Origin of the sequence: Paraburkholderia sp. PREW-6R (assembly GCF_039621805.1) — a bacterium.
Lineage (GTDB): Bacteria > Pseudomonadota > Gammaproteobacteria > Burkholderiales > Burkholderiaceae > Paraburkholderia.
Genome location: NZ_CP155073.1, coordinates 1,436,188 through 1,492,504 on the forward strand (window position 1 = coordinate 1,436,188; position 56,317 = coordinate 1,492,504).

The 56,317-nt window shown below is 63.1% G+C and carries 53 protein-coding genes and 1 other RNA gene (2 of these 54 running past the window's edge); 30 read left to right on the forward strand and 24 right to left on the reverse strand.

Annotation, left to right across the window (positions count from 1 at the left end):
- The 10 genes from AAGS40_RS06230 to AAGS40_RS06275 form a co-directional block, all read left to right on the forward strand.
- Window positions 1–450: the final stretch of a LysR family transcriptional regulator gene (locus AAGS40_RS06230; RefSeq protein WP_345813875.1), read on the forward strand. The gene continues 465 nt to the left of window position 1, outside the view; the window shows 450 of its 915 coding nt (coding positions 466–915); the start codon falls outside the window, past its left edge; it ends in the stop codon at window positions 448–450.
- A gap of 306 nt (window positions 451–756) precedes the next feature.
- Window positions 757–1,707, forward strand: a complete 951-nt coding sequence (locus tag AAGS40_RS06235; protein ID WP_345813876.1) for an RNA polymerase sigma factor — start codon at window positions 757–759, stop codon at window positions 1,705–1,707.
- Window positions 1,697–2,791 (forward strand): zf-HC2 domain-containing protein, encoded by a 1,095-nt coding sequence (locus AAGS40_RS06240; protein WP_345813878.1) that lies wholly within the window; start codon window positions 1,697–1,699, stop codon window positions 2,789–2,791. Before AAGS40_RS06235 ends, AAGS40_RS06240 begins: the two co-directional genes overlap by 11 nt.
- Before the next feature lie 202 nt (window positions 2,792–2,993).
- The gene (gene rpsF / locus AAGS40_RS06245; protein ID WP_345813879.1) at window positions 2,994–3,368 is read left to right on the forward strand and encodes a 30S ribosomal protein S6; all 375 of its coding nucleotides are present in this window, start codon (window positions 2,994–2,996) and stop codon (window positions 3,366–3,368) included.
- 50 nt (window positions 3,369–3,418) lie between these two features.
- Window positions 3,419–3,718: a primosomal replication protein N gene (gene priB / locus AAGS40_RS06250; protein ID WP_345813880.1), complete on the forward strand. Its 300-nt coding sequence runs from the start codon at window positions 3,419–3,421 to the stop codon at window positions 3,716–3,718.
- Window positions 3,719–3,720: 2 nt separating this feature from the next.
- On the forward strand, window positions 3,721–3,996 hold the full coding sequence (gene rpsR, locus AAGS40_RS06255) for a 30S ribosomal protein S18 (RefSeq protein ID WP_327629319.1): 276 nt from the start codon (window positions 3,721–3,723) through the stop codon (window positions 3,994–3,996).
- 27 nt (window positions 3,997–4,023) lie between these two features.
- Window positions 4,024–4,476, forward strand: a complete 453-nt coding sequence (gene rplI, locus AAGS40_RS06260; RefSeq protein WP_345813881.1) for a 50S ribosomal protein L9 — start codon at window positions 4,024–4,026, stop codon at window positions 4,474–4,476.
- Between the two features lie 131 nt (window positions 4,477–4,607).
- Complete coding sequence (locus AAGS40_RS06265) at window positions 4,608–5,993, forward strand: replicative DNA helicase (RefSeq protein WP_345813882.1); 1,386 nt, start codon at window positions 4,608–4,610, stop codon at window positions 5,991–5,993.
- 127 nt (window positions 5,994–6,120) lie between these two features.
- Window positions 6,121–6,747, forward strand: coding sequence for a DUF47 domain-containing protein (locus tag AAGS40_RS06270; RefSeq protein WP_345813883.1), 627 nt, complete (start codon window positions 6,121–6,123; stop codon window positions 6,745–6,747).
- Window positions 6,747–7,757, forward strand: a complete 1,011-nt coding sequence (locus AAGS40_RS06275; protein WP_345813884.1) for an inorganic phosphate transporter — start codon at window positions 6,747–6,749, stop codon at window positions 7,755–7,757. Before AAGS40_RS06270 ends, AAGS40_RS06275 begins: the two co-directional genes overlap by 1 nt.
- Before the next feature lie 85 nt (window positions 7,758–7,842).
- On the opposite strand, the gene AAGS40_RS06280 is transcribed toward AAGS40_RS06275, so the two are convergent.
- From AAGS40_RS06280 to AAGS40_RS06335, 12 genes are all read right to left on the reverse strand, one after another.
- Window positions 7,843–8,649, reverse strand: a complete 807-nt coding sequence (locus tag AAGS40_RS06280) for an SDR family oxidoreductase (protein WP_345813885.1) — start codon at window positions 8,647–8,649, stop codon at window positions 7,843–7,845.
- An 82-nt stretch (window positions 8,650–8,731) separates the two neighbouring features.
- Window positions 8,732–9,868: an NlpC/P60 family protein gene (locus AAGS40_RS06285; protein ID WP_345813886.1), complete on the reverse strand. Its 1,137-nt coding sequence runs from the start codon at window positions 9,866–9,868 to the stop codon at window positions 8,732–8,734.
- Window positions 9,869–10,105: 237 nt separating this feature from the next.
- Window positions 10,106–11,983 (reverse strand): PhoH family protein, encoded by a 1,878-nt coding sequence (locus tag AAGS40_RS06290; protein WP_345813887.1) that lies wholly within the window; start codon window positions 11,981–11,983, stop codon window positions 10,106–10,108.
- Window positions 11,984–12,328: 345 nt separating this feature from the next.
- Entirely contained in the window at window positions 12,329–12,790 is a 462-nt protein-coding gene (locus tag AAGS40_RS06295; protein WP_345813888.1) for a peroxiredoxin, read from the reverse strand.
- A 158-nt stretch (window positions 12,791–12,948) separates the two neighbouring features.
- Entirely contained in the window at window positions 12,949–13,842 is an 894-nt protein-coding gene (locus AAGS40_RS06300; RefSeq protein ID WP_345813889.1) for a polysaccharide deacetylase family protein, read from the reverse strand.
- 10 nt (window positions 13,843–13,852) lie between these two features.
- Complete coding sequence (locus AAGS40_RS06305) at window positions 13,853–14,917, reverse strand: bifunctional UDP-4-keto-pentose/UDP-xylose synthase (RefSeq protein WP_345813890.1); 1,065 nt, start codon at window positions 14,915–14,917, stop codon at window positions 13,853–13,855.
- Window positions 14,914–15,849 (reverse strand): formyltransferase, encoded by a 936-nt coding sequence (locus AAGS40_RS06310; protein ID WP_345813891.1) that lies wholly within the window; start codon window positions 15,847–15,849, stop codon window positions 14,914–14,916. The genes AAGS40_RS06305 and AAGS40_RS06310 overlap by 4 nt, the downstream gene beginning before the upstream one ends.
- Window positions 15,846–16,889: a glycosyltransferase gene (locus AAGS40_RS06315; protein ID WP_345813892.1), complete on the reverse strand. Its 1,044-nt coding sequence runs from the start codon at window positions 16,887–16,889 to the stop codon at window positions 15,846–15,848. Before AAGS40_RS06315 ends, AAGS40_RS06310 begins: the two co-directional genes overlap by 4 nt.
- A gap of 6 nt (window positions 16,890–16,895) precedes the next feature.
- On the reverse strand, window positions 16,896–18,047 hold the full coding sequence (locus AAGS40_RS06320; protein WP_345813894.1) for a DegT/DnrJ/EryC1/StrS aminotransferase family protein: 1,152 nt from the start codon (window positions 18,045–18,047) through the stop codon (window positions 16,896–16,898).
- Between the two features lie 170 nt (window positions 18,048–18,217).
- On the reverse strand, window positions 18,218–18,589 hold the full coding sequence (locus AAGS40_RS06325; RefSeq protein WP_345813895.1) for an SMR family transporter: 372 nt from the start codon (window positions 18,587–18,589) through the stop codon (window positions 18,218–18,220).
- A 31-nt stretch (window positions 18,590–18,620) separates the two neighbouring features.
- On the reverse strand, window positions 18,621–20,363 hold the full coding sequence (locus AAGS40_RS06330) for a glycosyltransferase family 39 protein (RefSeq protein ID WP_345813896.1): 1,743 nt from the start codon (window positions 20,361–20,363) through the stop codon (window positions 18,621–18,623).
- A 176-nt stretch (window positions 20,364–20,539) separates the two neighbouring features.
- On the reverse strand, window positions 20,540–20,914 hold the full coding sequence (locus AAGS40_RS06335; protein ID WP_345813897.1) for an Mth938-like domain-containing protein: 375 nt from the start codon (window positions 20,912–20,914) through the stop codon (window positions 20,540–20,542).
- 576 nt (window positions 20,915–21,490) lie between these two features.
- Here AAGS40_RS06335 and AAGS40_RS06340 point away from each other — a divergent pair.
- The 6 genes from AAGS40_RS06340 (at window position 21,491) to AAGS40_RS06365 (ending at window position 27,915) form a co-directional block, all read left to right on the forward strand.
- Window positions 21,491–22,738 (forward strand): pyridoxal phosphate-dependent aminotransferase, encoded by a 1,248-nt coding sequence (locus AAGS40_RS06340; protein WP_345813898.1) that lies wholly within the window; start codon window positions 21,491–21,493, stop codon window positions 22,736–22,738.
- Between the two features lie 105 nt (window positions 22,739–22,843).
- Window positions 22,844–24,175: a homoserine dehydrogenase gene (locus AAGS40_RS06345; RefSeq protein ID WP_345813899.1), complete on the forward strand. Its 1,332-nt coding sequence runs from the start codon at window positions 22,844–22,846 to the stop codon at window positions 24,173–24,175.
- 8 nt (window positions 24,176–24,183) lie between these two features.
- On the forward strand, window positions 24,184–25,635 hold the full coding sequence (gene thrC, locus AAGS40_RS06350) for a threonine synthase (protein ID WP_345813900.1): 1,452 nt from the start codon (window positions 24,184–24,186) through the stop codon (window positions 25,633–25,635).
- A 199-nt stretch (window positions 25,636–25,834) separates the two neighbouring features.
- The gene (glp, locus tag AAGS40_RS06355; protein ID WP_345814294.1) at window positions 25,835–27,100 is read left to right on the forward strand and encodes a gephyrin-like molybdotransferase Glp; all 1,266 of its coding nucleotides are present in this window, start codon (window positions 25,835–25,837) and stop codon (window positions 27,098–27,100) included.
- A gap of 24 nt (window positions 27,101–27,124) precedes the next feature.
- On the forward strand, window positions 27,125–27,382 hold the full coding sequence (moaD, locus tag AAGS40_RS06360) for a molybdopterin converting factor subunit 1 (RefSeq protein WP_345813902.1): 258 nt from the start codon (window positions 27,125–27,127) through the stop codon (window positions 27,380–27,382).
- 53 nt (window positions 27,383–27,435) lie between these two features.
- Window positions 27,436–27,915, forward strand: a complete 480-nt coding sequence (locus AAGS40_RS06365) for a molybdenum cofactor biosynthesis protein MoaE (RefSeq protein WP_345813903.1) — start codon at window positions 27,436–27,438, stop codon at window positions 27,913–27,915.
- 84 nt (window positions 27,916–27,999) lie between these two features.
- On the opposite strand, the gene AAGS40_RS06370 is transcribed toward AAGS40_RS06365, so the two are convergent.
- A complete protein-coding gene (locus AAGS40_RS06370) occupies window positions 28,000–28,554 on the reverse strand; it encodes a group III truncated hemoglobin (protein ID WP_345813905.1) in 555 nt (184 codons plus the stop codon).
- Between the two features lie 335 nt (window positions 28,555–28,889).
- Here AAGS40_RS06370 and AAGS40_RS06375 point away from each other — a divergent pair, with 335 nt between their 5' ends.
- Together AAGS40_RS06375 and clpB are read left to right on the forward strand one after the other, a co-directional pair.
- Window positions 28,890–29,390 carry an Rrf2 family transcriptional regulator gene (locus AAGS40_RS06375; RefSeq protein ID WP_345813907.1) on the forward strand — a complete coding sequence of 167 codons (501 nt, stop codon included), beginning with the start codon at window positions 28,890–28,892 and terminating at the stop codon, window positions 29,388–29,390.
- 116 nt (window positions 29,391–29,506) lie between these two features.
- Window positions 29,507–32,104 carry an ATP-dependent chaperone ClpB gene (clpB, locus tag AAGS40_RS06380; RefSeq protein WP_345813909.1) on the forward strand — a complete coding sequence of 866 codons (2,598 nt, stop codon included), beginning with the start codon at window positions 29,507–29,509 and terminating at the stop codon, window positions 32,102–32,104.
- Between the two features lie 180 nt (window positions 32,105–32,284).
- Here clpB and AAGS40_RS06385 read toward each other — a convergent pair whose 3' ends face one another.
- Window positions 32,285–32,713, reverse strand: a complete 429-nt coding sequence (locus tag AAGS40_RS06385; RefSeq protein ID WP_345813910.1) for a YidB family protein — start codon at window positions 32,711–32,713, stop codon at window positions 32,285–32,287.
- 78 nt (window positions 32,714–32,791) lie between these two features.
- Window positions 32,792–33,388 (reverse strand): helix-hairpin-helix domain-containing protein, encoded by a 597-nt coding sequence (locus AAGS40_RS06390; RefSeq protein WP_345813911.1) that lies wholly within the window; start codon window positions 33,386–33,388, stop codon window positions 32,792–32,794.
- Between the two features lie 298 nt (window positions 33,389–33,686).
- Here AAGS40_RS06390 and AAGS40_RS06395 point away from each other — a divergent pair, with 298 nt between their 5' ends.
- The gene (locus AAGS40_RS06395; protein ID WP_345813912.1) at window positions 33,687–33,929 is read left to right on the forward strand and encodes a hypothetical protein; all 243 of its coding nucleotides are present in this window, start codon (window positions 33,687–33,689) and stop codon (window positions 33,927–33,929) included.
- Between the two features lies 1 nt (window position 33,930).
- Here the strand turns inward: AAGS40_RS06395 and AAGS40_RS06400 are convergent, their stop codons facing one another.
- From AAGS40_RS06400 to trxA, 8 genes are all read right to left on the reverse strand, one after another.
- Window positions 33,931–35,310: an MATE family efflux transporter gene (locus AAGS40_RS06400; RefSeq protein WP_345813913.1), complete on the reverse strand. Its 1,380-nt coding sequence runs from the start codon at window positions 35,308–35,310 to the stop codon at window positions 33,931–33,933.
- 2 nt (window positions 35,311–35,312) lie between these two features.
- Window positions 35,313–37,073 carry a glycosyltransferase family 39 protein gene (locus AAGS40_RS06405; RefSeq protein WP_345813914.1) on the reverse strand — a complete coding sequence of 587 codons (1,761 nt, stop codon included), beginning with the start codon at window positions 37,071–37,073 and terminating at the stop codon, window positions 35,313–35,315.
- Window positions 37,074–37,391: 318 nt separating this feature from the next.
- Entirely contained in the window at window positions 37,392–37,658 is a 267-nt protein-coding gene (locus tag AAGS40_RS06410; RefSeq protein ID WP_345813915.1) for a type B 50S ribosomal protein L31, read from the reverse strand.
- 144 nt (window positions 37,659–37,802) lie between these two features.
- Window positions 37,803–38,636, reverse strand: a complete 834-nt coding sequence (locus AAGS40_RS06415) for a M90 family metallopeptidase (protein WP_345813916.1) — start codon at window positions 38,634–38,636, stop codon at window positions 37,803–37,805.
- 15 nt (window positions 38,637–38,651) lie between these two features.
- Complete coding sequence (locus tag AAGS40_RS06420; RefSeq protein ID WP_345813918.1) at window positions 38,652–40,208, reverse strand: MFS transporter; 1,557 nt, start codon at window positions 40,206–40,208, stop codon at window positions 38,652–38,654.
- A gap of 2 nt (window positions 40,209–40,210) precedes the next feature.
- Window positions 40,211–40,810 (reverse strand): MerR family transcriptional regulator, encoded by a 600-nt coding sequence (locus tag AAGS40_RS06425; RefSeq protein ID WP_345813919.1) that lies wholly within the window; start codon window positions 40,808–40,810, stop codon window positions 40,211–40,213.
- Between the two features lie 165 nt (window positions 40,811–40,975).
- Window positions 40,976–42,244, reverse strand: a complete 1,269-nt coding sequence (rho, locus tag AAGS40_RS06430; RefSeq protein WP_006048863.1) for a transcription termination factor Rho — start codon at window positions 42,242–42,244, stop codon at window positions 40,976–40,978.
- A gap of 237 nt (window positions 42,245–42,481) precedes the next feature.
- Window positions 42,482–42,808, reverse strand: coding sequence for a thioredoxin TrxA (gene trxA / locus AAGS40_RS06435; protein WP_006048864.1), 327 nt, complete (start codon window positions 42,806–42,808; stop codon window positions 42,482–42,484).
- A 443-nt stretch (window positions 42,809–43,251) separates the two neighbouring features.
- Here trxA and ffs point away from each other — a divergent pair.
- From ffs to AAGS40_RS06475, 8 genes are all read left to right on the forward strand, one after another.
- Window positions 43,252–43,350, forward strand: an RNA gene (ffs, locus tag AAGS40_RS06440) — signal recognition particle sRNA small type.
- A 309-nt stretch (window positions 43,351–43,659) separates the two neighbouring features.
- Window positions 43,660–46,389 (forward strand): DNA polymerase III subunit gamma/tau, encoded by a 2,730-nt coding sequence (dnaX, locus tag AAGS40_RS06445; RefSeq protein WP_345813948.1) that lies wholly within the window; start codon window positions 43,660–43,662, stop codon window positions 46,387–46,389.
- Between the two features lie 59 nt (window positions 46,390–46,448).
- Window positions 46,449–46,775: a YbaB/EbfC family nucleoid-associated protein gene (locus tag AAGS40_RS06450; RefSeq protein ID WP_345813949.1), complete on the forward strand. Its 327-nt coding sequence runs from the start codon at window positions 46,449–46,451 to the stop codon at window positions 46,773–46,775.
- A gap of 453 nt (window positions 46,776–47,228) precedes the next feature.
- The gene (recR, locus tag AAGS40_RS06455) at window positions 47,229–47,825 is read left to right on the forward strand and encodes a recombination mediator RecR (protein ID WP_345813950.1); all 597 of its coding nucleotides are present in this window, start codon (window positions 47,229–47,231) and stop codon (window positions 47,823–47,825) included.
- A 57-nt stretch (window positions 47,826–47,882) separates the two neighbouring features.
- Complete coding sequence (locus AAGS40_RS06460; RefSeq protein WP_345813951.1) at window positions 47,883–49,175, forward strand: CaiB/BaiF CoA-transferase family protein; 1,293 nt, start codon at window positions 47,883–47,885, stop codon at window positions 49,173–49,175.
- A gap of 102 nt (window positions 49,176–49,277) precedes the next feature.
- Window positions 49,278–50,315: an ABC transporter substrate-binding protein gene (locus tag AAGS40_RS06465; RefSeq protein ID WP_345813952.1), complete on the forward strand. Its 1,038-nt coding sequence runs from the start codon at window positions 49,278–49,280 to the stop codon at window positions 50,313–50,315.
- Window positions 50,316–50,373: 58 nt separating this feature from the next.
- The gene (locus tag AAGS40_RS06470; protein ID WP_345813953.1) at window positions 50,374–51,186 is read left to right on the forward strand and encodes an ABC transporter ATP-binding protein; all 813 of its coding nucleotides are present in this window, start codon (window positions 50,374–50,376) and stop codon (window positions 51,184–51,186) included.
- A 71-nt stretch (window positions 51,187–51,257) separates the two neighbouring features.
- Window positions 51,258–52,082: an ABC transporter permease gene (locus AAGS40_RS06475; RefSeq protein ID WP_345813954.1), complete on the forward strand. Its 825-nt coding sequence runs from the start codon at window positions 51,258–51,260 to the stop codon at window positions 52,080–52,082.
- 95 nt (window positions 52,083–52,177) lie between these two features.
- Here AAGS40_RS06475 and AAGS40_RS06480 read toward each other — a convergent pair whose 3' ends face one another.
- Window positions 52,178–53,152: an NADPH:quinone oxidoreductase family protein gene (locus AAGS40_RS06480; RefSeq protein WP_345813955.1), complete on the reverse strand. Its 975-nt coding sequence runs from the start codon at window positions 53,150–53,152 to the stop codon at window positions 52,178–52,180.
- Between the two features lie 225 nt (window positions 53,153–53,377).
- Here AAGS40_RS06480 and surE point away from each other — a divergent pair, with 225 nt between their 5' ends.
- The 3 genes in view from surE to AAGS40_RS06495 are tightly spaced (at most 5 nt apart) and all read left to right on the forward strand, a layout consistent with a single transcriptional unit that may run on beyond the window.
- Window positions 53,378–54,136: a 5'/3'-nucleotidase SurE gene (gene surE / locus AAGS40_RS06485; RefSeq protein ID WP_345813956.1), complete on the forward strand. Its 759-nt coding sequence runs from the start codon at window positions 53,378–53,380 to the stop codon at window positions 54,134–54,136.
- Window positions 54,133–55,398: a protein-L-isoaspartate(D-aspartate) O-methyltransferase gene (locus AAGS40_RS06490; RefSeq protein ID WP_345813957.1), complete on the forward strand. Its 1,266-nt coding sequence runs from the start codon at window positions 54,133–54,135 to the stop codon at window positions 55,396–55,398. Before surE ends, AAGS40_RS06490 begins: the two co-directional genes overlap by 4 nt.
- A 5-nt stretch (window positions 55,399–55,403) precedes the next feature.
- On the forward strand, window positions 55,404–56,317 hold the 5' portion of the coding sequence (locus AAGS40_RS06495; protein ID WP_345813959.1) for a peptidoglycan DD-metalloendopeptidase family protein. The gene runs 22 nt beyond the window's last position; only the first 914 of its 936 coding nucleotides appear in the window; the start codon lies at window positions 55,404–55,406; the stop codon falls past the right edge of the window.

Sequence of the window (56,317 nt, forward strand, 5' to 3'; positions counted from 1 at the left end):
GTCAAGCTGGCGTCGAACCGGCGCGTGGTCTGCGGCACGCCTGCGTATTTCCGCCGGTACGGCAAGCCGAAGACGCTCGACGACCTGCCGCAGCACAACTGTCTGGCGTTCAACCTGCAGGGCGGCCAGAACCGCGGCTGGTATTTCCGGCGCAACGGCAAGCTCGCGACGGTGCGCGTTGGCGGCACACTCGATTGCAACGATGGCGAGTTGCTGCATCGCTGGGTGTCGGAGGGGCTCGGGCTCGGTTGGCGCTCCACGTGGGAGATCCAGCAACAACTGGCGCGCGGCGAGCTGGAAACCGTGCTCGACGAGTTCGCGCTGCCCGATTACGACATTCTCGCCGTCTATCCGCAGCAGCGTTATGTGCCGGCTAAGGTGCGCTATTTCATCGATTATCTGAAAGAGGTGTACGCGCGCAACGACTACTGGAATCGGCCGGCATATTGAGCGGTGGCTGGACGCGCGGCGTGGTGCGGTGGGTTTGGCGTGCCGCTGACGCCGGTAGTGGGTAGTGCGCTCTTTCTCGGGGGGCGGGTGGGTCAATGGAAGCGGCTGGCTGGAAGGTGGCTGGCCCGAAAGTGGCCAGGCCAGAGATAGCTGAAGGTGGCTGGGCGAAGGGGCTGGTGAAGCGGCTTTTCTCACTTTCATGGTATTGGCGTGTGCCGGGAATAAACTGGGCAGATGGCCAGTTCTGCATGATGAGAGCCACGTTACAAGCCATACCCCTTAGCCGCATTGCCCCGGAGGGCCAAGGTGGTCCAGAAAGATTCATCCGTTGCGCGTCCGTCCGGCGCCGCCGATGCCGAAGCCGCTAATGCGGAAGCCGCGAATGCAGAAGCCGCAAATGTAAAAGCCGCCGATGCGGAAGCCGCCGATGCGGAAGCAGCCGAAGCAGCGAGGAGCCGCCGTTTCCAGCAGCTCGCGCTGCCGCATCTGGACGCCGCGTATAACCTTGCGCGCTGGCTGTGCGGCAACCCGAACGACGCCGATGACGTTGTGCAGGAAGCGTTCATGCGTGCGTTTCGTTTCTTCGATACCTTTCGCGGCGACTCCGCCCGACCGTGGCTGCTCGCGATCGTGCGCCGCACCTGGTACAGCGAATGGCGGCGGCGGGCGTCGTCGCACCAGATGGTCGAGTTCGACGACAGCATGGACGACGCCACTTTCGACGGCTGGAGCGCAGGCGGCGACGATCCGCAGACGCTGCTGATCCGCGACGAGGATTCGAAGCGCGTGCACGAAGCGCTGGCGCTATTGCCGGTCGAACATCGGGAGGTGCTGATCCTGCGGGAACTGGAGGAAATGGGCTATCGCGAAATTGCGCTGGTCGCGGACGTACCGATCGGGACGGTGATGTCGCGGCTTGCGCGTGGGCGGCGCAAGCTTGCCGCGTTGCTGGCGGCGCCGCGCGATGAAGTGAGATCGGCGGGCTTGGGTTTGCAATCCGGATCGGATGGTTTGCAGGGGGAAGTTGTCTCTCGTGCCATGTCCGGTCCCGCTGCTGATCGAGAGGCGCGCCCGGCAGCAGGGTCCCGTGCACCGGACGAAAACTCAGGCGGCCAAGGTAGCGCCGCTGACGCCGCGGACGCCGGCTTGCCGAGGGCCTGCGCCACACCACTTCGGGCGACTGTTGGCGCCCGGTCATCCAACCCTTCCAGCGGCCGCGCCGCCGGCATCGCTCAGGAGGCGCCAGATGGACTGTAACGAAGCGCGGCCGCTCCTCGATGCGAACGCCGACCACGAATTACCCGCGCCGGACGCACGGCGCGTTCAGCAGCATATCGAAGGCTGCGATGCCTGCAAGCGGGAAAGCGAAAGCCTGCGCGCGCTCAGTGGAGTGTTGCGTACGGCGCCTTATCATCGTGCGTCGCAGTCGCTGCGGGAGCGCATTGTTGCAGGCTTGCCGTCGGTCGAAATGGCAGGGTCCGTTGTGGGTGATGCCGCGCCGGAGGACGCTCGCGGCGGTGGCAACACCTCCGGCGCATTCAGTGGTTCCGCCGACGGAGTTCCACGCACATCCGGCAATGCGGGCAAAGCGCTGGCGCGCCCCTGGAGATGGGCGGAGTGGCTGGCGGCGCTGTTCGACAGCGCTGGCGGGCGTGGGCGCGGTGTTGGCGGTGGTGGTGGAGCGTCCGGCGCCCATGGTGGCCGTGCAGGACGAGGTGGAGGTGGAGGTGGCGGAGGCGGCGGCATTTGGGGCAACCTCGGCGGCCCGCTGGCCGCAGGCAATGCCGGCCGCCTGTTCGCGTCGGCTTCGCTCGCCGCGCTGGTGGTCGTGCTGTGCGCAGTCACGGCGGCCGTCACGATGAGTCTGCGGCCGTCCGCAAGCGTCAGCCCGTTCACGGACGAACTGGTGGAAAGCCACGTCCGCGCACAGGTTTCCGGCCGGAGCATCGACGTCATCTCCACCGACCGCCACACCGTCAAACCATGGTTCAACGGGAAGCTGGACTACACGCCGCCGGTGGAAGACCTGGCGGCAAACGGCTTCCCGCTGGAAGGCGGCCGGCTCGACTACCTTGCGCATCAGCGGGTGGCCGTGCTCGTGTACCGCTATCAGAAACACGTGATCGACGTGTACGTCTTCCCTCAGCCAAGGGCCGGCGGCGCCGTGCCGGCAGGAGCCGCAACGTCCGGCCCGGACGGCTATTCGATCGCTCACTGGAATGCCGAAGGCATGACGTGGTGGGCCATCACCGACGCTGCGCCGGACACGCTCAAAGGGCTGGAGGCCGCACTGAGGGCGCGCCTGCAAGGTGGAAGCGAGCGCACGGAGAAGGGCTCATGACAGATTCGTGGCTTGCTTGCGGCTCGCCGCGGTGCGGGCTGCTCCTCTGTAAACCCTTGAAAATACGCCCGATTCACGTCCTGCAATAATGGCGATTGTTGCAACCAGGCCCTGATCGGGTTACACTCTTGGGCTTCTCACTTGCCACACCGGTTCAGACGCCCGGGTGGCTTTAATCCAAAAGTCAGCACAAGGAGTGAATATGCGTCATTACGAAATCGTATTTATCGTGCACCCGGATCAGAGCGAGCAGGTGCCCGCCATGATCGAGCGTTACAAGTCCACGATCACCTCGCACGGTGGCCAGGTTCACCGTATCGAAGACTGGGGCCGTCGCCAACTGGCCTACATGATCGAGAAACTCGCGAAGGCTCACTACGTCTGCATGAACATTGAATGCGATCAGGCCACGCTCGACGAGCTGGAGCATGCATTCAAGTTCAACGACGCTGTTCTGCGTCACCTGATCGTCAAGATGAAGAAGGCCGAGACCGGCCCGTCGCCGATGATGAAGGAAGTGCAGCGCGAAGAAGCCAAGAAGTCGGCTGCTACGCAACCGTCCGAAGCGCAGGCTTAAGACACACTATTTAAGCTACCAGATCAGGCGTCATCCTCGTCAAAGGCTTCATGAACCGGCTGCAGCTTACGGCCAGCGTCGTCGAACGCGAACCGGTGCGGTACACACCCGCCGGCGTTCCGATAGCAGGTTGCACGTTGCAGCACCGCACGGAAGTCGTCGAAGCCGGCATCACCCGGCAAGTCGAACTGACCATGCAGGCGGTTGCCGCAGGCGAGGCGAGCGGTAAGCTGGAAAGCTGTCCGATGGGCGTAGAAACGCTCTTCACGGGCTTTCTGGCGAAAAAGCACCGCAACGCAAGAACTCTGGTATTTCACATCACAGCATTGCAGGACATTGGAAAGGACTGAACATGCCCCGCCCGACTGGTAAAAAATTCGACAAGCGTCGTCAGCAACAAAATCCGCTCTTCAAGCGCAAGAAGTTCTGCCGCTTCACGGCTGCAGGCGTCGAGTACATCGACTACAAAGACCTCGATACGCTGAAGGACTTCATCGGCGAAAACGGCAAGATCACGCCGGCGCGTCTCACGGGTACGAAGTCGCACTATCAACGCCAGCTGGACACGGCAATCAAGCGCGCACGTTTCCTCGCGCTGGTGCCGTACACCGACCAGCACAAGGCCTAACCCGACGACGCGATAAGGAGTATCCGAATGCAAATCATTCTTCTGGAAAAAGTCGTCAATCTGGGTAACCTGGGCGATATCGTGAAGGTCAAGGACGGTTACGCACGTAACTTCCTGATCCCGAACAAGCAAGCTCGCCGCGCAACGAAGGAAGCCCTGGCTGAATTCGAAGTGCGTCGCGCAGAACTCGAAAAGATCGCCGCTGAAAAGCTGGCGGCCGCTACGGCTCAAGGCGACAAGCTCGCTGGCTCGACGGTCCAGATCGCTCAGAAGGCCGGCGTCGACGGCCGTCTGTTCGGTTCGGTCACGAACGCCGACATCGCTGACGCATTGGCCAAGCAAGGCTTCACGGTTGAAAAGGCGCAAGTGCGTCTGCCGGAAGGCCCGCTGAAGACGGTTGGCGATCATCCGGTTCAGGTTTCGCTGCACACCGACGTGCTCGTGGACGTGACGGTGTCGGTGCTGGGCGAACACGTCTAAGCATCAGTTAGCATCTGCCAGGTTGTTGCTGGCGAAGGGCAGGGGCCGGGAAACCGGCCCCTGCCTTTTTTTGTGCCCATTTGCGTTTTGTCGCTGCCCGCAGTCGCCCGATTTACCCGATAATCCCTTCCATGAACGCCCCGTCCAAAGATCCCCAACTCGAGTCGCTGAAAGTCCCGCCGCATTCGATCGAGGCCGAGCAATCGGTGCTGGGCGGCCTACTGCTCGATAATGCCGCGTGGGACCGAATCGCGGATTTTCTGTCGCAAAGCGACTTTTATCGCTACGACCACCGCATCATTTTCGAACACATCGGCAAGCTGATCGCCGCTACGCGACCCGCCGACGTGATTACCGTGTACGAGGCGCTCGGCACCTCGGGCAAGGCCGAAGAGGTCGGTGGTCTCGCGTACCTGAACGCGCTGGCGCAGAACACGCCGAGCGCGGCCAATATCCGCCGCTATGCGGAAATCGTACGCGATCGCGCCGTGCTGCGGCGACTCGTCTCGGTTGCCGATGAAATTTCCGCCGACGCCTTCAACCCGCAAGGCAAGGAAGTGCGCCAGTTGCTGGACGAGGCGGAATCGAAGGTATTTTCAATCGCGGAAGACGGCGCGCGCGGCACGCAGGGCTTCCTCGAGATCGGGCCGCTGCTGACCCAGGTGGTGGAGCGGATCGACACGCTGTATCACACCGCCAATCCGAGCGACGTGACCGGCACGCCGACGGGCTTTGTCGATCTGGATCGCATGACTTCCGGCATGCATGGCGGCGAGCTGATTATCGTCGCGGGCCGTCCGTCGATGGGTAAAACTGCGTTCTCGATGAACGTCGGCGAATACGTAGCGGTGGAGTACGGGTTGCCGGTGGCGGTGTTCTCGATGGAAATGCCGGGCTCGCAGCTCACCATGCGTATGCTGGGGTCCGTTGGCCGGTTGGACCAGCACCGTATGCGAACCGGGCGCCTGACCGACGAGGATTGGCCGAAACTCACGCACGCCGTGCAGAAGATGAGCGAGGCGCAGATTTTCATCGACGAGACCGGCGGTCTGAACCCGATGGAACTGCGTTCGCGCGCGCGGCGACTGTCGCGCCAGTGCGGCAAGCTCGGGCTCATCATCATCGACTATTTGCAGCTGATGAGCGGCTCTTCGTCCGGCGAGAACCGCGCAACGGAAATTTCGGAAATCTCGCGCTCGCTGAAAAGTCTCGCGAAGGAACTCGATGTGCCGGTGATCGCGTTGTCGCAGCTGAACCGCGGTCTCGAGCAGCGTCCGAACAAGCGGCCGATCATGTCCGACCTGCGTGAATCCGGCGCTATCGAACAGGATGCCGATGTGATCCTGTTCATCTACCGCGACGAGGTTTACAACCCGGACAGCCCGGACAAAGGCACGGCCGAAATCATCATCGGCAAGCAGCGCAATGGCCCGATCGGACCGGTTCGGCTTACATTCCATGGTCAATACACAAAGTTCGACAACTTTGCAGGCGCGCAGAATTTCTACGGCGAATGACCCGAAAGTGAAGTCCTGTCTACGGCGCCTGTTGTAACGGCGCTGTCAAAAGTGCGGCGTCGATCCCGCAACGGTACAATATGGCAGTTTTATGTCAGCCATACTGTGACCAATTTTCGGGATCCCAATGTTCGGTCGATTCATGCCCACCGAGGGCAAGTTTTTTGAAATCTTTGATGCGCACGCGAAGTGCATCGTGTCGGCAAGCCGTGAACTGGAACTGCTGATCGACAATCTGCCAGAAGCCGAGACTCACAAGCAAAACGTACAGAAGGCCGAGAAGGCCGCAGACAAGCTCACGCACGAAACCATCGACCTGCTGCACAAGACTTTCATCACGCCGCTCGACCGCGACGAAATCCACAAACTGATCACCACGATGGACGACATCCTCGACCTGATGGAGGACGTCGCCACCGCCATTTCACTGTACGACGTGCAGACCGTGACCTCCGAGGCGAGTCAGCTCGCTCATATCTGTACGGCCACTTCCGAGCGTGTGCAGTTCGCAGTCAGCCTGCTGTCCGACATGAAGCAGGCAAGCCAGATTCTCAAGGCATGCGAGGACATAGACCGGCTGGAGTCGGAAGCCGACCGCGTTCTGCGCTCGGCGATGTCGAAGCTGTTCCGCGAAGAAGACAACGTCAAGACCCTGATCAAGCTGAAAGCCATCTACGAACTGCTCGAAACGATCACGGACAAGTGTGAAGATGTAGCCAACATCATCGAAGGCATCGTGCTGGAAAACGCATAATGCAATCGATACAACTTGCAATCTGGGTCGTGGCCGGCCTGGTCGCCGTCGCGCTGATTTTCGATTTCATGAACGGTTTTCACGACGCGGCGAATTCGATTGCCACGGTCGTCTCGACGGGCGTGCTGAAGCCGCAACAGGCGGTCGCGTTTGCGGCGGCATTCAACGTGGTCGCGTATTTCGTGTTTCACCTGAAAGTCGCCGCGACCGTCGGCAAGGGCACGATCGATCCGAACATCGTCGACCATTACGTAATCTTCGGCGCACTGGTCGGCGCAATCGGCTGGAACATCATCACGTGGCATTACGGTATTCCGTCCAGCTCGTCGCACGCGCTCATTGGCGGACTGGTGGGCGCGGCGCTTGCCAAGTCGGGCTGGGGTTCGCTCAACCTCGACGGGTTGATGAAGACCGTGGCCTTCATTTTCATCTCGCCGCTGCTCGGATTCGTGCTCGGTTCGTTCTTCATGCTGGCGGTGTCGTGGCTTTATTTCCGTACGCCGCCTAGCAAGGTGGATCGGCGTTTCCGCCGGTTGCAGCTGGTGTCCGCCGGACTCTACAGCCTGGGTCACGGTGGCAACGACGCGCAAAAAACCATTGGCATTATCTGGATGCTGCTGATCGCGACGGGCTATGCATCGTCGATCGCGGACGCGCCGCCGCTGTGGGTGATCGGCGGCTGCTATCTGTCGATGGGCATCGGCACGTTGTTCGGCGGTTGGCGAATCGTGCGCACCATGGGGCAAAAAATTACCAAGCTCAAGCCGGTCGGCGGCTTTTGTGCCGAGTCGGGCGGGGCGATCACGCTTTTCACGGCGTCATGGCTCGGCATTCCGGTTTCAACCACACACACGATCACGGGCGCAATCGTCGGTGTCGGCGCCACGCAGAAGTTGAGCGCAGTGCGCTGGGGTGTGGCCGGCAATATCGTCTGGGCATGGATTCTGACGATTCCGGCCTCTGCGGTGCTGTCTGGCGTGGCATGGTGGCTTGGCCACCGCTTCCTGTAACGCAGTCACGCGTCGCGCGCGGGCGACAAGCGAGCCGCCCCGCGCGTCTTCAAACCAGGCAACATCGGTAGAACCAGCGGGCCCTTCAGATCAACGGCGCGCTACCGCCATCCATCGGGACGATTGCGCCCGTCACGTAGCTCGCGCGGCGGCTTGCCAGAAATAGTGCGACGTCGGCAATCTCCTCCGGCTTCGCATAGCGTCCGAGGGGAACCTTGGCCTGCCCGCGCGCAAGTGCCTCCGCGCCTGATATGCCTTGCTGCGTCGCTTCGAGTTTCGCGGCTTCTTCAACGCGCTCGGTCAGTGTCGCCCCCGGATTGATCGCGTTGATACGGATCCCGTAGCGTGCGTAGTAGTGCGCGAGTCCAACCGTAGCGAGCATCAGCGCGGCATTCGCGGCGCCGCCGGCAATATGGATGTCGCTTGCGATCTTGCCGCCCATGCCGATGATGTTGACGATCGTGCCCGGCTCGCCGCTTTTGTCCGCTTTCGCGCGCTCCGCCATGCGCCGCAACACTTCCTGCTGCGGGTAGATGTAGGGGAAATACTTCGCTTCCATCGTCGCGCGAAACGCGTCGGCGTCGAGCGTCTCGGGATCGTAGCGGCGCGCCGCACCCGCGCTGTTGACGAGCACGTCGATCGGTCCCACAGCGGTGCTGACTTCTTCGACGATGTCCGCGGCGCTGTGGGGCTCGTGCAGGTCGGCCCGGGTCCGATGCACGTGCAGACCTTCCTGCTTCAATTGCTCGTAGGCGCGGGCGAGATTGGCGGGGTCGCGTGAAACGATCGCGACTTTTGCGCCTTCCAGCGCAAACGCGCGGGCGCATGCGAGCCCGATTCCCTTGCTGCCGCCCGTAACCAGCACCACTTTATCTTTCAGCCCAAGTTCCATCGTCGTCACCTGCTGTCGGAAGAAGAGGAATGACGATAGCAGATCGGAGGCGGCCCCGTGCCGGGTGAGTGCGCGCCGAACGTCAGAAGTTGCCGTTCGCGAATCGGGCGATGGGATCGTCGTTGGTTTGCGTGGGCGCGACCACGCCACGTGACGCTGTCGACGCGCGCATGACCCGAACCGCGCCGTCGCCGCTGGCTTCGGCTTGCTGGGCCTGTCGCGCCTGACGTGCCGCGACCGTGGCGGGCGGCGGTGGTTCGAAAGCGTCGGCGGCGGCGTCGATGGCATCGGGCCTCGTCGCCGACGCCGACGCCGCCGCGGGCGTGCGCGCCGCGCTCGCCTGTTGCGACGACACCCCGTCGGGCACTTCATTGGCGCCAGCTTGCGTCGTCACCCCCTGCAGCGTCCGGGGCGACACAGCGCCCGCTTCGCGCGCCTGCATTTGCGCGGCACTCATGGCCGGCGGAGGCGGTTCAAACGGATCGGCCTGCTTGTCCGCCACCGCCGTCGTCACCATGGTCGACGGCGAAGCAGGCGACGGCGTGATCGTAGACTGCGCGACTGGCGAAGGCGCAACAGGTAGCCGGCCGGCAGAAGCCGCCGCCACTGGCGCGGCCCGCTCCGGCGCCGGCACCGCTGCCTGATAGCTCGGCGTGTCGAACGGCGCCGGCGTTGCGGCCGGACCGGCCACGCGGCGAATGCCGTCGAAACGCTTCGCCCAGTACGGATTGGTCAGATAATCGAGGCGCACAGTACCGCCCGTCGACGGCGCGTTCACGAAGCGAAGCTTGCCGACATAGATGCCGACGTGCGAGTGCGCGCGCCCCGTCGTGTTGAAGAAAATCAGGTCGCCTGGCGCAATTTCGTCTGGTTCGATCGATTCGCCGCGACCGCTCATGTCCGCCGTAGTGCGCGGCAGGTTAACGGACGCAGCCCGCTGCACGACATACCGGACGAGGCCGCTGCAATCAAAGCCACTATCAGGCGTATTACCGCCCCAACGGTATGGAATCCCGACGAGACTCATCGCCTGAATCGAGATTTCCTCGCGGCCGATGCTGTGATCCACGAAGTTCGGAAAGCCGGGCGGCGGCGCGTGGTACGCCCCATTGGCCACAACCACCGACGAGCCCGACCCGCGCGACGACGTTCTCTGCGGCGTGCCAGCGCAGGCGGCGAGCAGCAGAACGGTCAGCAGCGAAAGGGCGAGTCGGCGCATGAACGACGAGGGAGCGGTAAACGCTCGTTTAATGGCGGACGATGTCCGGATGGTAGCCGTCGAACATCGCATCGGCAAGAAGTCTTGACAAATTACTTGAGGTTCGTGCGCTAAGTGTTGGCTGGCCGAAACGACGGCGGAAAGAAAAAAGCCGCGTCCGGAATGTTCCGGATGCGGCTTCGAGTGCGATCAGGCAAAGCTGACTAGCTCGCCCGCGAAGCGGACCTCAAACGAGCGTCAGAGGATTTCCGACGCATAGTCGGCAAGGCGTGAGCGTTCGCCCCTTGCCAGGGTGACGTGTCCGCTGTGCGCCCAGCCCTTGAAGCGGTCGACGACATAAGTCAGGCCCGAGCTGCCTTCCGTCAGATAAGGCGTGTCGATCTGCGCAATATTGCCCAGACAGATGATCTTCGTGCCAGGACCCGCCCGCGTGACCAAGGTCTTCATCTGCTTCGGCGTCAGGTTCTGTGCCTCGTCGATGATCAGGTACTTGTCCACGAAAGTGCGCCCGCGCATGAAGTTCATGCTCTTGACCTTCAGGCGCGAACGGATCAGCTCCTGTGTGGCCGCACGGCCCCATTCGCCCGCGGCGTCGTCGGTTTTTTGCAGGACTTCGAGGTTGTCGTCGAATGCGCCCATCCACGGCTGCATTTTTTCCTCTTCCGTACCCGGCAGAAAGCCGATGTCTTCGCCGACCGGCACGGTTGCGCGCGTCACGATGATTTCGTTGTAGCGCTTGTCGTCCAGCACCTGCGCCAGGCCCGCCGCGAGCGCGACGAGCGTCTTGCCGGTGCCGGCCTGACCGAGCAGCGTGACGAAGTCGATCTCCGGGTTCATCAACAGGTTCAGCGCGAAGTTCTGCTCGCGGTTGCGCGCCGTGATACCCCACACATTGTTTTTGTGGTGACCATAGTCGCGCAAGGTTTGCAGCAGCGCAGTCTTGCCGTTCAGCTCGCGCACCAGCGCATGAAACGCCGGTTCGCCGTTCTGCGGCTCGAGATAGACGAACTCGTTGACCAGCATCGACGCGCACAGGGGCCCCGTGACGCGGTAATACGTGGTGCCGGTTTTGGTGTCCTGCCAGCTTTCCATGCCTTTCGCGTGCTTGGTCCAGAAATCTTGGGGCAGCGCGCGGATGCCCGAGTACAGCAGATCGCTGTCTTCGAGCACCTGGTCGTTGAAGTAATCTTCGGCGGGCAGGCCGAGCGCATGCGCCTTGATTCGCATGTTGATGTCTTTCGACACCAGCACGACCTGGCGATCCGTGCGGTCGCGTTGCAACGCGCGCACGACGCCGAGAATCTGGTTGTCCGCCTTGCCTTCGGGCAGGCCTTCCACCGGCTCGATCGCCGTCAGCTTGGTCTGGAAATACAGGCGCCCGGACGCTTCGCGGCTGCCGAGGCGGGCAAGTGAAATGCCGTCCGACATGTTGCCGGCGTTGGCGACGAGCGCGTCCAGCGTGCGGCTCACCTGACGCGCATTACGCGCGACTTCCGACATGCCTTTCTTGTGGTTGTCGAGCTCCTCCAGCGTCATCATGGGCAGATAGACGTCGTGTTCCTCGAACCGGAACAGGCAGCTCGGATCGTGCATCAGCACGTTCGTGTCGAGCACGAATAGCTTCTGGACTTCGACCGGTTGCGTGCCGGCACTCCGTTTCTTGCTGGTGCCGCGCGTGCCCGCAGGCGCAGCGGCGGCAGGCGTGCCCGTCGACGGCTGGCCCGTGCCCGGCGCACGCGCAACGGCCGGCTCGGCCTGAACGGTTGCCGCTTCGGCTTCGACCGCGGGGCGCGCGGCGGGAACCGGTTGCAGCAACGCGGCGGTCTGCTTCGATTTTCGACCGGATGTGGACGTGCTACGCGACGGCGCAGCCTCGCCCGTCGACGCCGACGCGCCTGTACGCTGAGATGCCGGCACCGGCCGCAAGGTCGTCGCGGCATTGGCGGCGTGCGCCATCGGCGTGGCGACGTTCGCGCGGCCATAATCGGCCGACTCTGCAGTTTCCCCATCGCCGGCCTGTTTCTTCGCGGAGCGCGCGGGAGTGGCGGCTTTGGCCTTGTATTCGTCAGGCGGCAACAGGTTGCCGAGCTTGCTGGGGGGAGTAGGCAAAGGCATGGTTTCCCTCGAATTAATCGGGTCACATATCGTGCGCCGCCTGTCGCATTCTGCCGGTGCCGGTAAGCGCACGCAGTTTGCGTCCGGAGGCGCGCATTCGGTCTAAAAATGCCGGTTCGCCTGGTCTTCGATCGGCTCCTTGACGGAAGCGCATGGCCGCGTGAACGATCGGCATGGCGCAATTAAAAAAGCCGCCGCCCCGGCGTTCGGGGCAAGCGGCTCGCCTTCTGCGTTCGCGTTGCGCTTCACGACTCCGACGGCGCGGACAGAACGGCCGTCAAGCCTTGCGCAGCGAACAAAAGTTTGGGTTGGACAGGCACTCATTGCGGCCCAATATAGCGCGCCTCACAGCGCTTGTACAGCCTCGAGAATGTCGTCGACATGACCGGGTACTTTCACGCCACGCCACTCGCGGCGCAACACGCCCTCGGAGTCGATCAGGAACGTGGAGCGCTCGATACCACGTACTTCCTTGCCATACATTTTCTTCATTTTGATGACGTTAAAGAGCGCGCACAGCGTCTCTTCGGGATCGGAAATCAGAGGGAACGGCAATTCGAGCTTGGCCTTGAAGTTCTCGTGCGAGCGCAGGGTGTCGCGCGACACGCCGAGCACTTCCGCGCCGGCCTTCGTGAACTTCGGATACAGATCGCGGAATTGCAGACCTTCGGTCGTGCAGCCCGGCGTGTTGTCTTTCGGATAGAAATACAGCACCACCTTTTTCCCACGCAGCTTCGATAGCGTGATCTCGCCGCCGGTAGCCGGGGCGGTGAAGTCGGGAATGGGTTGGTCGACTGCGATAGGCACGAGGTTCTCCGGTTGTTATGGCCGGCGCCGTCAGTTGCGGCGGCGTCGGCCTGGCATCGAGGCTTGGGGGAGCGTTGCGAATCCGGCGCGGCGCGGTCTCGCGCGGCCGCCGGGTCGTCTGAACAGAGTCGCCGGCCAGCCAGGGTCGAGCGCAATGGTCAGGGCTGGACGATCAACTCGCCGGAGCGACCCGGAATTTCGCCCCACGTGAGAGGGTACGATGGCAGCGTGTCGCGGTCTAGCGTCGCGTAGTAATCGCCCATGGTCGCAAACGTGTGGCCTTGCGCGCGCCAGCCTTCGAGCAGCTGTTCGAAGATCGGGGCGAGCTTCTGCCCTTCGAGTTCGGCGTGCAGCGTGAACACCTGGTCGTGCGGATTGTTCTCGGTGCGCTTGAGCATCCACGCGGCGACACTGTGTTCGTCGACGCCATCCACACCCAGCACTTCGTCGAGCGTGGGCAACGTGGTAGGCATCTGCACGTGATTCAACGTGCGTCCACCCACCACCAGCAGATACGGCGAATGTCCGCGCCCATCGGACGCGTAACGCATGCCCCACGCGTCGATCTGTTCAAACGCATGGCCGTTCATCTGCCAGCCGGCCGCGCCGTGCGTAACGGGCGGCGCACCGAAGATATCCACGAAGCGGTCGTAGCTCTTCTGCATCTGACCGGCCGTCCATGCGTGATCTTTCGCGCGCACGTTGTCCTGCCAGTACACGTGGTCCCACGTGTGAATCCCGCATTCGAAACCGGCTTCGTGGATCGCGCGCATTTCCGCCGTTGTCTTCACGCCGATATCCGGTCCGGGCAGCAGCACGCCGTACATCAACTGCCTGATGCCGTAGTGCTCGACCACCGACGTGCGCGACACCTTCTTCAGGAATCCCGGCCGCAACACACGGCGCATGGCCCAGCCGGTGTGGTCTGGCCCGAGACTGAACAGGAAGGTGGCGCGCGCCTTGAAGCGGTCGAAAATCCGCGCGAGATTCGGCACGCCTTCGCGAGTGCCGCGCAGCGTGTCGACGTCGATTTTCAGGACGATACGGGCCAAGGATCAGCCCTTATTGCTGTTCGACGAGCGAGCGAGCCTGCTCGACGTCGCCTCGATACGCTTCGAAAATCTTGCGCAACGCTTCGTCGAAGGTTGATTTCGGCGCCCAGCCAAGCTCTTGCATCGTGTTCTCGATCTTCGGCACGCGATTCTGCACGTCCTGATAGCCCGAGCCGTAGTACGCACCCGACGATGTCTCGATCAGTTGCACCTGCTTCGCGGTGTCCGCATACTCGGGAAATTCGGCCGCGAGCGTCAGCATCTTGTGCGCCAGTTCACGCACCGAGAAGTTGTTGGTCGGATTGCCGATGTTGTAGATCTTCCCCGACGCGACGCCGTCTTTATTCTCGATGATCTTCATCAGCGCGGCGATGCCATCATCGATATCCGTGAACGCGCGTTTCTGTGCGCCGCCGTCGACAAGGCTGATGTTCTCGCCGCGCACGATGTGGCCGAGGAACTGCGTGACCACGCGCGAGCTGCCTTCCTTCGGCGTATAGATCGAGTCGAGGCCCGGGCCGATCCAGTTGAACGGACGGAACAGCGTGAAGTTCAGACCCTCCATGCCGTAACCCCAGATCACGCGATCCATCAACTGCTTGGAGCACGCGTAGATCCAGCGCGGCTTGTTGATGGGACCATACGACAGCTGCGATTCTTCCGGATCGAACTGCTCGTCCGTGCACATGCCGTACACCTCGGAGGTGGACGGAAACACGAGATGCTTGCCGTACTTCACGGCCGAACGCACGATCGGCAGATTCGCCTCGAAGTCCAGTTCGAACACGCGCAGCGGCTGCTTCACATAAGTGGCGGGCGTGGCGATCGCGACGAGCGGCAGGATCACGTCGCACTTCTTCACGTGATATTCGACCCACTCCTTGTTGATCGTGATGTCGCCTTCGAAGAAGTGCATCCGCTCATGATTCACGAGGTCGCCGAGACGTTCGGTTTGCATGTCCATCCCGAAGACTTCCCAGTCGGTTGTTTCGAGAATGCGTTTGGACAGGTGATGGCCGATGAAGCCGTTCACACCCAGAATCAGGACTTTTTTAGCGAAACCTTGGGTTTTCATGAATGACGGGGAGATTGGATGAGCTGGGCGAATTCGGCCGGGGAGACGGGATGTTCCTCACCGTCATGCTGGCGCCGCAATTCGTGGATGGCGATGGCACGGCCGTCGCCGCAGATCGCGAAAACGGCATTATCGCTTACGTGCAGGCCCGGCGGCAAATCCGAGCGAAGCGCGCCGGCAGGCGCCATTCGTGCGCGCGCGACGATGAAGCGCTGACCATTCAGGTCGGTAAACGCGCCGGGATAGGGCGGCGCGACTGCCCGGATCAGGTTGTAGACCTGCTGCGCGGGTTGAGTCCAGTCGATGCGGCCGTCTTCCGGCTTGCGCCCGCCGTAGTAGCTGCCTTGCGAAAGATCGTTCGGCAGATGCGGCGCTTCGCCCGCGAGCAACGCCGGCAGCACGCGCCATAGCGTCTGTTCGGCGGCAACGGCGACCTTGTCGAAGACTTGCGCGGCGGTGTCGTCGGGCAGGATGGGCACCGGAGTTTGCGCGATGATCGCGCCCGCATCCGGCTTTGCGGCCATTTCATGCAGCGTTGCGCCCGTTTCGGTTTCACCGTGAATCACGGCCCAGTTGGTCGGCACGCGACCGCGATATTTCGGCAGCAGCGAGCCGTGCATGTTGTACGCGCCGCGCGCGGCGAGCGCGAGCAGGTCGACCGGCAACATGTGGCGGTAATAGAACGAAAAAATGAAGTCCGGGCGCGCCGCGCTGACAGCCGCGTGCAGTTCGGCACTCTTTGGATCGGCGGGTGTCACGACCGGAATGCCATGCTCGGCCGCCACCGAGGCGACGCTGCCGAACCAGATGTTCTCGGCGGGATTGTCTTCATGCGTGACGACGAGCGCGACGTCCACGCCGCGTGCGAGCAGCACCTGCAGGCAGCGCACGCCGACATTGTGATACGCGAATACGACAGCGCGCGGCTTCATGGCGTCGGGCCCTGATCGATCAGCGGCGCGGCGTGCACGGCCTGCACAACGGTTTGACGTGGTGTTTCAGTCACGGTCGCGCCGTCGCGCTGTTCGAGGATGGTCTGCACGAGGTAACGCGGACGCGCGCGCACCTGCTGATAAATCCGGCCAATGTACTCGCCGAGCAGGCCGAGCGCGAAGATGATCACGCCGAGCAGGAAGAACATCACGGCGAAGAGCGTGAACACGCCTTGCACTTCCGCGCCGATGATAAAGCGGCGAATCAACAGCAGCACGAACAACGCCGCGGACCCGAGCGACAGGATCACGCCGATGAACGACAGCCACTGCAGCGGCACGACCGAGAAGCCGGTGACCAGATCGAAATTCAGACGGATCAGCGAATACAGCGAGTACTTCGATTCGCCGGCAAAACGCTCTTCGTGCGCGACTTCGATTTCAACCGGGTTCTGCGCGAACGTGTACGCCAGCGCCGGAATGAACGTGTTGATTTCGCCGCAGCGGTTGATCGTGTCGATGATATGGCGGCTGTACGCGCGCAGCATGCAGCCCTGGTCGGTCATCTTGATGCGCGTGATGCGCTCGCGCAGACGGTTCATCGCGCGCGATGCTTTGCGGCGCCACAGGCTGTCCTGCCGCTGCAGGCGGATCGTGCCGACGTAGTCGTAGCCCTCGCGCATCTTGGTGACGAGCTTGCCGATTTCTTCGGGCGGGTTTTGCAGATCGGCGTCGAGCGTGATCACGATCTCGCCGCGCGACTGCTCGAAGCCCGCGAGAATCGCCATGTGCTGCCCGTAATTGCCGTTCAGCAGGATCACGCGCGAGGTGTCCGGACGCGCGCGGAACTGCTCGGCAAGCAGCGCGGGGGATTTGTCGCGGCTGCCGTCGTTGATGAAAATCACCTCATACGACGTGCCGAGCGCGTCGAGCGCCGGATACAGGCGCGCGAACAGCGCGGCCAGTCCGGCTTCCTCGTTGTACACCGGAATGATGACCGACACTTCCGGTGCGACAGCGCGATGTTCCGAATAAATCATTTCCGCTTATTTTCCGTATTGTTCGCAAATTTCATTGACCGCACGGCACACACGTTCGACGTCGTCGGCGCTCATCTGCGTAAAGAGCGGCAGCGTGACGGTACTCGCGCCGTAGTGCTCCGCGTGCGGGAACATGCCTTCGGTAAAGCCGCATGCGCGATACAGCGAAAAGAGATGGATCGCCGGATAGTGGACGCCCGAGCCGATCCCACGCTCCTTCAGTTCGCTCATCACGCCCGCGCGATCGATCGACAGTCTGTCAAGCGGCAGCGTGACCAGAAACATGTGCCAGTTGCTGTTCTCGAAGTCCGCAAGCGGCAGGCCCATGCCGAGTTCGACTGCCGCGCCGCCCTTGAAGCCGTCGAAATACGCGCGTGCCAGCTGCCGGCGTTGCGCGGTGAAACGCTCGATATGTTGCAGCTGACCGAGCCCCACGCGGGCGGCGACGTCGGTCAGGTTGTACTTGCCGCCGAGCAGATCGCAATCCATCCCGTCGAAGCCCGTGCGTGTGATGCCTTGCAGCCGGTATTTCTGCGCGAGGATCGCTTCGTCCTCATTATTCAGGATAAGCGCGCCGCCTTCGATCGACGTGAGATTCTTGTTCGCATGGAAACTGAAGGACACGATATCGCCCAGCTTGCCGATGCGCTCGCCGTTCCAGCTCGCGCCGAACGCCTGCGCGGCGTCTTCGATCACACGCAGCTGATGCGCGCGCGCAATCGCGTAAAGGCGGTCCATATCGACCGGCAGACCCGACAGGAAGACCGGAATCAGCGCCTTCGTGCGCGGCGTGATCGCTCTTTCGAGCAGATCGAGATCGATGTTGCGCGTCGCCGGGTCAATGTCGACGAAGACTGGCGTCGCGCCGACTTCATAGATCACGTTGCTCGTCGACACCCATGATGCGGGCGTCGTGATGACTTCGTCGCCTGCGCCCACACCGGCGATACGCAGCCCGATTTCGAGCGTCGCGGTGCCCGAGTTGAACGTGCGCACAGGACGTCCGCCGCAGTATTCAGACAGTGCCGCTTCGAACTTCTGGTTCTGCGGACCGGTGGTGATCCATCCGGAGCGCAGCACGTCGACCACGCCCTGAATCGTTTCCTCATCAATTTCAGGTTTGGTGAACGGCAAAAACGGTAGTGTGGACTGGCTCATGAATGCCTGGCTCGAGTAAAAGGGCGCAACCCGGAGGGCGCGATGTACACAAAGTCTGAGAACACAAAGTCTGAGAACACAAAGTCTGCGTAAGCCTTGGACGGCGCCAGAAAAAGGGCGCAACCGCGGAGCTTACAGCGTTGAACCTTACGGTTCGCTTATTGACTGGCCTAGCCGCGCGTCAGTACCAGCACGCCCACGAGCACAATGCCGATGCCCACCACCTTTTGCACCGACATCACCTCGCCAAACAGATACCAGGCTGCGAGCGCATTCACGACGTAGCCGAGCGACAGCATCGGATACGCGAGCGATACGTCGACTCGCGACAGTCCGACTACCCATAACACCAGGCTGACCAGATAACACGTCAGGCCGGCAACGATCGGTGGCTGTGTGGCAAGGCGAAAGCCGATGGGCAGGATGTTCGCACGGGTGAATTCGAAGTGTCCAACGGCATTCGTTCCCGCTTTGAGCAGCAACTGTGCGCCGGCGTTCAACGACACACCGGCAAGAATGCAAAAGAGGGAAATCGGGTTCATCTGACCGTCTGATTCGGATATGGAGACGCTGTTACGGTTTTTCCACCGGCGCACGGGCGGCCGGGGTCGGGCTGGAAGCAGCGGCAGCGGCATCCTGAATCGGCTTCATCACGACGACGCGGCGCGGGTCGCGTGCGACGACCTGCATCGGCAAGCCTTCCTTGAGCAGGCGGTCGTAGGTGGCCGGCGGGATCAGCGCAAGCGCGTAGCGCTCCGACTTCCAGCGCTGGATCCACGCGTCGATGGTTGGCACCCATTTCTGCGGCTCGACGGAGACACCGAACGCCAGCTCGTCAGGATGCTCGACCATGATCATCGTGTGGTCGATATAAAACGGCAGCGTGTGATCCAGCACGCCGACCGAATAGAACGGCGTACCGGGCGGCAGACTGGCGATTGCGGCCTTGATCGGGGGGGCGAGCGGCGCACCGGAACTCAGGCGCCCGAACACGTCGTGGCCCGTGCCGGCAATCGTGCCGAGCAGCAGCCACGCGGCCCCGAAAGCCGCGAACGTGCCAAGGCTGCCTGAGCGGCTGCGACGATTCAGCCAGAGCGCGGCGAGCGTCATCACGAAGGCGACGGCGAGCGCGGCGAGCACCCAGACACGGTACTCCACGTAGAGCTCGGTCGGATTGCGCGCGTCGCCGAAGCGCGACATGAACGATGCGGCAAAGGCTGCCACGACCAGAAAGAGCGCATAGCCGGCCAGGTGGCGGCGCAACTGCTCGCGCGTGACGAGCGGAAGGTAGAGGCCGATCACGAGCGCGATCGGCGGTGCGATCGGCAGCGTGTAGGACAGCAGCTTCGAATGCGACGCGCTGAAGAAGAGGAAGATGAACGCGGTCCACACCAGCATCAGCGTGACGGGCGCGAAACCATTGGGCTGACGCGGCAGACGCCATGCATGGCGGAAGCTTTGCACCGTGAGCGAAAGCCACGGCAGGAAGCCCACCAGCAGCACCGGCACGAAGTAGTAAAACGCGCCAGGGCGGTTCTGTTCGGGCGTCAGGTAGCGTTTGAACTGCTGGACGATAAAGAAGAAGTTCAGGAACTCCGGGTTGCGCTGCTGCACCAGCACGAACCAGGGCGTAGCGATCGCGAAGAACACGATCAGGCCGCCGATCAGATGCAGGCGCTTCCATACGGCCCAGTCGCGGGCGGCAATCGTGTAGAGCACCAGCACGGCGCCCGGCAGGATCAGACCCACGAGACCCTTGGAGAGCACCGCCAGCGCCATCGAACCCCAGCAGACCCACATCCATGCACGCACGTTTGCGGACGGCAGGTTGGGGCGCTGCGCAAGCAGCAGCGCGCAAAGCGTGAGCTCCATCCAGAACGACAGGCCCATGTCGAGCGTGTTGAAGTGGCCCATCAGGTTCCAGTACGGCGACGTGGCCAGCACGATCGCCGCGAATACGCCGGTTGCCGCATTGAACACGCGAGCACCGGTAAAGCCGAGCAGCAGCACGCCGGCAAAGCCCGTCAGCGCGGTGTACAGGCGCGCCTGCCATTCGCCGATGCCAAACCACGCGAAGGTCAACGCATTCGCCCAGGTTTGCAGCGGCGGTTTCTCGAAGTATTTGTAGCCGTTGTAGCGCGGGGTAATCCAGTCGCCGGTCTGGAACATTTCGCGCGCCATTTCGGCGTAGCGGCCTTCGTCGCTTGGCAGCAGATGGCGCCAGCCGAGCGGCACGAACCAGATCACGGCAAGGGCCAGCACCAGCAGCAGGATCGTGGTGCGGTTGAGCGGTAGCCTCGACGGCGTATCGTTCATGTTGTAGTTCAACCTGTTGGGGCGTCGCCGCCGTGGGCAGCGAAGCAAAATAGTGTCAATGCGCGAACGGCCGGCCCGCGAAGCCCGGCCGCCGACAATGGCGCGCAGTGTACGTGATCGGCCGTGACGCGGCGAGGGGCGCGTTCCGAATTCGCGACGCGCGAGCGCGGCCCGCGCTACGCCTCGATCAACAGCGCGGCGGCGACTTTGCGGCCCTCGGCCATCAGAATGTTGTAGGTGCGGCAAGCGGCCTTGAAGTCCATCGTTTCGACGCCGATGCGTTTCGCGGTCAGACCGGCCGTCAGGCGCGGATGCGGAAACCGCAGCTTGTCGCCGCTGCCGAACACGACCACCTCGGGCGCGTAGCCGGCCAGCATCGCGAAAAGTTCGGGACTTAGCTGGTCGAACGACGAGATGGGCCACGGGACGACCGGCGCGTCCGGCAACAGCAGAATGCTGCCCGAATGACGCACCAGATTGATTTCGACATAGTCGGCGCCGTAACCGGTCACGGTGTTCAGGGCGCCGCTGGAATCCTGATGTAATTTCAAATTCGTTTTCCGAAGTCGTCTTGATTCATTCCGCCTCTCTGACCGGGCCGGTGCATGACTGTCTGACAGCACCAGCGTGTCAAGGGTTGCCACAAGCGGCCACAGGCGGCCCACGAGCGGCCCACAAGCGGGCCGCAGCCAGGCCACAAGCGACCCGGGAACGGGCTGAAAAGCCCCGCCATTGCAGCCGGCGCATTGCGGAAGTCGGCCAAAATCCGCTAAATTATAACCTTTAGCCGCGTTGCGGCGCCCTTGCCCACCTGCCGCCACGAGCCGCGCACCCGGGCAGGCGCGGGCCGCCGGCTACCTGCCCCGGTTCGTACACTCGGGCTGGCCTGCAGGCTGGCTCCGGGTCTGGCTTGAACCTGGCGCGAGCCTGCTCTCGCTGCCCGGCGTGATCCGCCGCAGGGGCGTGCGGCCGGCTCATGGCTCATAATGGCTGTCCACCCGCGTCCGGCGGCCGATGCCGCGCGCCGCGCCCGTCTTTCCCTTGTTGGCGAACGTGCCCGCCCCGGCGATGTTTCCCCCAGGTGTGTTTTGCATCAAGCGTTTGCCCCAGCCCATCAACAGGATGAAGTGCCCGCCGTGAAACCGATTCTCAAATCCAACAAGTTGTTGAATGTCTGTTACGACATTCGCGGGCCCGTTCTCGAACATGCGAAGCGGCTCGAAGAAGAGGGCCACCGGATCATCAAGCTGAATATCGGCAACCTTGCGCCATTTGGCTTCGAGGCGCCGGACGAAATCATTCAGGACATGATTCTGAATCTGCCGGGCTCGTCGGGTTACTCGGATTCGAAAGGCGTGTTCGCCGCACGCAAGGCGATCATGCATTACACGCAGCAAAAGGGCGTGCACGGCGTGGAGCTGGACGACATCTACATCGGCAATGGCGCGTCCGAGCTGATCGTGATGGCGCTGCAGGGCCTTCTGAACGACGGCGACGAAGTGCTGCTCCCCGCGCCCGACTACCCGCTATGGACTGCCGGCGTGAGCCTCGCGGGCGGCACGCCGGTGCACTACATCTGCGACGAATCGAATAGCTGGATGCCCGACCTCGACGATATTCGCGCGAGAATCACGCCGAATACCCGCGCGCTCGTCGTGATCAACCCGAATAATCCGACCGGCGCGCTGTATTCGGACGAGCTGCTGCTCGGTCTGGTCGAGATTGCGCGCCAGCACGGCCTCGTGATTTTCGCCGACGAGGTGTACGACAAGATCGTCTACGACGGCAAGAAGCACACGTCGATGGCCGCGCTGTCCGAAGACGTGCTGACCGTGACGTTCAACAGTCTGTCGAAGAGCTACCGTTCGTGCGGCTATCGCGCGGGCTGGATGTTCATCTCGGGGCTGACCGGCGAAAACCGCCGCCACGGCAAGGACTATTTCGAAGGCCTCGGCATTCTGGCGTCCATGCGTCTGTGTCCGAACGTGCCGGGTCAGTATGCAATCCAGACCGCGCTCGGCGGCTATCAGAGCATCAACGACCTGATCGTGCCGGGCGGCCGCCTGTACAGGCAGCGCGAACTCGCGTACGACATGCTCACCGCGATTCCCGGCGTGAGTTGCGTGAAGCCGGAAGCGGCGCTGTACATGTTCCCGCGCCTCGACCCGAAGGTGTATCCGATTCAGGACGACCAGCAGTTCATTCTTGACCTGCTGCTGGAAGAGCGTGTGCTGCTCGTGCAGGGCACGGGTTTCAATTGGAAAACGCCGGATCACTTCCGCGTCGTGTTCCTGCCCAATGTCGACGACCTCGCGGATTCGATCAACCGGATCGCGCGCTTCCTCGACGGCTACCGCAAACGTCACACAGCCTAGCGCACAATAGGGCGTGCGGCGCGGCGCTTCTGTGTCGGCCGCGCCGTCTCGCGCGCTGCCCCGAATCTGTATTCTTTCAATCTTCTACTCGAAAACACACGCTGCATGGAACCGATCAAAGTTGGACTGCTGGGCTTCGGCACGGTAGGCAGCGGCACCTTTACGGTACTGCGCCGCAATCAGGAAGAAATCAAACGCCGCGCGGGCCGCGGCATCGAGATTGCGCGCATTGCCGTGCGCAACCCGGCCAGGGCAACCGCCGCGCTCGGCAGCGAGGCGGGCACCGTCTTGTTGACCGACGATTTCAATGCCGTGGTCGACGATCCGTCGCTCGACATCATCGCTGAAATGATCGGCGGCACCGGCGTGGCGCGTGACCTGGTATTGCGTGCGATCAGAAACGGCAAACATGTGGTGACGGCCAACAAGGCGCTCCTCGCCGTGCACGGCACGGAGATTTTCGAGGCGGCGCGCGCCAACGGCGTGATGGTGTCGTTCGAGGCAGCGGTGGCAGGCGGCATTCCGATCATCAAGGCGCTGCGCGAAGGGCTCACCGCCAATCGCATCCAGTACATCGCGGGCATCATCAACGGCACGACGAATTACATCCTGTCGGAAATGCGTGACCGTGGGCTCGACTTCGCGACCGCGCTGAAGGCCGCGCAGGAACTCGGTTATGCGGAAGCCGATCCGACCTTCGACGTGGAAGGCGTGGACGCCGCGCACAAGGCGACCATCATGAGCGCGATCGCGTTCGGCGTGCCGGTGCAGTTCGATCGCGCGTATGTCGAAGGCATCAGCAAACTGGCCGCGATCGACATCCGGTACGCGGAAGAACTGGGCTATCGCATCAAGCTGCTGGGCATCGCGCGTCGCACGGACAAAGGCATCGAATTGCGCGTGCATCCCACGCTGATTCCCGAAAAGCGTCTGCTGGCGAATGTGGAAGGCGCGATGAACGCAGTGGTCGTGCACGGCGACGCGGTGGGCACCACGCTCTACTACGGCAAGGGCGCGGGCGCGGAGCCGACGGCGTCCGCGGTGGTGGCCGATCTGGTGGACGTGACGCGTCTGCACACGGCCGATCCGGAGCATCGCGTGCCGCATCTGGCCTTCCAGCCGGACAGCCTGTCGAGCACACCGATCCTGCCGATCGACGAAGTGACGAGCGGCTACTACCTGCGTCTGCGGGTGGCGGACGTGACCGGCGTGCTGGCCGACATCACGCGCATTCTGGCCGACACCGGCATCTCGATCGACGCACTGTTGCAAAAGGAATCCGAACAGGTCGACGCGAACGGCAAGGGCGAGACCGACATCATCCTGATCACGCACGAAACGGTCGAGAAAAACGTCAACGCGGCGATCAGCTCGATCGAGGCGCTCAAGACCGTTGTCTCGCAAGTCACCAAGCTGCGCATGGAAGCGCTGAACTAGGCAGAACGATGAACTACCTCTCTACGCGCGGCGCCGGCGCCGGCGAACACCACACCTTCTCGGACATCCTGCTCGGCGGTCTCGCAAAAGACGGCGGCCTGTACCTGCCCGCCGACTATCCGCGTGTCACGGGCGACGAACTGACACGCTGGCGCACGCTGCCTTATGCCGACCTCGCGTTCGAAATCCTGTCGAAGTTCAGCGACGACATTCCCGCCGACGACCTGCGCGCGCTGACCCGCAAGACCTACACCGCGGCGACCTACTGCAACACGCGAGACGGCGAAAGCGCCGCGCAGATCACGCCGCTCAAGACACTGGGCGTCGAAAACGGTGCGCCGCTGTCGCTGCTGGAGTTGTCGAACGGACCCACGCTCGCGTTCAAGGACATGGCGATGCAGTTGATCGGCAACCTGTTCGAATATGCGCTGGACAAGCATGGCGAGACGCTGAACATTCTCGGTGCAACCTCGGGCGACACCGGCAGCGCTGCCGAATACGCGATGCGCGGCAAGAAGGGCATCAGCGTGTTCATGCTGTCGCCGCACAGGAAGATGAGCGCGTTCCAGACCGCGCAGATGTACAGTCTGCAGGACCCGAACATTTTCAACATTGCGGTGGAAGGCGTGTTCGACGACGCGCAGGACATCGTCAAGGCCGTTTCGAACGATCACGCGTTCAAGGCGAAGTACAAGATCGGCACGGTCAACTCGATCAACTGGGCGCGCGTGGTGGCGCAGGTGGTGTATTACTTCAAGGGCTACTTCGCGGCGACGAAGTCGAACGACGAGCGCGTATCGTTCACGGTGCCGTCGGGCAATTTCGGCAACGTGTGCGCAGGCCACATCGCGCGCATGATGGGTTTGCCGATCGAGAAGCTGGTGGTGGCCACGAACGAGAACGACGTGCTCGACGAATTTTTCCGCACGGGCATTTACCGTGTGCGCAAGGCGGCCGAAACGTATCACACGACCAGCCCGAGCATGGACATTTCGAAGGCCTCGAACTTCGAGCGTTTCGTGTTCGACCTGCTGGATCGCGACCCGGCGCGCGTGTTGCAGCTGTTCCGCGACGTCGAGGAAAAGGGTGGTTTCGACCTCGCGGCGAGTGGTGATTTTGCGCGCGTGAAGGAATTCGGTTTCGTGTCCGGGCGCAGCAGTCACGCGGATCGTGTGGACGCGATCCGCGACGTGTTCGAGCGCTACGGCACGATGATCGACACGCACACGGCCGACGGGCTGAAAGTGGCGCGCGAGCATTTGCAGCCCGGCATCCCGATGATCGTGCTGGAAACGGCTCAGCCGGTGAAATTCGGCGAGACGATTCGCGAGGCGCTGTTACGCGAGCCCGAGCGTCCTGCCGCATTTTCTGGCATCGAATCATTGCCGCAACGCTTCGACGTGTTGCCGGCCGACGTGCAGCGCGTGAAAGACTTTATTGCCGCGAGAGCAGACAGGTAAAAGGAAAAGCCGCCGGGTGTCCAACCCGGCGGGCTCGCGAGGCTGAGCGACCCCGACCGCGCCGCACAAGACGCAGCCGCCACACGACCGCGCCGCCACACGACCGCGCCGCAGCCTCGCGCTCACACCGCTACAATCAATCCTTTAAACCAGCGGCTTCGAGACGAAAAAGATGCCCACTCCAATGCCCCGCGCGCCGATGCTGAGCACGGCCGACGCGCTAGCCACGCTGCTGAGCGCAGCGAGCCCGATTGCCGGCACTGAATCGCTCCCTACGCTGGAAGCATTGAACCGCGTGTTATCGGCGGATGTGACATCCCCGCTGGACGTCCCGCCAATGAACACGAGTTCAATGGACGGCTACGCGGTCCGCAGCGCCGACCTCGCCGAAGGCAACCGCACCCTGCGAGTGTCGCAACGCATCCCGGCCGGCCACGCGCCGCAGCCGCTGGAAGCCGGCACTGTCGCCCGCATTTTCACCGGCGCCACGGTGCCGCCAGGTGCTGACGCAATCGTGATGCAGGAGCAGGCCGAACCGTCCGGCGACGAAGTCACGATCCTGCACAGCCCGCAGCCCGGCGAATGGATAACCGCGCAGGGCGCGGACATCCGGAGCGGCTCCGTGATCCTCCCCGCCGGCACGCGGCTCACGCCCCAGGCACTGGGCCTTGCGGCCTCGGTCGGCTGCGCCAGTCTGGAGGTTCGCCGCCGCGTGAAAGTCGCCGTGTTCTTTACCGGCGACGAACTGACCATGCCCGGCGAACCGCTCAGGCCTGGCGCAATCTACAACTCGAACCGCTTCACACTCCGCGGCTTGCTGGAGAAGCTGGGCTGCGAGGTCACCGACTACGGTATCGTCGTCGACAAACTCGACGCCACACGCGCCACATTGCGCGATGCCGCCAGAGCCCACGACCTGATTCTGACCTGCGGCGGCGTGTCGGTCGGCGAAGAGGACCACGTGAAGCCGGCGGTGGAAGCGGAGGGGCGCCTGTCGATGTGGCAGATCGCCATGAAGCCCGGTAAGCCGCTCGCTTTCGGCGCGGTTCGGCGCGACGTAGCGGCTGCCGCACAAGTGCAGCCGGCACCGGCAGCCGGCTCGGCGCAACCCGCCACTCGTGCCGAAACGTTTTTTATCGGTTTGCCGGGCAATCCCGTGTCGGCGTTCGCCACGTTCCTGCTCTTCGTGCGCCCGTTCGTGCTGAGCATGGCAGGCGTGCGCTCCGTAGCGCCCCGTTCGCTGTCGCTGCGGGCCGACTTCACGCAAAAGAAGGCCGACCGCCGCAACGAGTTTCTGCGCGCGCGCGTCAACGAGGCCGGCGGTCTCGATCTGTTCCCGAACCAGAGTTCCGCCGTGCTGACCTCGACGGTCTGGGGCGACGGTCTGATCGACAACCCGCCGAATCATGCGATCAGCGCCGGCGACACCGTGCGCTTCATTCCCTTTTCCGAACTGCTGAACTGAGGCCGGCCGCAGCCGGTGCATCCGATGAAGATTCAACTCCGCTATTTCGCGAGCGTGCGTGAAGCGCTCGAACGTGCCGACGAAACAGTCGATGTACCCGAGAGCATCGCCACGGTAGGCGACGTGCGCGCCTGGCTGCGCGTGCGCGGCGGCATCTGGGCGGACACGCTTGCCGAGGGCCGAGCGCTGCGCATGGCCTGCAACCACGTGATGACCGACGCGGGCACGCGTATCACCGAGGGTTGCGAAGTTGCGTTCTTCCCGCCCGTGACCGGCGGCTAGACCGCGCGCGCTGTTTTTGCCGGACCCGTCCGCTTTCAGTCCTGGAGCCATTCATGCCCGTCCGCGTCCAAACGGAAGACTTTGATCTGACCGCCGAGGTGGCGGCACTACGTGCGCGCAATCCGAAGATTGGCGCGGTTGCGTGCTTCGTCGGCACGGTGCGCGATCTGAACGACGGCAGCACAGTCGAAACGATGGAACTCGAGCATTACCCCGGCATGACGGAAAAATCGCTCTATGCGATCGTCGCGACGGCGCGCGAGCGCTGGCCGGGAATCGAGGTGCTGATCGTGCACCGGGTCGGCAAGCTGTATCCGCTCGATCAGATCGTGCTGGTCGCAACGACGGCTGCGCATCGGGGCGACGCATTCGCATCGTGCGAGTTCGTGATGGACTATCTGAAAACGCAGGCGCCGTTCTGGAAGAAGGAAAAGACCGACGCCGGCGAGCGCTGGGTCGACGCCCGCGTTACCGACGATGCCGCGCTTGCGCGATGGAGCATGCAGTCAGGCGAAGGCATGGATGCCGGTTGAGCGTGGTGAGGCAAGCGACCGCGGCGACCGCATGACCACTCCGGCGTCCGATCCGGATGCGGTGCGACTGGATTGCAGACGCCGTTACTCATCTTCCCGCGAGCGCCCGACAATGCGCGCCGGAAACGGCTCGCCCGCTGGCCGCTTCGCGAGAGCCGCGTGATCATCCGAGTCGTCTTCGCGCGGACGACGTGGCGCGATGCGCTCCAATAGCGCCCGCTGCTCCTCCGGAATCGTGTAATCCCAGCCAAACCGGCTCAGCTGCAGGCTTTGCGCAATGCGCAGTGCCGGCTCCATGAAGCGCACCGCGGCGGCGGGCTGATAGCGCGATTGCACGGTATCCAGAAACAGATAGAGCCAGCGGCTGAAGTGTTGCGGCTCGACGCCCTCAAGCGGTTGGTGGGCCTGCTGAACGTTGCCGCGGTAGTGCTTCGCGCCAAGCACGAGGCTTGCCCAGAACGCGCACATTTTCGGCAGATGGTCGTCCCAGCGGCCGGCGAGCGTCGCCTCGAAGAGCGGGCCGAGCTGCGGGTCGGCGCGCACGCGGTCGTAGAAGCCGTAGACAAGCTCGCGAATGTTCGCGTCGGTAGGTTCCGCAGCGCGCGGGGTGAGCGGTGCGGCAGGAAAAGATGGGTTCATGCGAATTCCGGAAAACGTGCCAATGCTGCGCGAGCCGAATGGCGGCGCTACATCATGTCGCATTCGACTGGACTGCGTCGGCGCGGTCGTCGGCGCGCAGGTCGGCCCGGGATGTCAGCGCAGAAGGAAGCGGCTTGCCAATACGCTGCTTTTCGTGAGAATGAGAACGTCAGGAAACGTTACCATTACCGTTGAATGACCCTCGCAGAGCTGACAGCCGTGAATCAAACATGCTCAGCGCCTGCATCTTAGGGCGGCTGACAGCTCCCCGCAACCCTCGCGTCGACGCGGTTTTAATCCGGATCGCGGTCTGCGCTCATGCGGCACCCGTACTTATGAGACTGACCGACTACACAGACTATTCACTGCGCGTCCTGCTCTTTCTCGCCGTGCGCGGCGAAGGCTTGTCGACGATCCAGGAGATCTCGGACGCTTACGACATCTCCAAGAACCACCTGATGAAGGTGGTGCAGCAACTGGGCGAGCTCGGCTGGGTTGAAACCGTGCGCGGCCGCAACGGCGGCCTTCGACTGGCCGGACACACCAGCGAACTGACGGTGGGCGAGATCGTGCGGGCAACGGAGAGCGACTTTGCGCTCGTCGGCTGCTTTCCCGATCAGCACGGCCAGCGCCGGCCCTGTGTGATAACGCCACAATGCCGCCTGCGCGGCGCGCTCGAGGCGGCGCGCAACGCTTTCCTGGCCGAACTGGACCGTCACACGATCGGAGAGGTCGCAGAGCCGCATGGGCCTCTCGCCGCGCTGCTCGGTCTGAGTCAGGTGATTCCTATCGTGCCCGCAGCCGCGCCTCCCGCCGGTTCGGCGCCCGTTGGCTGAGCGACGAACGGTTCGCGCGCGTCAAAAGGTAAAAACTTGTCTCCAGACGCAAAAAAGCGCTTGAAACGCGGGTAAATCGCCTCATTTTGGTGGTAATCGAAATTGGAGGTCTCTTGATGAGAATCGACAAACTAACCACTAAATTCCAGGAAGCGCTGGCCGACGCGCAGAGTCTCGCGGTAGGCCACGACAATCAGTACATTGAACCCGTCCACGTGCTGTCTGCGCTCGTCGCGCAGCAGGACGGCTCGGCGCGCTCGCTGCTCTCGCGTGCCGGCGTGCATGTCCAGGCGCTGCAAACCTCGCTCGACGAAGCCATGACGCGCCTGCCGCAAGTACGCGGCACGGACGGCAACGTGCAGATCGGCCGCGAGTTGACCGGCCTGCTCAACCAGGCGGACAAGGAAGCGCAAAAGCTGAACGACACGTTCATCGCGAGCGAGATGTTCCTGCTCGCCGTAGCCGACGACAAAGGTGAAGCCGGCCGTCTCGCGCGTCAGCATGGGTTGTCGCGCAAGTCGCTCGAAAGCGCGATTGCAGCGGTGCGCGGCGGCTCGCAGGTGCATAGCCAGGATGCGGAAAGCCAGCGCGAAGCGCTGAAGAAATACACGGTCGACCTGACCGAACGTGCGCGCGCGGGCAAGCTCGACCCGGTGATCGGCCGCGACGACGAAATTCGCCGCTCGATCCAGATCCTGCAGCGCCGTACCAAGAACAATCCGGTGCTGATCGGCGAACCGGGCGTGGGCAAGACCGCGATTGTCGAAGGACTCGCGCAACGGATCGTCAACGGTGAAGTGCCGGAAACGCTGAAGGGCAAGCGCGTGCTGTCGCTCGACATGGCCGCGTTGCTGGCGGGCGCCAAGTATCGCGGCGAGTTCGAAGAGCGCCTGAAGGCGGTGCTGAACGACATCGCGAAGGACGAAGGGCAGACCATCGTCTTTATCGACGAAATTCATACGATGGTGGGCGCGGGCAAGGCCGAAGGCGCAATGGACGCGGGCAACATGCTCAAGCCGGCGCTCTCGCGCGGTGAATTGCATTGCGTCGGCGCGACCACGCTCGACGAATATCGCAAGTACATCGAGAAGGATGCCGCGCTCGAACGCCGCTTCCAGAAGGTGCTGGTCGATGAACCGACCGTCGAGGCGACCATCGCGATCCTGCGTGGTTTGCAGGAGAAGTACGAACTGCATCACGGCGTGGACATTACCGACCCGGCGATCGTCGCGGCGGCCGAGCTGTCGCATCGCTACATCACGGATCGCTTCTTGCCGGACAAGGCAATCGATCTGATCGATGAAGCCGCGTCGAAAATCAAGATGGAAATCGACTCGAAGCCGGAAGAGATGGATCGGCTCGACCGTCGTCTGATTCAGTTGAAGATCGAGCGCGAAGCGGTCAAGAAGGAAAAGGACGAAGCGTCGCAGAAACGTCTGCAACTGATCGAGGAAGAGATCGAACGTCTCGATCGCGAATATTCGGACCTCGAAGAAATCTGGACGGCCGAAAAGGCAGCGGTGCAGGGCAGCGCACAGTTGAAGGAAGAGATCGAGAAGACGCGCGCGGAAATCACGCGTCTGCAACGCGAAGGCAAGCTGGAAAAGGTCGCCGAATTGCAGTACGGCAAGCTGCCGGGTCTGGAAGCCCAGCTGAAGGAAGTGACGCAGGCCGAAGCAAACGAGCAGAACAATCCGACGCGGCCGCGTCTGTTGCGCACGCAGGTTGGCGCGGAGGAAATCGCGGAAGTCGTGTCGCGTTCCACGGGCATTCCGGTGTCGCGCATGATGCAGGGCGAGCGCGAGAAGCTGTTGCAGATCGAAGGCAAGCTGCACGAGCGCGTGGTCGGTCAGGACGAGGCGATCAGCGCCGTGGCCGACGCGATCCGTCGTTCGCGCGCCGGGTTGTCGGATCCGAACCGTCCGTACGGCTCGTTCCTGTTCCTCGGACCGACCGGCGTGGGCAAGACCGAACTGTGCAAGGCGCTGGCGTCGTTCCTGTTCGATTCGGAAGACCATCTGATCCGTATCGACATGAGCGAATTCATGGAGAAGCACAGCGTCGCGCGGCTGATTGGCGCGCCGCCGGGATATGTCGGCTACGAAGAAGGCGGTTATCTGACGGAAGCCGTCCGCCGCAAGCCGTATAGCGTGATTCTGCTGGACGAGATCGAGAAGGCGCACCCCGACGTGTTCAACGTGCTGCTGCAGGTGCTCGACGACGGCCGTATGACCGATGGCCAGGGCCGCACCGTGGACTTCAAGAACACGGTGATCGTGATGACGTCGAACCTCGGTTCGCAAGTGATCCAGTCGATGGTCGGCGAGCCGCAGGAAGCCGTGAAGGACGCGGTGTGGGAAGAAGTGAAGCTGCACTTCCGTCCGGAATTCCTGAACCGGATCGACGACGTGGTGGTGTTCCATGCGCTCGACCGCTCGAATATCCAGTCGATCGCGCGGATCCAGCTGGAACGTCTGCACGAGCGTCTTGCCAAGCTCGACATGCAACTCGTGGTGTCGGACTCAGCGCTCGAACATGTCGGCAAGGTCGGCTACGATCCGCTGTTCGGCGCGCGGCCGTTGAAGCGCGCGATCCAGCAGGAGATCGAGAATCCGGTCGCCAAGCTGATTCTGGCCGGCAAGTTCGGTCCGAAAGACGTGATTCCGGTCGAAGTGGAAGACGGCAAGCTGGTGTTCGAGCGCGTCGTGCACTAGGTCAGCGTCCAGCGGAAGCGACGCGCTGGCATCACGCGAAGCACGGAGCGGCGGCGAAGGTTGAGCCGCTCCGGCATTCATGCAAAAGCGGCAACGAAGGTGACTTCGTTGCCGCTTTTTTATTTGTGCGACTCCTATCGCTCCGGTGCGACAGCCGACGTGCGTACTTTCAGATCCCGCTCAGGCACTGCCCTTACCGAATAGCGACGACAGCCCACCCAGCGCGCCGAGCACCGTCGTCGCGTTCAGTTTGCCTTCGGCCGGCACCTGGCCTTCCGGAGTCGCCGCGTTGACCACGTGCGGCAGAATTTGCGACAGCAGCCCGGTGACCTCGTCCGGCTGAACGCCGGCTTTGGCTGCAAGGTTGGTCACCGTGTCCGAGCCGAGCACGCTATGCAGCGCGTCGGGACTGATCGGCTGATTCTCGCCGTTGCTGATCCAGGACGTGACGACGTCGCCCAGGCCCTTTTCCCTGAAACGTTCAATCAGCCCATTCAGGCCGCCCGGCTGGCTGTTGACGAATTCGAGTGCGGTTGCAATGAGGGCCTGCTGGCCGCCGCCTTCAGGCGACTTGCCAACGAGGGAACCAATAGTGTCGAGTAGGCTCATGACGATCTCTGTTGAAGGCCGGCGCGCCAATGGCGGACCGGCGGGTTAAAACGCCGCGCGGTGGCGCGGCAAGGTTGGTCACGCACCGCCCGAGGCTGCCGCCGCGGAGGCCGCCTTGCTCTTCTTCGCTTTTTTCTTCGATGCCTGGGTACCGGATGCGTCGGCCGGCGCGGACGCCGCCATAGTGGCCGGCGCAGGCGCGGCTGCTGTATCGGACGCCGCCTTGCTCTTCTTTTTCGACTTTTTCGTACCAGACGCCGCCGCGGGCGCGGACGCCGCCGTGGTGGCGCCGGTGGTGGCGGCGGTCGTGGCCGGCGTTGTCGCGGCTGTCGTGGCGGCCGGTGCAGCTTTGGTGCTGGCGGTACTGCCGGATTTGCTGGCGGCCTTGGCACCGGCCGGCGGCGCGGTCGAACCGTTGATCGTCAAGCCGGCTGCTTCGAGGTTCACCACCGATTTCGATCCGATGCCCTTGACCCGGTTGGCGAGGTCATCGGCATCCTTGAACGGCCCGTTCTTGCTGCGTTCGTCGATGATCGCTTTCGCATGCACGGGGCCGATGCCCTTGACTGACTCCAGCGCCGCCTGATCGGCGGAGTTCACTTCGACCGCCGCCGCGAATCCGGCCGACAGCGACAAAGCCAGAGCAACGCAAAGCATGAACAGCTTCTTCAGCATAGCAAGCACTCCATTGAGGGCAAAAAAGTTAGCCGCAAGGAAAAACTCAGGACCTCACATTCTGTCGGCGGGCGTTGCGCTTAAGCATAGGACAATCGCGTGTGCCTATTTGCAGAGGCGGTCGATTTATACCGATCGATTCGTGACAAGTAAATCGGCGCAGACAATATTTAAACCTTTTGCATTGGAATTAAGCTGTTGTGAGTTTATCGATCAAGTCCGCGCTATCAACAATGATCCGGTGGACAAATGACAATGCGATTGCTTGATCTGAAACGCACCGGAAGTCCTAAACCCGATGCGCGTTGAAACGACCGTCTCGCCGATCGCCGTGATACAAGCTTTTGCTGTCGAGCAAACCGAGGGACAGCCTACGACGCCACAGCGGCGCGATCTGCCGATGGCGCATGGGGATGCGGTTTTGGCGCGGATAGCCGGGTTGCCGCGCAGGCTGGGCGAGATTGTCCGCATGATCGCTTATGACGAAGCGCGATCCACTGCTGGCGTCGCTTCATTCCGCGAAGGCAGCGGCCGCCAGTAGCTCAAGCCGCTGCATCCATCCGATGCGCCGCGTTCGCTCGCAAATACCGCTTGCTCACCGTGCGCCAGTAAAGCAGCAGGCCGATTCCCGCGATTGCCAGGCTCGCCGTATTGGCAACCCAGAATCCGCGCGCGCCGGTCAGCCATGCGGGCGTGAGACCTGCCACGTCGAACCCGAGCACATAGCCACCGCCAAGGCCCACGCCCCACAATGCGACGGCATAAATCACCGTGGGCACCACCGCGACCTTATACGCACGCAGCACGAACGCGCTCGTGATCTGCAACGCATCGAACAGGTGATAGCAGACAACGATCAGCACGAGTGGCATGGCCGCAGCCGCGACCTGCGCGTTCGGCGTATAGCCCGCGATGATGAACGGCCGCAGCACCAGTACGATAGCGCCGTAACAGCAGGCAATGGCCACTGCCATCACGATGCCGTGACGCGACAGCGTGCGTGCTGCTTCCGGCCGATGTGCGCCGAGCGCCTGAGCGACCAGCGTCGACGAGGCAATGCCAATGGAGAGCGGGGTCATGTACAGCACGGCGCCGATATTGCCGGCGATCTGATGACCCGCGAGCGTGGTCGTGCCGAAGCGCGCGATGAAGAGCGCCATGAACGTGTACGACGTCACCTCGATCAGGTACGAGAGTCCCATCGGAATGCCGAGCCGCAATTGCGCTGCCTGCCGGCGCCAGACCGGCCAGCAGAAGCGCGTGAAAACGCCGAACGGCGCGAATACTTCGACGCGCGTCAACAGCACCATGCCGAGCACCGCCAGCGCCCAGTTGATCGTCGTGCTCGCGAGCGCACAGCCTGGACCGCCCAGCGCCGGCACACCCCACCCGCCGAAGATGAACCACGTGTTCAGCGGAAATTTCAGCAGCAGCGCGCCGAGTTGCAGGATCATCACGAGCCGCGGCTTGCCGACCGCGTTCGTGACGGAGCTGTAGACGCGAAACGCGAGTCCGGCGGGCAGGCCGAACGCGAGAATTTGCAGATAGCCGACCGTGCGTGCATGCAGCGCCGCGGGTACACGCGCGAGCCGCAGCAGGAACTCCGGAAAATAGAGAATCAGAAATCCGACGACGGTCAGCGCCAGTGCAAGCCACAGCGCCTGGCGCACTTCTTCGCCGATTTCGTTGTAGCGGCGCGCGCCGTACAGTTGCGCGGTAATCGGCTGAAGCGCGGTGAGAATCCCGGTCAACCCGATATATACGGAAATATAGATCGACGACCCAAGGCCGAGTGCAGCCAGATCCACCGCCGAATAGCGGCCGACCATCGCGGTGTCGATCACGCCGAACGCGATGATCGCCAGCTGCCCAATCAGCACGGGCCACGCGAGCCCGGCGATTTTGCGTACGTCGGCGAACATGGTCAGTCGGACTTCTTATGCCAGTTGCGGCGTTTGACGGGAACCGGCGGCTTCGGACGATCGATGCGCACGTAAAGACGGAACCGCTCGTCGCGGTCGGCCACCCGGCGGCCTTCCCACACCAGCTTCCACACGAAGTTGGACATCGCGCTCGGGTCGCCGTACTCCTGCGTGTCCTGGCGCAGGATCACGTCGCAGTCCTGGTCGAACGAGAAGTGCATGTCGCCGAAATACGCGAACGTCGCGATCTGCGCGTTCCCGAGGCGCACGGGCGAGATACACGTGTAGTCCTCCGGCAGATGGCTCGCGATCTGCTGCGCAACGTCCTTATAGGTGCGGCTGTAGTTGACCACCGGCAGCCACAGCGTCATGAGCAGCACCCACATCAACGTGGTGCCGGCGCTCGAGAGCACCACGCTGCGCCACAGGACTTTCGGATGACGCGCGAGACGCCATTGCACGAGCACGAACCAGCACACCGTCACGGCGACCGCGCAGACGAACGACAGGATCTTGAACTGCGGTGCGAAGCCCGGCGCGAGGCGCGCCAGGTTGCGTGCCAGAGGATGCGGGAAACCGGTGAGGCCCGCGATATACACGAGCCACACGAAGCTGCCGAGAATCGTGAAGCTCAGCAGAGCGAACCAGTCGATTGCATTGATCGCGCCGCGCTTCAGGGTGGGCAGCGCAAACGTGGCGAGCACCGCGAGCGGCGGCAGCAGCAGCATGTAGAGCCGGTTCGACTGATGGCTCTGCAGCACGACCAGCACGAAGAGCGGGCCGATCACCGACAGCGGAATCGCCACGTGCGGCGCGCGGCGCAGTCCCGACCAGCTGAACCACGCCCACACCGCGAGCGGCCACGCGGGCCACGTGAAAAGCGGCAGATTTTTCAGCGCGTAAGCGGCGACCGAGCCGGGCGGCCCGGCAAACGAACTCAGGCTGACGTGCACCCATTGGTTGAGGTACCAGACGGCGTCGTCGGGAAAAGCGGCGAGGGCGGCGATCGGCCACGAGATCGACACCAGCAGCGCGACCGGCAAGCCGGCCAGCAGCAGCCAGCGCGAACGCGTCTCGCGCACGATCAGCGCCATGGCGAAGGTGCCGAGCAGCAACGCGCCGACCAGCACCGGACTGCTTGCCAGCGCAACGAGTCCGATTGCGAGGCCCCAGATCATTGCCCCCTGAATGGGCTTGTCGATCATTCGCACGAGCCCGTACACGAGCATCGCAATCCCGACGAACTGAGCAAGTTGGGGCGTGGTTTCGTGGCCGCGCTCGGCAAGACCGAAACAGGCGAGCAGGATCAGCAGCGCTCCGTCGGCGAGCGTGCGGCCGTAATCGCGCGGCTCCGGCTCGCCGCCGAACGCGTATTTGAACGGTTGAACTTCGGCACGCCGGCCGAGCAGATAGGCCGCGTACCAGACGAACGCGCAGCCCGCGCAGAACAGCAGACCGGTAAAGACGCGTGACGCGTTGCTCGCGTCCACCCAGGGTGCCAGCAGGCGGATTGCGCTGGCGCCCAGCCAGTAGCCGAGCGGCCCGTCTTCAGTGAGATATTTGCCGACCAGATTCGGCAGCAGCCAGTCGTGGGCGCCGCCGTTGGCCATGGTCCACATGACGCCGAAGCCCGCCGCGTCCTCGTTCTTCCACGGATCGCGGCCGAACAGGCCGAACGCGGCGTAGACGATACAGATGGTCAGCAACAGCCAGCGCGGCAACGCACTTGTCGCGGAGGCAGTGAGGCGAACGACAGGTCTCATGCGGTGTGTGGATATGGATAAGCGGTGCAGCCGGGACCGGACGGGTTGTCCGGCTGGAATGGTCCGTTCTGGAGCATCCGGCATTGTAGTCGTGCCGTGCGGCGCGCGTCACGGCCGGTAACGGTACGGCCGGTAAAGGCGCGGCCGGAAAAGGCGCGGCCGGTAATCGCTCGCAGCGAAAACCGGAAAGTCTGTGACAAGCACACAACACCAGGTGGTGCACTGACGTGCGCTGGCGTGGCGACAAAAAAAGGGCAGCTCGCGCTGCCCTTCTGATTCCTGCTGTGCAACTGGCCGGAGCCAGCGGCGACGCAGAATTTACTTCACGGCTGCCTTGCCGGTAGCGCGCGAGCCAAACTTGTTGCGGAACTTCTCGACGCGGCCTGCCGTGTCCATGATCTTTTGCTGGCCGGTGTAGAACGGGTGCGACTCCGACGACACTTCGATCTTGGCGAGCGGGTAGGTCTTGCCTTCGAATTCGGCGGTTTCCCGCGTCTGGATGGTCGAGCGCGTCACGAACTTGAAGTCGTTCGACACGTCGACGAACAGGACTTCGCGGTAATTCGGGTGAATGCCTTCTTTCATGGTCTTTCCTTTAATCTGGCGGTAGCCAACCCGCGTGCAGCCGTTTTTAAGCGGACCGCATCTTGGCGCGAGCCACTTGCCTAGGGTCGAAAAACCGCGATTATGCCAGAAAATCAGTCGGTTGACGAATGTTATGCCGGCTTTTCACGGTGAACCGAACTGGAGGCCGACGCGTGCCGGGTCTTGCCGGTAAAAGCGGGCGAGTAGCCGGTAAAGCTCCGGATACTCGGCCTCGAACGCCTGCGGCTTGACGAACAACGCCTCGCTGCACACGGCAAAAAATTCCGACGGATGGTCCGCCGCATAGGGATCGATCAGCGAATCGCGCTCAAAACGCGCCCAGCGGCGCTCCGGGACGGCGTCGACTTTCGCGCAGAAATGATCGTACGCGTTATCGAACACGTCGGCCCACGCCTGCGCGTCGAGCGGCGCGTGCCAGCGGCGCATCAATGGCGGATGGCCGTCCGCGTTGCCGTCGAGCATGTCGATCTTGTGCGCGAATTCGTGAATCACGACGTTGTAGGCGTCCGTGCCGTCCGTCATCTGCGCGTCTTCCCACGAGAGTACGACCGGGCCGCCTTCCCACGCTTCGCCGCTCGCGTCCTGCTCGATCTCGTGGACAACGCCGTCTTCGTCCTCGACCGTTTTGCGGATCACGAATTCGCCCGGATAAACGATCACGCCGACCCATCCGCGGTACAGATCCAGACTGAGGTTCAAGACCGGAAGGCAGGCCTGCGCGGCGATGGCCACCGTCATCGCGTCGGTGAGTTCGAGCTGGTGTGCGGTCGAAAACTCTTTTTGCGAGATGAAGAGGCTGCTCAGTTCGCGCAGTCGCGCCAGATCGGCTGCTTCGAGGTGTGCGAGAAAGGGCAGGCCGCCGAGCGTGGCTTGCCAAAGGGCGTCGTCGATCGCGTAGTCGCGCAATGCGCGATCGCGGCGGCGCGTGCCCAGCCATTGAGTGAGTTTCGAAAGCATCGCCTGATGAAGCCTTTAGTCGATCTGTTTCTGCCACGCGGCGAATATCCCGCCGCACATCGCGATACCGATCAGAAAGTAGAAGCCGTCCAGCGAAGTCAGAAAGCTCGCCTGTTGTGCGACTGACCGGCTGATCTCCACGACCGCGAGCGCGTGCGCATCTGCAGGCGAGCGGCCTGCGACGGTGAAGCCGCGCGTCAACGCGGCAAGCGCGTTCTGAAACACTGGATTGTACGGATTCACGAACTCGGCGAGGCGGCTTTGATGCAAAGCCTGTCGATGCTGCTCGACGATAATCACCGACGCCGTTGCAAATGAGATCATCAACTGTCGCACGATGTTTTTGAGACGATAGCCGTGCGTGAATTCCTCGATCGCGAAAATGCGGAACGTGAGATTGGCGACAGGCAACACGATGAACAGCAACAACAGGCCGCGCAACAGCAGCGGCACGAGCAGGGCCGCTTCGCCGACGCCTGGCGACATGCGCGTCATCCACGCGGCGGCGAACGCAGCCACCGCGAAACCCGGCACGATGATCCACTTCTTGCGCGGCAGCACCTTCGCGTAACGCAGGTAGACGAACAGCGCGCTGGCCGATACCAGCGACGTCACGCCGACCAATTGGCCCGTGTTGTCGACGGGATAGCCGAGGCCGCTTTCCAGAAAGCGCGAGATCAGATAACTGAAGGCGGTCGAGATGTAGTAGTAGAACATGTACAGCACGATTCCGGCTCGGAACACCTTTTCGCGCAACGCGTGCAGACGCACGAGCGGCGACGGATGATGCCACTGATGCCACGCGAACCAGCCTAGCGCGGCGATGCCCGTGGCCGTCAGCAGGATCAATGCGGGCGATCCGCTGAACAACTGGAAGCGCACTTGCTGCATCACGATTTGCAGCGCGCCTTGCGCGAACGCGAAGATCAGATACGGCCAGAAATGCGCGGAACCGCGTTCCTCGGGCAGGCGGTTACCGGCGTCGGGCAACGCGAGCAGCGCTAGCACGGCGAATAGCACGCCGACGGGCGCAGTGCATGCAAAAAGCGCGCGCCAGTCGAAGTGACTGACGAGCTGTCCGCCGATGAGCGGCGCGAGCGCGCTGCACAGCACGATCAGTAACAGGAACGCGCGCGTAGCGGCCGGCCGCTGCTGCGGCGTGAAGCTCATCTGGATCAGGATACGGCAGGTGCCCATCATGGGGCCGATGAAATAGCCTTGGAAGCCGCGCGCCAACGCGAGTTCGACCGACGATTCGCACCCTGTCGCGGCCAGCGCGCCGGCCGAATAGAGCAGCATGCAACCGGCCACGTAGCGCCGATAGCCGAAGCGTTCCACCCACCATTGCTGCTGCAGGATGCCGAGGACGGCGGCGACGGCGTACGCGCTCGACGCCCACACGAGCTCGTCGGGCGAAGCGTTGAGGCCGCCCGCGATATAGCTTGTGAAAAAAGAAAAGATCGAGTTGTCGAAGTAGTCGAGGCCGGTGACGATCGCGAGCACCCACGGGAAAAAATCGCCGCGCAGTTTGGCGACGCTGAAAAGGGGTGCGCGGGACTGGGTGGCATTCATGCTCATTCGTCCGGGGCCGCTTCGTCCGGAGTGCGTGTGTTCGGATCGGTGTGGGTGCTTGTGTGCGGGGCCTTGTCTTTGGCCTTGCTCGCTCTGGCCGGGCGTTTCGCAGGCGATGCCGATGCGGCGCGCGCTCTGGTCACGGAGCCGCGGCGTCGAGCGAGCAGCGCGTCGGCGTTTTCGCCGGCGAGGCGCCGCTCCAGATAGTCGAGATCCGGGCTCAGCTCGGCGCGCAGCTTGTGCGCTTCCTTGAGTTCACGCCGCATGCTCTCGATGCGCGCGTCGAGCGCCTGGACCTGCTGCGCAATGGCGTCGCGAATCTGCTGCAGGGATTCCGTTGAATAACGGTGAGCACCGTCGACCGGCTCGAGTGGACGCTTGAGCATCTCGGTGATGCTGTGCAACGAAAATCCGAGCGAGCGCAGGCGCAATATGCGGCCAAAGCGCTGCAGGTCTTCTTCGTCGTACAGACGATAGCGGCCTTCGCTGCGAGTCGGCGAAACGAGCCCGCGTTCCTCGTAATACTTCAGCGTGCGCGCCGTGACGCCGAGGCGTTCGGCGGCCTCGCGTACGGTCATCAGGGAGGAGGCGTCGTCCGGCATGCGCTGCCCTTGGTCTCGCTCGTTGGGTGGTTGGCAAAAGCGCATTGTACGTCAACGTGTACGTTCACGTACAGGTTTGCTGTTTTCACGATGGATTCGGCTTCAGAACTGCACGCGAAAAAAACCGCCCGGGCGGGCGGTTTTTCTGAATCGCGCGCAACAGCCTTAGCTGCCGCCGCCACGACGCATCATGTCGAAGAACTCCGAATTGCTCTTCGTTTGACGGATCTTGTCGAGCAGGAATTCCATCGACTCGACTTCGTCCATGTCATGAATGAACTTGCGCAACACCCAGATCTTTTGCAGCACTTCCGGTTTGATCAGCAGTTCTTCGCGACGCGTGCCCGACTTGTTCAGATTGATCGACGGGTAGACGCGTTTCTCAGCCAGGCGACGTTCGAGGTGCACTTCCATGTTGCCGGTGCCCTTGAACTCTTCGTAAATCACGTCGTCCATGCGGCTGCCGGTTTCGATCAGCGCCGTACCGATAATGGTCAGCGAACCGCCTTCCTCAATATTGCGCGCCGCGCCGAAGAAGCGCTTGGGCCGTTGCAGCGCGTTGGCGTCCACACCACCCGTCAGCACCTTGCCCGAGGCCGGCACGACGGTGTTGTATGCGCGCGCGAGACGCGTGATCGAGTCGAGCAGAATCACCACGTCGTTTTTCATTTCGACGAGGCGCTTGGCCTTTTCGATCACCATTTCGGCAACCTGCACGTGACGGGCTGCCGGTTCGTCGAACGTGGAGGCGATCACTTCGCCTGCGACCGAACGCTGCATCTCCGTCACTTCTTCCGGGCGTTCGTCGATGAGCAGCACGAACAGCACGACATCCGGATGGTTCTGTTTGATGGCGTGCGCAATGTGCTGCAGCATCACGGTCTTACCGGACTTCGGCGACGCCACCAGCAAGCCGCGCTGCCCCTTGCCGATCGGCGCGATCATGTCGATGATCCGGCCCGTGACGTTTTCTTCGCCACGCATTTCACGTTCGAGCAGCAACACCTTGTTCGGGTGCAACGGCGTCAGGTTTTCGAACATGATCTTGTGCTTCGAGGCCTCCGGCGGCTGGCCGTTGACCTTGTCCACCTTCACCAGCGCGAAATAGCGCTCGCCGTCTTTTGGCGTACGCACTTCGCCTTCGATCGTGTCGCCCGTATGCAGGTTGAAGCGGCGAATTTGCGACGGGCTGATGTAAATATCATCCGTGCTGGCGAGGTAGGAGGTTTCCGGCGAACGCAGGAAACCAAATCCGTCCGGCAGCACTTCGAGCGTGCCGTCGCCGAAAATCGTGTCGCCCGTTTTGGCTCGTTTTTTTAGAATGGCGAACATCAATTCCTGTTTGCGCAGGCGGTTCGCACTTTCGATCTCGAGGCCATTGGCCATCTCGATCAATTCGGACACGTGCAGAGTCTTAAGCTCGGATAAATGCATACGGAGAACCCGCAGGAGAAGGTGCGACGAAATGAAATCTGGGAGGAGAGTGAGCGGAACCGCTCAAGGACTTACACGTCTTTTCGACGTTTTGCGGATTCTAGCATAGCACACGCCAATTTCCGCCAGTGCGACGGACAGGCATCTTTCCCGGCCGGCGTGTTGCCGACTGACAACACGCGTCGGCATTGCGTGCCGCGCCGTCTGCAAGACGCGCGGCACGCAGTCATAGCCAATTTACAGGTTGCCGTCGAGGAAAGCGGTGAGTTGCGACTTCGACAATGCGCCAACTTTCTGCGCGGCGACAGCGCCGTTCTTGAACAGGATCAGTGTGGGGATACCGCGCACACCGAACTTCACCGGCGTGGACTGGTGCTCATCGACATTGATCTTGGCGATCTGCAGGCGATCGGCGTAGTCCTTCGCGACCTCGTCCAGAATCGGCGCGATCATCTTGCACGGACCGCACCATTCAGCCCAGAAATCGAGCAGCACGGGTTTGTCGGATTTAACGACGTCCTGTTCGAACGATGCGTCGCTAATATGCTTGATTTGTTCGCTCATTGTATGAATACCTCTATCGGTTCGAGGCCCGCCTGAATTGCTCGCCACGATACGTCAAAAACCAGGGGAAACTTCCGTTCGCTTTGCCGCCACCCGAAGCCGGTTCAGCTTACGCCGCGAACTGTCAAACTGGTTCGGGAGTACGCTCAAGCCTCACATGTGCGGGTCATTCGAATGCCAGTTTAGCTTAATTCGCTATGCGTTGCCGGGGGCGATAGTACCCATCAGGGGCAGCGGGGCCGGGAGCTGCCAGTGAAGTGCCACATGGTTCTTCAACAGCGACATCCTCTATCTGGCGGCTCGCCACGCAAACTCAAGTGCCTTGGCACACGCGTCGGCGCATTGCTGTTTATATGAGATGAGGTTAGCGATTCGGCGCATCGCAAGCGTTCTGGTCGTATTAACAGTCGCGCGACGGGCCGAGGGATGATAGAATCTTTCGTGACGGGCCTCCTCGCATGGAGGGATGGTCAACCTGGTCAGGTCGGGAACGAAGCAGCCACAGCCGTTTTCCACCAGTGCCGAGGGTCAGGCTCGTCACCTTCCTCCTTCTGTTCTCCGCGCAGTTCTCTCCCTATCGGCTGTTCGCTGTTTTCCGCGTTGGCTGTCCGCTATTTTTCGAGTTTTATCGCAGTGGCCCGTTGTCTCGCTCGCCACCCGCTCCCAGCCTATGAGCTTTGCGCGCGTGTTGTGCTCGAGGGCAACCTCGCTGGGTGCTGCCGAAGCGTTTATCCGTTGCCTGAACTATTTTTTTCTATCGCGGCTTTAGCCTGATTCAATCAGGCGGCAGCGTGTGCTCGCGCACCGCTCCGAAACGATTTGCGCGGCAGTGTTACTGATACAATTTCCAAATGACCTATCAAGTTCTCGCACGCAAATGGCGGCCGAAGGATTTTGCCTCGCTCGTCGGACAGGAGCACGTGGTGCGCGCGCTCACGCACGCGCTCGATGGTGGCCGTCTGCACCACGCCTATTTGTTTACAGGCACACGCGGCGTCGGCAAGACCACCCTCTCGCGTATTTTTGCGAAGGCGCTGAATTGCGAAACCGGGGTGACCTCCACGCCGTGCGGCGTGTGCCGCGCGTGTCGCGAGATTGATGAAGGGCGGTTTGTCGATTACGTCGAAATGGACGCGGCGAGTAATCGCGGTGTCGACGAAATGGCGGCGCTGCTGGAGCGCGCGGTGTATGCGCCAGTCGACGCGCGTTTCAAGGTCTACATGATCGACGAAGTGCACATGCTGACCAACCACGCGTTCAACGCAATGTTGAAGACGCTGGAGGAGCCGCCTTCGCATGTCAAATTCATTCTGGCCACTACTGACCCCCAGAAGATTCCGGTTACGGTGCTGTCGCGCTGCCTGCAGTTCAATCTGAAGCAGATGCCGGCGGGCCATATCGTGTCGCATCTCGAGCACATTCTCGGCGAAGAGGGCGTGCCCTACGACGCGCAGGCGCTGCGCCTGCTCGCTCGTGCGGCCGACGGCTCGATGCGCGACGCGCTGTCGCTGACCGATCAGGCGATCGCCTATTCGGCCAATCAGGTGAACGAGGAAGCGGTGCGCGGCATGCTGGGCGCGCTTGATCAGAGCTACCTGATCCGCCTGCTCGACGCGCTGGCGGACGGTGACGGCGCGGCCGTGCTCGCGATCGCGGACGAAATGGCGCTGCGCAGCCTGTCGTTTTCAACGGCGTTGCAGGATCTGGCGAGCCTGTTGCATCGCATTGCGTGGGCGCAGTTCGCGCCCTCGTCGGTGCTCGACGAGTGGCCGGAAGCTGCGGACCTGCGTCGTTTCGCCGGCGTGCTCAGCGCCGAAAAAGTGCAACTGTTCTACCAGATCGCGACGATCGGCCGGAGCGAACTGGGCCTTGCGCCCGACGAATACGCGGGCTTCACGATGACGCTGTTGCGCATGCTCGCGTTCGAGCCAGCGCCGACGGGCGGCGGCGGTGCGGCGGGTCCCGCGTCTGCATCAACGCAATCGGGAGCGGGTGGCTCGCCGGCTACGCGACGTGCGGGCTCGCCGGTGACGGCTGCGCAGCAGGGCGGGTCGGCGGCGTCGGTCAAGTCGGCGTCGGCTGCTGCAACGTCCGTGGCTTCGGCGGATGAGGGCATGGCCGCTGCGGCGACTTTCGAAGCGTCCGTGGGTAAGGGGGAGACGCCTCGCGACGGGTTGGCGGGCGGGAACGCCGCGCGAGCGCTCGCACCGTGGGAAGACGAACCCGCCGGATCCCCGTCAGCGAACGCTTTGCAAACGTCCCAAACGTCCCAGCCGCCCGCGCAAGGGGAGGCATCCATAGCGGCCGCGCCCGCACCCGTCGCTGAACCAAAAGTTTCGGAATCGTCTTCAGCACCCGAAGTTACGACAGCCTCCGCGCCGCGCGCCGTGTCGTCGGTGGCTCAAGCCCCGTCAGCATCCGGAACCATCTCTGCGCCCGACGAACCCGCGCCCTCGACCCCGCTCAGTGGCCCTGCTGCCGCAGCGTTGGCGCGTGCCGAGGAGGCCGCACCTTTGGCCGCGTCGCAAGAACTGCCGCCTGCGGCAGACACTGCGCCACGTCGCGCGGGCGGTGCGAGTGCCGCACTCGACGTGCTGCGTTCTGCCGGCCTCAAGGTGTCGTCGGATCGAGGGCGCGTGAGCGCTGCGGGCGTCGCGAAGCCGGCTGCGCCCAAGCCGGCCACACCTACGCCGGCTACCGCTATATCGGCGGCGCCTATATCGGCCGCGCTCAAACCAGCCGCGTCCAAACTAGCCGCCCCCAACCCAGCCGCCGCCAGGCCCGCAGCGTCACGTGCGCCGGTGCCGACCCCTGCGGCGCGAGGCCGCGTGTCGGACCAGAGCGCCGCTGCGTCCGCGCATGATGCGTCGGCCGGCCGGAACACCGCATCACAAACAGCCCAACGCGAGCAGTCCGCGAGACCCGCGCAGCGCAGCGCCACGGAGCAGAATGGGTCATCCGTCCCGCCTTGGGACGATATGCCGCCGCCTGACGAGTACATGCCGCTCACCGCCGCTGACGAGGGTTACTACGGCTTCCCAGACGACAATGACGTGCCGGCCTTCGACAGCGGTCCGGACGACATGCGCATGAATGGCGCGGCGGCCGCCGCGCCGGCGCCGGTGGTCGATCAGCGTCCGCTGCCGCCTGCCGTGCCGCTCGACCCGCTGGGTTTCAATGGCGACTGGCCCGCGCTGGCGGTCGATCTGCCGCTCAAAGGCATTGCGTATCAGCTCGCGTTCAACAGCGAACTGACGGCGCTCGAAGGCACCACGCTCAAACTGAACGTGCCGGTGCCGCAGTATGCGGAAGCGTCGCAGGTCGCGAAGCTGAAGGCGGCGCTTGCCGAGCGGCTCGGCCAGAATGTCGACGTGCTGGTCGAAGTCGGCGCCGCGCGCCGCACGGCGGCCGCGCACGACGCTGCCATGCGTGCGCGGCGTCAGCAGGAGGCCGAGCGCGAAATCGGCGCCGATCCGTTCGTGCAGTCGCTGATCCGCGAATTCGGCGCGAGTATCGTGCCGGGCTCCATCCGCCCGATTACGCCGGACGCCGGCTCGAACGGCGCGTCGTCCGCTCACTGATTCGCCGCGTCAGAGCACGCGTTTTTCCGAATTTCACGCTTTTACGAAGGAGCATTTCCATGATGAAAGGCCAACTCGCCGGGCTGATGAAACAGGCCCAGCAGATGCAGGAAAACATGAAGAAGATGCAGGAGCAGCTTGCGCTGATCGAAGTGGAAGGACAGTCGGGCGCCGGTCTCGTGAAAGTCACGATGACCTGCAAGAACGACGTGCGCCGCGTGTCGATCGATCCAAGCCTTCTCGCGGACGATAAGGACATGCTGGAAGACCTCGTCGCGGCCGCGGTCAACGACGCCGTGCGCAAGGCCGAAGCCACTGCCCAGGAGAAGATGGGCGGCATGACCTCGGGCCTGCCGCTGCCGCCGGGATTCAAGCTGCCGTTCTAAGCGCGTGGGCGGCGCGGCGTCGCGCTTTGCTGGTCGGCAGCGCTGCTGCGCTCGCGACGCATCAAAAGGTCTGTCGCGGTTGCGCGGCTTGCGTCGTCGTTGCCGCATGTGTCCGGCAATACAAACGGCGCACTGACGGCAGCCGATGTGCTGCATGAAATACGCCGCGGCGGCGCTCCGCATGACGGACTGGCTGCGCCACGTCTGCATCGCTCGGTGCGCCTGCTGGTCCGCGCGGCGCTGGCTGCCGAAGCGGCACGGTTGTTGTCAAAGCGCCGCGCCTGCCTCCACAGCGCCGCGCCTGCCTCCAAAGCGCGGCACCTGCTGTCAAAGCGCCGCGCCTGCTGTCGAAGCGTCGCGCCTGCGCCGGAACTGCGCCGGGCGCCACGCAGCCGTTGAATCACCGCATTGCAACCCGCATATCAGGCATCTCCTACTTCGACGCCGATCCGCATGAAACAACCTTCCGCCTTGTCGGCGCTCGTCGAAGCGCTGCGCGCGCTGCCCGGAGTCGGGCCCAAGTCTGCGCAACGCATGGCCTACCACCTGATGCAACATGACCGTGACGGCGCTGAAAAGCTCGGCCGATCGCTGCTGTTCGCCACCGAGCATCTGCGGCACTGCGAAAAGTGCAACACGTTCACCGAAGCGCAGATCTGCGAGGTGTGCCTCGATGAAGAGCGCGATCCCGCGCTGCTATGCGTGGTTGAGACGCCCGCCGACCAGATCATGCTCGAGCAGACCATGACTTATCGCGGCCTGTATTTCGTACTCATGGGACGTCTGAGTCCGCTCGACGGCATCGGTCCCAAAGAGATTCATTTCGACCGGCTGGTCAGGCGAGCGTCGGACGGCATTGTCAAGGAAGTCGTGCTCGCCACCAATTTCACCAACGAAGGCGAAGCCACCGCGCATTATCTCGGTCAGACGCTCAAGGCGCGCGGTCTCGCCGTGACGCGTCTCGCGCGCGGCGTGCCGGTGGGCGGCGAACTCGAATATGTCGATGCGGGCACGATTGCCCGCGCCATGCTCGACCGTCGCTCCATGTAGTGCGTGGCGGCGCGAACGTGCCGCCGTCACTTCCGTCAAACGAGAACGAGGAGACACATGAGCGCCACCCCCGAATCAGGCGCGGGCGCCGCGCCCGACCGCCATTCCGGTCCATCCAGTCAATCTGCACAGTCCGATCGCGCAACGTGTCCATCGCGAGGGCCGCTCGCCGGCGTCAAGGTGCTCGAACTCGGCACGCTGATTGCCGGCCCGTTCGCCGCCCGCTTTCTCGGCGAGTTCGGCGCCGACGTCATCAAGATCGAAGACCCAAAGGGCGGCGATCCGCTGCGCAAATGGCGCAAGCTCTATCCGGAAGTGGGCGGCACGTCGTTGTGGTGGGCCGTGCAGGCGCGCAACAAAAAGTCCGTGACGGTCAACCTGAAGGCCGAAGAGGGCAAGGACATCGTGCGGCGTCTTGCGAAAGAAGCGGACATCGTCGTCGAGAATTTCCGGCCTGGTCTGCTCGAAAAACTTGGGCTAGGCTATGACGTGCTGTCGGCGGACAATCCGGGCCTCGTGATGGTGCGCCTGTCCGGCTATGGTCAAACCGGGCCGTATCGCGACCGACCCGGATTCGGCGCGATCGCCGAGTCGATGGGCGGCTTGCGGCATATCACCGGTTATCCCGATCTGCCGCCGCCGCGCATTGGCATTTCGATCGGCGATTCGATTGCCGCTCTGCACGGCGTGATCGGCGCGCTGATGGCGCTCCATCACAAGCAGGTGAACGGCGGCAAGGGGCAGGTGGTCGACGTCGCGCTGTATGAAGCCGTCTTCAACATGATGGAAAGCGTGGTGCCCGAATACGGCGTGTACGGCATGGTGCGCGAGCGCACGGGCGCGTCGCTGCCGGGCATCGTGCCGTCCAATACCTATCCGTGCCGCGACGGCAGCATCGTGATCGGCGGCAATAGCGATCCGATTTTCAGGCGGCTGATGATTGCGATCGACCGCGACGATCTCGCGAACGATCCGGCGCTCGCGCATAACGACGGCCGCGTGCCGCGCACGCAGGAAATCGACGGCGCGATCGCGGCCTGGCTCGCCACGCGCACGATCGACGAAGCGCTGGCCGTGCTGAACGCGGCGGACGTGCCGGTAGGCCGCATCTACAGCGTGGCCGACATGTTCACCGATCCGCAGTTCATGGCACGCCAGATGATCCAGCGCTTCAAATGGCAGGATGGTCAGGACATCACGCTGCCCGGCGTCACACCGAAGCTGTCCGACACGCCCGGCGAAACCCGCTGGCTCGGTCCGGAACTGGGTGAACATACCGATGAAGTCCTGCAATCGCTAGGTTATGATGCAGACCACATTGCAAGGTTGCACGCGCAACAGATCGTCTAGCGCGGCAGCCGGGCGGGGCGTCGTGCGAGCGGCGTCCCACGCGTCGCGGCAAAAATGAAAGCCGATAAAAAACCGGATAACAAGAGTTGGAGACTGAAGACCATGCAACGCAGAACTTTCCTCGCCGGTAGCGCCGCGCTCGCGGGCGCGACGCTCGCCGCCACGCCGCTTGCCTTCGCTCAGGGCAAGCCGGAAACCGCCAAAGTGGCGATCGCGGTCGGCGGCAAAAATCTCTTTTATTACCTGCCGCTCACCATTGCCGAGCGCCGCAATTATTTTAAAGACGAAGGACTCGACGTCGAAATCTCCGATTTCGCGGGCGGCTCGCAGGCGCTGAAAGCGGCCGTCGGCGGCAGCGCGGACGTCGTCTCCGGCGCGTTCGAACATACGTTGCTGTTGCAGGCGCAAAAGCAATCGTTTCGCGAGTTCGTGCTGCAAGGACGCGCGCCGCAGATCGTGCTGGCGGTGTCGAAGAAGACGATGCCCAACTACAAGTCGATCGCGGACCTGAAGGGCAAGAAAATCGGCGTGACGGCGCCGGGCTCGTCGACCTCGATCATGGCGAGCTTCGTGCTGGCCAAAGCAGGGCTGAGCGCGAAGGACGTCGCGTTCATCGGGGTGGGCGCGGGCGCCGGCGCGATTGCCGCGTTGCAGTCCGGACAGATCGACGCCATCGCCAATCTCGACCCGGTCATCACGAAACTCGAGCGCACCGGGGAGGTTCGCGTGGTGTCGGATACGCGCACACTCGCCGACACGCGCAGCGTGTTCGGCGGCGATATGCCGGCCGGTTGCCTGTATGCGTCGCAAACGTTCATCACGAAAAATCCGAATACGACACAGGCGCTCACCAACGCGATGGTGCGCGCGCTGAAGTGGCTGCAAACGGCCACCGGCAGCGAGTTGATCAACACGGTGCCCGAAGGCTATCTGCTGGGCGATCGCGCCGTGTATCTCGACGCGTGGCAGCACGTGAAGGAAGCCATGTCGCCCGACGGCCTGATGCCCGCCGACGGTCCGGCGACGTCGCTCAAAACGCTGCAGGCTTTCGATCCGAACGTGCAGGGCAAGCCGATCGATCTGTCGAAGACGTGGACCAACGATTTCGTGAAGAAAGCGCTCGCTACCGTCAAGGTGTGAGTGCCGCCGCAGCGACTGCGTGAGCAGCCCGACCACGATCTTCCAAGCGAGCCGAACGATGACTGTTGCCGCCCTGGCGCTCGAAAACATCACCTGCACGTTTGCTGCGCGCGATAAGCGCGCGCAGCGTTACACAGCGGTCAAGGACACGACGCTGCGCATTGCGCCGGGCGAATTCGTGTCGGTGGTCGGCCCGACCGGCTGCGGCAAGTCCACGCTGCTGAACATCGGCGCCGGATTGCTGACGCCGTCCACGGGCACGGTCAGTGTGTTCGGCGACCCGCTGAAGGGCGTCAACCGGCGCGCGGGCTACATGTTCCAGGCGGACGCGCTGATGCCGTGGCGCTCCGCCATCGACAACGTCATGGCCGGCCTTGCGTTCCACGGCGTGCCGGCGGCGCAGGCGCGCGTGAAGGCCGACGAGTGGCTCAAGCGCGTCGGTCTGGGCGGCTTCGGCGACCGGTATCCGCACCAGTTGTCGGGCGGCATGCGCAAGCGTGTCGCGATGGCGCAGACGCTGATTCTCGATCCGGACATCATCCTGATGGACGAACCGTTTTCGGCGCTCGATATCCAGACCCGTCAGTTGATGGAGAACGAGTTGCTCGACCTGTGGGCCGCGAAGCGCAAAGCCGTACTGTTCATCACACACGATCTCGACGAAGCGATTGCAATGTCCGATCGTGTCGTGGTGCTGTCGGCGGGACCGGGCACGCATCCGATCGGCGAGTTCACGATCGATCTGCCGCGTCCGCGCGACGTCGCCGAGATTCGCGCGCATCCGCGTTTCGTCGAGTTGCACGCGCAGATCTGGAGCGTGCTGCGCGACGAAGTACTCAAAGGCTATCAGCAGCAGTTGACCGCCGTCTAGTCGCGTCCCGTCGCTTCGCGGTGATGCGCTCCGGTATGCGCGTCGAACAATCGTCAAAGGCAAATCGAGTCATGTGGAAGACGCTGCGCCCGAACCGGGCGAATCTGGTGATCTGGCAATGGTTGCTGCTCGTGCTGAGCTTCCTGGTGTGGTACGTGCTGACCAGCCCGACGCTTTTGCCCGCGTTCTATTTCGACGACCCGAACAAGGCCGCGTTCTTTTTCGGCGAGCCGCAGAAAGTGCTGCAGCGGATCTGGGAGTGGTTCACGGGCGGCGAGATTTATCTGCATCTATGGATCACGCTGGTCGAAACCGTTCTTGCGTTTGCGCTCGGCACGGCGCTCGGACTGGGCGTCGGCTTGTGGCTCGCGTTATCGCCGCTCGCGAGCGCGTTGTTCGATCCGTATATCAAGGCCGCCAATTCGATGCCGCGCGTGATTCTCGCGCCGATCTTCGGCGTGTGGTTCGGCCTTGGCATCTGGTCCAAGGTCGCGCTCGGGGTCACGCTGGTGTTCTTCATCGTGTTCTTCAACGTCTATCAGGGCGTGAAGGAAGTGAGTCCGGTCGTCCTCGCCAACGCGCGCATGCTCGGCGCGAACCGCAAACAGCTGTTGCGCTTCGTCTATCTGCCGAGCGCGATGAGCTGGGTGTTTTCCAGTTTGCATACGTCGGTGGGGCTCGCGTTCGTCGGGTCGGTGGTGGGCGAGTATCTCGGCTCGGCGCGCGGCGTCGGCTACCTGATCCTGCAGGCCGAGGGCACCTTCGATATCAACACCGTGTTCGCAGGCATTCTGGTGCTGACGGCGTTCGCGCTGATTCTCGATGCGATTGTCGGCATCGCGGAACGGCGGTTCATGAAGTGGCAGCCAAAGACAGGTGACACGGAAAAGCTCTGATTACGAAGAAAACGGCGTTCGGTTCATCGATCAGTCCACGAACCGGACACCGTTTTTCCATCTCGCGAATCGTGCTGACGGGCAGCGCCTGCGACCTACGGCGTCACCACGACTTTGCCGATCACCCGCCGCCCGGCCATGTCGCGCAACGCTCGGCCGGTTTCCTCGAGCGTGTAGCGCGCCGACACATAAGGCTTGAGCTTGCCTTCGCCGATCCAGCGGGTCATCTGCTCCAGGGCCGTGTGGTTATGCTGCGGCTCGCGCTTCGCAAAATCGCCCCAGAAAACGCCGACCACGCTTGCGCCTTTCAGCAGCATCAGATTCAACGGCAGTTTGGGAATCTCTCCGTTCGCGAAGCCGACCACCAGATAGCGTCCGCGCCAGCCAATGCTGCGAAACGCGGGTTCTGCATAGATTCCGCCGACCGGGTCGTAGATCACGTCGGGGCCTTTGCCTTCGGTGAGCGCGCGGATCCGCTCGCGCAAGTCCTCGGTGCTGTAATTGATGGTGGCGTCCGCGCCGTGCTTCACGCAGGCCGCGAGTTTCTCGTCGCTGGATGCCGCCGCGATCACGCGCGCGCCTAACGCCTTGCCGATTTCGACCGCTGCAAGACCGACACCACCGGCCGCGCCCAGCACGAGCATCGTCTCGCCGGCTTTCAGTCCGGCACGATCGACCACCGCGTGGTGCGACGTTCCATAAGCCAGCGTGAAAGCGGCGGCCAGCTCGAAAGGCACGGTGTCGGCAAGCGGCACGCAGGCCGCCTCTGCTGCCACGGCCTGTTCAGCAAAACCGCCCGAGCCCGTATAAGCAACGACGCGCGAACCTGGCCTGAACTGCGTGACGCCTTCGCCGACCGCGCGAACGATGCCCGCGAATTCGGAGCCCGGCGTGAACGGCAGCGGTGGTTTGAACTGGTATTTGTTCTCGATGATCAGCACGTCGGGAAAGTTGACGGCTGCGGCTTTTACGTCGATCACGACATGGCCGGGCGGCGCCTGCAGGTCTGGCAGGTTTTCGACAACCAGGCTCTCCGGGGGGCCGTATTGATTACAGCGGATCGCGCGCATCGTGTCTCCATGTCGAACAAGGTTTGGTGAAGGACTGCCTGTGGGGCGTCGTGCTCATTCTGAGTGTAAAACAATGCGCACGACCGTGCGTTTTCATTGTGTGGCGGACTCGCCAGACGGCGTTGCTGCTGAACGCTGTCAGGTGAATTAGCGCGTGTTGCGCGCTGCGTGGATGCCGGGTCGTGTGTCGTTCGCGCGCCATCTTTCCTCGGTTACAATCGCCGGATGCGAATCCTACTCAGCAACGACGACGGTTATCTGGCGCCCGGCCTGGCCGCGCTCTATGAAGCGCTCAAGCCGATCGCGGACGTCACGGTCATGGCTCCCGAACAGAATTGCAGCGGTGCGTCCAATTCGTTGACGCTGTCGCGGCCGCTTTCGGTGCTGCGTTCGGCGAACGGTTTCTACTACGTGAATGGCACGCCTACCGACTCGGTGCACATTGCGCTCACGGGCATGCTCGACCACACGCCGGACCTCGTGGTCTCGGGCATCAACAACGGCCAGAACATGGGTGAAGACACACTCTATTCCGGCACCGTCGCGGCCGCCACCGAGGGCATCATGTTCGGCATACCGGCCATTGCGTTTTCCCTCGTCGACAAAGACTGGGTGCATCTCGACGCGGCTGTGCGCGTTGCGGCGCAAATCGTTTCGCATTATCTCGAGCAACCGTTGCCGGGGCATCCGCTGCTGAACGTGAATATCCCGAATCTGCCGTATGACCAGCTCGGCAACTGGCAGATCACGCGGCTCGGCAAGCGGCACCCTTCTCAGCCCGTGATCCGCCAAACCAATCCGCGTGGCGAGCCGATCTACTGGATCGGGCCGTCGGGCAGCGCGCGCGACGCCAGCGAGGGCACGGATTTCCATGCGGTCGCGACGGGGAACGTGTCGATCACGCCGCTGCAACTCGATCTGACCCACACGCAGATGCTGCCCGCGGCGCGCAACTGGGCGCGTGCCGGCAGCGGCGCTTCATGACGAACGAGCGCGCGAGGCGCTTTCCGCTCGGCCTCGAGGACCTGGTGCGTGAGCCGCGCCGGCCCGAAGGGCGTCCGGGCGAAGTGCGCGCGGCCGCGCTCGCCGCGAGCGCGGCTTTGAATTCGCGGCAGCCGGGCGGCAGGGCGGCGACGGCGGGGGCGCAGCAGAAGCCGCAGGCGCGGGCGCAGGGACCAAAGCAAACACAAGCGCCGGCGCAGCTCGCGCAACAAGGCAAGCAGTCCGCCACGTCGCCGGGCAAATCCGGCGCGTCGCCGCACGCGCCGGCCCAGGGCAAACCGTCTGCGACGACGCAAGCTCAGCCTCATGTCGCATCCGCAGCGAAAGCAGCGGCGCCGCCGGTTTCTTTTCCGCTTTCTTTTCCGCATTCCTTCCCGCTTTCTGTTCCGTTAGCGAAGCCGCCTGCGTCGCCGTCACAGAGGCCGACGATCATCACTCCGCCGAAGCCGCAGGCCGCGCCGCTGGCAAGGACGCCAGGCAAGCCCGCCGCGCAGAACGCCGGCACGCGGACCGGACCCCAGTCATCGGCTTCGTTGCGATCCGCCACCCGGCAGAACGAGCGCGCCGCTTCGCCGAACCTCGCATCGAGCGGCGCATTGGCGTTGACGTCGGAACGGGTTCGCGAACGCATGGTCGAACGCCTGCGTGCAAACGGCGTGACCGATCAGCGCGTGCTCAATGCAATGTCCGCTGTGCCGCGCCACATGTTCGTCGACCCAGGTCTCGCTGCTCAGGCCTATGAAGATGCGGCGTTGCCGATTGGTCATCACCAGACTATCTCGAAGCCCTCGGTGGTCGCGCGAATGATCGAACTGGCGGGCGCCGGGCGCGCGTTGAACAACGTGCTCGAAATCGGCACCGGCTGCGGTTATCAGGCGGCGGTGCTGAGCCACGTCGCGCGCGAGGTGTATTCGATCGAACGGATCAGGCCGCTATCCGAGCGCGCAAAGACAAACTTGCGTCCGTTGCGCATCCCGAACATCCGTTTGCATTATGGCGACGGGCGGCTCGGCTTGCCGTCGGCAGCGCCATTCGATGCGATCGTGATTGCTGCGGCGGGGCTCGACGTGCCGCAGGCTTTACTTGAACAACTCGCGATCGGCGGCCGTCTCGTTGCGCCGGTCGGCTCGCAGGACGGCCAGAGTCAGGTGCTCACGCTGGTCGAGCGCCTCGGACCCGCGCAGTGGCGCGAGTCGCGGCTTGATCGCGTTTTCTTTGTACCCTTAAAATCCGGAGTGATTTGACACCGATGAGTATGTTGCGCGCGATGCAAAGAACCAGCCTGAATGTCCCTCTGACCGTAACCCAGCGTAGCGTGTGCGTGCTCGCCTTGTCCCTGCTGATGTCGGCCTGCGCTTCCCGGCTCGACCAGGCGCCGGTTGTCGACCGCTCCGGCGGCGCGCCGCTCAGTACGCAGGCCGAGCAGCAGCCGGCCGTGCCGCTCGGACCGCCGCCGCCGGGCTATTACCGTGTGAAGCCTGGCGACACGCTTTATCGCATCGCGCTGGAAAACGGGCAGAACTATCGCGATATTTCGGCGTGGAATAATCTCACCAACCCGAACCAGATCGAAGTCGATCAGTTGCTGCGCGTGGTGCCGCCGGGCGCCAATACCGCGGCGCTCACACCGGGTGTGTCGACCGCGCCGATCGGCGGTGGTGGTGCAGTGCAAAGCGCGCCGCTTGGCAGCACGCCGCCATCTGCGGGAGTGGCCGCGCCGCCGCTCTATGGCGCGAGCGGAACGAGTAGCGCGAACAATGCTGCGCTTACGCCGCCGGCCAATCCGGCCGCGAGCGATTCGAGCGCAAGCGCGCCGGGCAATGTGAACTTCGCGTGGCCGGTGCGCGGGCCGTTGCTTGGCACATTTAACGATTCGACAAACAAGGGCGTCAACATCGGCGGAGCTGCCGGCGACCCCGTGAAAGCGTCGGCTGATGGGCGAGTAGTTTATGCAGGAAATGGCCTGCGCGGTTACGGGAACCTTATTATTATCAAACACGACGCAACTTATCTCACGGCGTATGCACATAACCGTGCTTTGATGGTAAAAGAGGGGGACGCGGTGACGAAAGGGCAGAAAATCGCTGAGATGGGCAATAGTGATTCCGACCGCGTAATGTTGCATTTCGAAGTTCGCCGGCAGGGTAAACCTGTCGACCCACT

Excerpts from the sequence above, each read along its gene's own strand:
- AAGS40_RS06240 (WP_345813878.1), top strand. The coding sequence starts at position 1,697 with ATGGACTGTAACGAAGCGCGGCCGCTCCTCGATGCGAACGCCGACCAC.
- rpsF (WP_345813879.1), top strand. The coding sequence starts at position 2,994 with ATGCGTCATTACGAAATCGTATTTATCGTGCACCCGGATCAGAGCGAG.
- priB (WP_345813880.1), top strand. The coding sequence starts at position 3,419 with ATGAACCGGCTGCAGCTTACGGCCAGCGTCGTCGAACGCGAACCGGTG.
- rpsR (WP_327629319.1), top strand. The coding sequence starts at position 3,721 with ATGCCCCGCCCGACTGGTAAAAAATTCGACAAGCGTCGTCAGCAACAA.
- rplI (WP_345813881.1), top strand. The coding sequence starts at position 4,024 with ATGCAAATCATTCTTCTGGAAAAAGTCGTCAATCTGGGTAACCTGGGC.
- AAGS40_RS06265 (WP_345813882.1), top strand. The coding sequence starts at position 4,608 with ATGAACGCCCCGTCCAAAGATCCCCAACTCGAGTCGCTGAAAGTCCCG.
- AAGS40_RS06270 (WP_345813883.1), top strand. The coding sequence starts at position 6,121 with ATGTTCGGTCGATTCATGCCCACCGAGGGCAAGTTTTTTGAAATCTTT.
- AAGS40_RS06275 (WP_345813884.1), top strand. The coding sequence starts at position 6,747 with ATGCAATCGATACAACTTGCAATCTGGGTCGTGGCCGGCCTGGTCGCC.
- AAGS40_RS06280 (WP_345813885.1), bottom strand. The coding sequence starts at position 8,649 with ATGGAACTTGGGCTGAAAGATAAAGTGGTGCTGGTTACGGGCGGCAGC.
- AAGS40_RS06285 (WP_345813886.1), bottom strand. The coding sequence starts at position 9,868 with ATGCGCCGACTCGCCCTTTCGCTGCTGACCGTTCTGCTGCTCGCCGCC.
- AAGS40_RS06290 (WP_345813887.1), bottom strand. The coding sequence starts at position 11,983 with ATGCCTTTGCCTACTCCCCCCAGCAAGCTCGGCAACCTGTTGCCGCCT.
- AAGS40_RS06305 (WP_345813890.1), bottom strand. The coding sequence starts at position 14,917 with ATGAAAACCCAAGGTTTCGCTAAAAAAGTCCTGATTCTGGGTGTGAAC.
- AAGS40_RS06310 (WP_345813891.1), bottom strand. The coding sequence starts at position 15,849 with ATGAAGCCGCGCGCTGTCGTATTCGCGTATCACAATGTCGGCGTGCGC.
- AAGS40_RS06315 (WP_345813892.1), bottom strand. The coding sequence starts at position 16,889 with ATGATTTATTCGGAACATCGCGCTGTCGCACCGGAAGTGTCGGTCATC.
- AAGS40_RS06320 (WP_345813894.1), bottom strand. The coding sequence starts at position 18,047 with ATGAGCCAGTCCACACTACCGTTTTTGCCGTTCACCAAACCTGAAATT.
- AAGS40_RS06325 (WP_345813895.1), bottom strand. The coding sequence starts at position 18,589 with ATGAACCCGATTTCCCTCTTTTGCATTCTTGCCGGTGTGTCGTTGAAC.
- AAGS40_RS06330 (WP_345813896.1), bottom strand. The coding sequence starts at position 20,363 with ATGAACGATACGCCGTCGAGGCTACCGCTCAACCGCACCACGATCCTG.
- AAGS40_RS06345 (WP_345813899.1), top strand. The coding sequence starts at position 22,844 with ATGGAACCGATCAAAGTTGGACTGCTGGGCTTCGGCACGGTAGGCAGC.
- thrC (WP_345813900.1), top strand. The coding sequence starts at position 24,184 with ATGAACTACCTCTCTACGCGCGGCGCCGGCGCCGGCGAACACCACACC.
- glp (WP_345814294.1), top strand. The coding sequence starts at position 25,835 with ATGCTGAGCACGGCCGACGCGCTAGCCACGCTGCTGAGCGCAGCGAGC.
- moaD (WP_345813902.1), top strand. The coding sequence starts at position 27,125 with ATGAAGATTCAACTCCGCTATTTCGCGAGCGTGCGTGAAGCGCTCGAA.
- AAGS40_RS06365 (WP_345813903.1), top strand. The coding sequence starts at position 27,436 with ATGCCCGTCCGCGTCCAAACGGAAGACTTTGATCTGACCGCCGAGGTG.
- AAGS40_RS06370 (WP_345813905.1), bottom strand. The coding sequence starts at position 28,554 with ATGAACCCATCTTTTCCTGCCGCACCGCTCACCCCGCGCGCTGCGGAA.
- AAGS40_RS06375 (WP_345813907.1), top strand. The coding sequence starts at position 28,890 with ATGAGACTGACCGACTACACAGACTATTCACTGCGCGTCCTGCTCTTT.
- clpB (WP_345813909.1), top strand. The coding sequence starts at position 29,507 with ATGAGAATCGACAAACTAACCACTAAATTCCAGGAAGCGCTGGCCGAC.
- AAGS40_RS06385 (WP_345813910.1), bottom strand. The coding sequence starts at position 32,713 with ATGAGCCTACTCGACACTATTGGTTCCCTCGTTGGCAAGTCGCCTGAA.
- AAGS40_RS06390 (WP_345813911.1), bottom strand. The coding sequence starts at position 33,388 with ATGCTGAAGAAGCTGTTCATGCTTTGCGTTGCTCTGGCTTTGTCGCTG.
- AAGS40_RS06395 (WP_345813912.1), top strand. The coding sequence starts at position 33,687 with ATGCGCGTTGAAACGACCGTCTCGCCGATCGCCGTGATACAAGCTTTT.
- AAGS40_RS06400 (WP_345813913.1), bottom strand. The coding sequence starts at position 35,310 with ATGTTCGCCGACGTACGCAAAATCGCCGGGCTCGCGTGGCCCGTGCTG.
- AAGS40_RS06405 (WP_345813914.1), bottom strand. The coding sequence starts at position 37,073 with ATGAGACCTGTCGTTCGCCTCACTGCCTCCGCGACAAGTGCGTTGCCG.
- AAGS40_RS06410 (WP_345813915.1), bottom strand. The coding sequence starts at position 37,658 with ATGAAAGAAGGCATTCACCCGAATTACCGCGAAGTCCTGTTCGTCGAC.
- AAGS40_RS06415 (WP_345813916.1), bottom strand. The coding sequence starts at position 38,636 with ATGCTTTCGAAACTCACTCAATGGCTGGGCACGCGCCGCCGCGATCGC.
- AAGS40_RS06420 (WP_345813918.1), bottom strand. The coding sequence starts at position 40,208 with ATGAATGCCACCCAGTCCCGCGCACCCCTTTTCAGCGTCGCCAAACTG.
- AAGS40_RS06425 (WP_345813919.1), bottom strand. The coding sequence starts at position 40,810 with ATGCCGGACGACGCCTCCTCCCTGATGACCGTACGCGAGGCCGCCGAA.
- rho (WP_006048863.1), bottom strand. The coding sequence starts at position 42,244 with ATGCATTTATCCGAGCTTAAGACTCTGCACGTGTCCGAATTGATCGAG.
- trxA (WP_006048864.1), bottom strand. The coding sequence starts at position 42,808 with ATGAGCGAACAAATCAAGCATATTAGCGACGCATCGTTCGAACAGGAC.
- dnaX (WP_345813948.1), top strand. The coding sequence starts at position 43,660 with ATGACCTATCAAGTTCTCGCACGCAAATGGCGGCCGAAGGATTTTGCC.
- AAGS40_RS06450 (WP_345813949.1), top strand. The coding sequence starts at position 46,449 with ATGATGAAAGGCCAACTCGCCGGGCTGATGAAACAGGCCCAGCAGATG.
- recR (WP_345813950.1), top strand. The coding sequence starts at position 47,229 with ATGAAACAACCTTCCGCCTTGTCGGCGCTCGTCGAAGCGCTGCGCGCG.
- AAGS40_RS06460 (WP_345813951.1), top strand. The coding sequence starts at position 47,883 with ATGAGCGCCACCCCCGAATCAGGCGCGGGCGCCGCGCCCGACCGCCAT.
- AAGS40_RS06465 (WP_345813952.1), top strand. The coding sequence starts at position 49,278 with ATGCAACGCAGAACTTTCCTCGCCGGTAGCGCCGCGCTCGCGGGCGCG.
- AAGS40_RS06470 (WP_345813953.1), top strand. The coding sequence starts at position 50,374 with ATGACTGTTGCCGCCCTGGCGCTCGAAAACATCACCTGCACGTTTGCT.
- AAGS40_RS06475 (WP_345813954.1), top strand. The coding sequence starts at position 51,258 with ATGTGGAAGACGCTGCGCCCGAACCGGGCGAATCTGGTGATCTGGCAA.
- AAGS40_RS06480 (WP_345813955.1), bottom strand. The coding sequence starts at position 53,152 with ATGCGCGCGATCCGCTGTAATCAATACGGCCCCCCGGAGAGCCTGGTT.
- surE (WP_345813956.1), top strand. The coding sequence starts at position 53,378 with ATGCGAATCCTACTCAGCAACGACGACGGTTATCTGGCGCCCGGCCTG.
- AAGS40_RS06490 (WP_345813957.1), top strand. The coding sequence starts at position 54,133 with ATGACGAACGAGCGCGCGAGGCGCTTTCCGCTCGGCCTCGAGGACCTG.